We start from the raw sequence: 55394 nt of genomic DNA, 5'->3' as shown, positions 1-55394 counted from the left end.
AGTTCAGGTCATCAAGGTGGTTCAGCAACAAATGCAAATACACCGACACTTGACAGTTTAGCAAGGGACTTAACAGTTGTTGCACGTGAAAATCGCTTAGACCCTGTTATTGGACGTGGTAAAGAAATTCAACGTGTAATTGAGGTGTTAAGCCGTAGAACGAAAAACAACCCAGTATTAATCGGTGAGCCTGGTGTAGGTAAAACGGCAATTGCAGAAGGATTAGCACAGCAAATTGTAAATAATGAAGTTCCTGAAACTTTAAGAGATAAGCGTGTTATGACACTAGACATGGGTACAGTAGTAGCTGGAACGAAATATCGCGGTGAATTTGAAGACCGTTTAAAGAAAGTGATGGATGAAATTCGCCAAGCAGGCAATATTATTCTATTTATTGATGAGCTTCATACATTAATTGGTGCCGGTGGAGCAGAAGGTGCAATCGATGCATCGAATATTTTAAAACCATCTTTAGCACGAGGAGAGTTACAATGTATTGGGGCGACAACTTTAGATGAGTATCGCAAATATATTGAAAAAGACGCGGCTTTAGAAAGACGTTTTCAACCAATTCATGTTGATGAGCCAAGTTTAGAAGAATCGATTCAAATCTTGAAAGGTTTACGTGACCGTTATGAGGCGCATCACCGTGTATCTATTACAGATGACGCTATTGATGCAGCTGTAAAACTTTCAGATCGTTATATTACAGATCGCTTTTTACCGGATAAAGCAATTGATTTAATTGATGAAGCTGCTTCAAAAGTTCGCTTACGTTCTTATACAACACCACCAAACTTAAAAGAGCTTGAAGTGAAGCTTGAGGAGATTCGAAAAGAAAAAGATGCGGCTGTACAAAGTCAAGAATTTGAAAAGGCTGCATCTTTACGTGATATGGAACAACGCTTACGAGAGAAGTTAGAAGATACAAAACGTCAATGGAAAGAGCAACAAGGAAAAGAAAATTCAGAGGTTACGGTAGAAGATATTGCAAATGTCGTTTCTACATGGACGCGTATCCCAGTTTCTAAACTTGCACAAACAGAGACTGATAAATTATTAAACTTAGAATCCATTCTTCATGATCGTTTAATTGGTCAAGATGAAGCGGTAGTAGCTGTAGCAAAAGCTGTTCGTCGTGCCAGAGCAGGATTAAAAGATCCGAAGCGCCCAATTGGTTCATTTATTTTCTTAGGGCCAACAGGTGTAGGTAAAACAGAACTTGCAAGAGCACTAGCAGAATCTATGTTCGGTGATGAAGATGCAATGATTCGCATCGATATGTCAGAGTACATGGAGAAGCATTCTACTTCCCGTTTAGTTGGTTCTCCTCCAGGATATGTTGGATATGAAGAAGGTGGACAATTAACAGAGAAAGTTCGTCGCAAGCCATATTCAGTTGTCTTATTAGATGAGGTAGAGAAAGCTCATCCGGATGTGTTTAATATTTTACTACAAGTATTAGAAGATGGTCGTTTAACCGATTCTAAAGGACGTACAGTAGATTTCCGTAATACAATTGTTATTATGACATCTAACGTTGGGGCAGATGCATTAAAACGTAATAAGTATCTTGGATTTAACGTACAAGATGAGAGCCGCGATTATTCGGATATGAAAGGCAAAGTAATGGATGAACTGAAAAAAGCATTTCGTCCAGAATTCTTAAACCGTATTGATGAAATTATCGTATTCCATATGCTTGAGAAAAAACATATTCAAGAAATAGTAACTCTTATGGTAAATCAGTTAGTGAATCGCTTAAAAGAACAAGAAATCGAATTGCAATTAACAGAAGGGGCAATTTCTGCTATTGCTGATAAAGGATTTGATCGTGAGTACGGTGCTCGTCCGCTTCGTAGGGCAATTCAGAAGCATGTAGAAGATAGACTATCTGAAGAACTTTTAAAAGGTGCTATTGAGAAAGGACAAAAAGTTATCTTTGATGTAGAAGGAGAATCATTTGTCATTCATAGTGCGGAAAAGGTAAAATAAGTATAGACAAACAAAGAGGGCTACGCGATAGCCCTCTTTCTTGTACGAGAAGGATAAACGTTTATAGACGAAAGTGAAGTGAACTATAAAAAGGTATGGCTAAAAAGAAAACGAAATTTATATGTCAAGAATGTGGTTATCAGTCACCGAAATATATGGGTAAATGTCCCGGATGTGGTCAATGGAATACACTTGTTGAAGAGATGGAACCAGTTGTATCATCAAGGCGCCTTAATTACGCGAATGCAATTCAAACGGAAGTAACAAAACCAAGACGTCTTACTGAAGTAGAAACAAAGTCTGAGGCACGTATTGAAACGGAATTTCAAGAGTTTAACCGTGTGCTTGGTGGCGGAATTGTAGATGGGTCCTTAGTACTTATTGGTGGAGACCCTGGGATTGGAAAATCAACATTACTATTACAGATTTCATCGCAATTAGCAGATTCTTCATATGATGTATTATACATATCGGGTGAGGAGTCGGCAAAGCAGATTAAACTTCGTGCAGATCGTTTGCATGTAAAGGGTAGCAATCTATTTGTTGTAGCAGAGACAGACCTGCAGCGTATTGCAGCACATATTGAAGAAATGAATCCAGCTTTTGTTGTTATTGATTCTATTCAAACGATACATTTACCTGAAGTGACGTCAGCACCAGGAAGTGTGGCACAAGTACGTGAATGTACAGCGGAATTAATGAAACTTGCAAAAACAAAAGGAATCCCTATTTTCATCGTCGGGCATGTGACAAAAGAAGGAGCAATTGCAGGACCTCGTATGTTAGAACATATGGTCGATGCAGTTCTCTACTTTGAGGGAGATCGACACCATACGTATCGTATTTTACGAGCTGTGAAGAACCGTTTTGGTTCCACGAATGAAATGGGTATCTTTGAAATGAAAGAGCTTGGTCTTGCGGAAGTTTTAAATCCTTCTGAAATCTTCCTTGAGGAAAGGCCGGTTGGTGTTGCAGGGTCAACAGTAGTTGCTTCAATGGAAGGAACAAGACCGGTTTTAGTAGAAATACAAGCTTTAATCTCCCCTACTAGTTTTGGAAATCCTCGAAGAATGGCGACGGGAATTGATCATAACCGTGTTTCGCTTATTATGGCAGTATTAGAAAAAAGAACAGGCTTACTATTGCAAAATCAAGATGCATATTTAAAAGTAGCTGGTGGTTTGAAATTAGATGAACCGGCAATTGATTTAGCAGTGGCTTTAAGTATAGCCTCAAGTTTTAGGGATAAATCTACGGCACCAACCGATGCAGTAATAGGAGAAGTAGGATTAACTGGAGAAATAAGAAGAGTATCAAGAATCGAACAACGTGTACAAGAAGCGGCTAAATTAGGATTTCAACGTGTTATTATTCCTAGAAAAAACTTAGGAGGATGGACAATTCCAGATGGGATTGAGGTTGTAGGTGTTTCTAATTTAGGAGAAGCGCTTCGTTTGACATTAGGAGGCTAGGCTATGGAAGAAAATAAGCAACGTGTCAAAAGTATGATTAATATTTTACAGCTCGTGGCCCCAGGGACACCACTGCGCGAAGGGATAGATAATGTACTTCGCGCACAAACAGGGGGACTAATTGTTCTTGGATATAATGAGCAGATTAAAAGTATTGTTGATGGCGGTTTTCACATTAATTGTGCATTCTCTCCTGCTAGTTTATATGAATTAGCAAAAATGGACGGGGCACTTATTTTAAATGAAACGGGAAGTAAAATTTTAATAGCAAATGCACAGTTAGTTCCAGAGGCATCTATTGATTCTATTGAAACAGGCATGCGTCACCGAACAGCAGAACGTGTAGCGAAGCAGACTGGTAGCCTTGTTGTAGCTATTTCACAAAGACGTAACGTAATTACGCTATATCAAGGGAACTTACGTTATACACTAAAAGATATAGGGGTTATTTTAACAAAGGCAAATCAAGCTATTCAAACGTTAGAAAAATATAAGGCTGTATGGAATGATGGTATTACGAATTTGGGCATTCTAGAATTTGAAGAGGTCGTTACAATGTCCGAGGTCGTTCACGTTTTACATAGTGTTGAAATGGTACTGCGTATTAAAAATGAAATATTGAGCTATATTCATGAGCTAGGAACAGAAGGTAGGTTAATCCGTTTACAACTTACAGAACTACTAGCTGATTTAGAGGCAGAGGCAGCATTATTAATCAAAGATTATCACCAAGAAAAAACACAAGACCATCATCAAATTTTGAAAAAGTTGCAGGACCTTGCAAATACACAACTTTTAGAGGATAGTGATTTAGTTAAATTACTTGGCTACCCAGGGCAAACGAGTTTAGAAGAAAGTGTGACGCCAAGGGGATATCGAATCACAAGCAAAATCTCTCGTGTTCCGCCACTTATCATTGAAAATTTAATTAATCGATTCAAAACGTTGCAAGGTGTTTGTCGCGCGACTATTCATGAATTGGATGATGTGGAAGGAATTGGAGAAGTAAGGGCGAAGAAAATACGAGAAGGCTTAAAAAGAATTCAAGAGCATCTCTATATGAGTAGACACAATTAAGAATATTACATTGATTCCATAATATAACGACACTAGAACATTTTTGGTATATGATATGATATATTGGTAAATAAAACTATTTATAAAAAAACACGTCCGCTTTTGCATTCGGCGTTTTGATTAGCGAAACAATGGTTAATAATGAGTAGGAGGTGGTTGGATGTTAAAACGGATCGTACAGCTCTTCTTTCTAGTAATTGGGGGAGCGTTAGGGATTTACTTAATCCCAAAAGTTATTAATGTATTAGACATCGGTGCTGTTCCTTTATTGGAAGGATCGTATGTTCGTGCAATTATTGGTGCAATTATTTTATTTTTAACAACATTTTGGCTTGTAGATTATATTGTTCAACTTATTAAGCATATTGAAGAGGCTCTTGTAAAGGCGCCTGTAGCAGATGTTTTATTTGGTACATTAGGGTTAATCTCTGGTCTCATTGTTGCATATTTAATTTTAATACCAATTCGTGAATTTACAATTCCGGTTATTAGCACAGTATTGCAAGTGTTCTTTACTCTTTTACTTGGATATTTAGGATTCCAAGTAGGATTTAAAAAGAGGAATGAATTGCTAGGATTATTTACATTACCCCAACGCGGAGGTAAGAAGAAAAACAATAGTGAGAACGAAGAGATAGAGGTAGAAAAATCTACGGCTCATTGGAAAATTCTCGATACGAGTGTAATTATTGATGGACGTATTGCTGATATTTGCCAAACGAAGTTTTTAGAAGGAACAATTGTAATTCCACAATTCGTATTAGAAGAGCTTCAGCATATTGCCGACTCCTCCGATGCTTTAAAGCGTAATCGTGGTCGCAGAGGACTAGACATTTTAAATCGTATTCAAAAAGAGATGCCGATTCCGGTAGAAATTTATGAAGGCGATTTCGAGGATATCCAAGAGGTGGATAGCAAACTTGTAAAGTTAGCTAAAATCACCGGTGGAACTGTAGTAACAAATGATTTTAACTTAAATAAAGTTTCTGAATTACAAGGAGTAACGGTGTTAAACATTAATGATTTAGCTAATGCAATTAAACCAGTTGTACTCCCTGGCGAAGAATTAAGTGTTTATGTTGTGAAAGATGGTAAAGAGCAAAACCAAGGTGTTGCGTACTTAGATGATGGTACGATGATTGTAGTAGAAGATGGTAGAGAGTATGTAGGTTCGCAACTTAATGTACTAGTTACTAGCGTATTACAAACATCGGCTGGTCGTATGATTTTCGCAAAACGTAAATTATTAGAAAAAGCATTATAGGTAGAGGATTATTAATATGTATACATTAATTATTCCGGCAGCCGGTCAAGGAAAGCGGATGGGTGCTGGCAAAAATAAGTTGTTCTTACTTATAAATGAAGTACCGATTATCGTGCATACATTACGTGCTTTTGAAAGAGATAAGGCGTGCAAAAGTATTGTTATGGCAATTAACGAAGAGGAACGCCCGTATTTTGAAGAATTAATGCAGAAGTATCCGATTGAAAAACAGGTGCAATTTATTCAAGGTGGGGCTGAAAGACAAGATAGTGTATATAACGCGATTCAGCATGCAAGTGATGTGGAATACGTTCTTGTGCATGACGGAGCGCGCCCATTCGTAACGAATAAAGTGATTCAAGATGTATTAACAGCAGCAGAAAAATATGGGGCTTCCATTTGTGCAGTGCCAGTAAAGGATACAGTGAAGAAAGTAGAACAAGGTGTTGTTGTCGAAACGGTAGAACGATCTCAGCTTAAGGCTGTACAAACACCGCAAGGGTTCTCTGTTTCGCTTTTGTTAGAAGCTCATAGAAGTGCAAAACAGAGCTGTTTTCTTGGTACAGATGATGCAAGTCTCGTAGAACGCATTGGTAAGCAAGTAGGTGTAGTAGAGGGGAGTTACTATAATATTAAAGTGACGACTCCAGAGGATTTACTAATTGCTGAAAGTTTCCTTCATGTTCAGAAAAAATAGCCGTGATGGTGTATAACAAAGGAAAGCTCGGCAATAGCCGGGCTTTTCTTTGTAAGGATATCGATATAATATAGAGTCATAAAGCTCAGTGGTTTAGCTCAAGGAGGATGTAAAGAATGTTTCGAATTGGACAAGGTTTTGATGTACATGAATTTGCAGAAGGTAGACCGTTAATTATCGGCGGAATTACAATTCCCCATGAGAAGGGATTAATCGGTCACTCAGATGCGGATGTATTGTTACATACGATTGCTGACGCATGTCTAGGAGCAATTGCAGCAGGAGATATTGGAAAGCATTTTCCTGATACTGATCCTGCCTTTAAAGATGCAGATTCAGCTATATTACTACAAAAGGTTTGGGAATTTGTACGCGAACAAGGTTACGAGCTAGGAAACCTAGATTGTACAATTATTGCTCAAAAGCCAAAAATGGCACCGCATATTGAAAGTATGCGTAAACGTATTAGTGAACTGTTAGAAACGTCTATAGATAACATTAATGTAAAGGCAACAACAACAGAAAAATTAGGATTTACAGGTAGAGAAGAAGGAATTGCTTCTCAAGCAGTGGTATTATTACAGAAAAAATAATGGTTTTTAATTCGTAAGATGGATAATCACATTTTTTTGTTGTACAATTATAGAATGTGTTGACATTAAGAATGGAAGGTGTACCAATTATGGAAAAGCAAGTGAGAGTGCGCTATGCGCCAAGTCCAACAGGACACTTACATATCGGAAATGCGCGTACGGCATTATTTAATTATTTATTTGCTCGTCATCAAGATGGTAAGTTTATTATTCGTATTGAAGATACTGATGTAAAACGTAATGTTGCAGGTGGAGAAGAAAGCCAATTAAAATACTTGAAATGGCTCGGTATGGACTGGGATGAAGGTGTTGATGTTGGTGGTGAATTCGGACCATATCGTCAAACAGAGCGTTTAGATATTTATAAAAAATTATATCTAGATTTATTAGAGCGTGGTTTAGCTTACAAATGTTATATGACAGAAGAAGAGCTGGAAGCAGAGCGTGAAGGACAAATTTCTCGTGGTGAAACACCTCGTTATGCAGGTAACCATCGTGATTTAACTGAAGAACAAATGAAAGAATTTGAAGCTGAGGGACGTATTCCAAGTATTCGTTTCCGTGTACCAGCTGATCGTGATTACACATTCAAAGACATCGTAAAAGATGAAGTTGCATTCCATTCAAATGATTTCGGTGATTTTGTTATCGTGAAAAAAGATGGAATTCCAACTTATAACTTTGCGGTAGCAGTAGATGATCACTTAATGGAGATTACACATGTGCTTCGTGGCGATGATCATATTTCAAATACGCCAAAACAAATGATGATTTATGAAGCTTTCGGTTGGGACATCCCACAATTCGGTCATATGACCCTAATTGTTAACGAAAGCCGTAAAAAGTTAAGTAAACGTGATGAATCTATTATTCAATTTATTGAGCAATATAAAGAGCTAGGATATCTTCCAGAAGCAATCTTTAACTTTATTGCACTACTAGGTTGGTCGCCGGTAGGAGAAGAAGAGATCTTCTCTAAAGATGAGTTCATCAAAATGTTCGATGCAGCTCGTTTATCAAAATCACCTGCATTATTTGATTCTCAAAAATTAAAATGGATGAACAACCAGTATATGAAAAAGCAAGATTTAGATACGGTTGTAGAGTTAAGTTTACCGCATTTAGTGAAAGCTGGACGTGTAGGCGAAACTTTAAGTGAACAAGAACAAGCTTGGATTCGTGATGTAATTGCTTTATATCATGACCAAATGAGTTTCGGAGCTGAAATCGTAGAGCTTTCTGAAATGTTCTTTAAAGATCATGTTGATTATGAAGAAGAAGGACAAGAAGTGTTAAATGGTGAACAGGTACCTGAAGTACTTCGTGCATTTGCTGGTCAAATAGAAGCTCTAGAAGCGATGGAGCCTGCAGCGATTAAGGCAGCTATTAAAGCAGTTCAAAAGGAAACAGGGCATAAAGGTAAAAACTTATTTATGCCAATCCGTGTTGCTACTACTGGTCAAACACATGGTCCAGAGCTTCCTAATGCGATTGCACTTCTTGGGAAAGAAAAAGTTTTAAATCGTCTTCAAAAAGTAATTGGTTAACATTTTCTAGGTTTAGAAATATAATAAGTATACTTAAAATCTAATAAGGAAAAGCGACGAGAAGGAGAAGTAGAAAATCAGGCTTTTTACAGAGAGAACCACCTTTAGGCTGGAAGTGGTTTATAAGCGGATTTTTGAAATGCCCCTTCGAGTCTTCTGCTGAACAACGAATTGTTTCGTGAAATGTCTTAGGGCGTAAAGTAAGCAGAAGCGGTGTACACCGTTATCATGGATGAGTTTGAGGCTTTTTTATTAGCCTAAACAGAGTGGAACCGCGCTTAAAAGGCGTCTCTGTCAATATGACAGAGGCGTCTTTTTTTATACCGTAAAAGTCGGTATAAGTATAGGTTTGATCTCCTTGTATAAAGATTTAGAGGATAAGTGGGGAGTTAAGGGAGTTAGTTCACTCGAAAAAGCAGCCCATAAAGGGGAGGGGACATCGATGTTTAAGAGGCTTCGGGAAGATATTGAAGTCGTTTTTGAACAGGATCCAGCAGCACGAAGTTATTTCGAAGTCATTTTGACTTACTCTGGATTACATGCAGTTTGGGCCCATCGAATTGCACATGCTTTTTATAAAAAGAATTTCTTTTTTATTGCACGTTGGATTTCACAAGTTAGTCGGTTTTTTACTGGCATTGAGATTCATCCAGGAGCAACAATTGGTCGTCATTTTTTCATTGACCATGGAATGGGGGTTGTAATTGGAGAAACGTGTGAGATTGGTGATAATGTAACAATTTATCAAGGTGTTACATTAGGTGGTACGGGAAAAGAAAAGGGAAAGAGGCACCCTACAATTCAGGATAATGTATTAATTGCAACAGGTGCTAAAGTACTAGGCTCAATTACTGTTGGAGAGAATTCTAAAATTGGAGCAGGATCCGTTGTATTAAAAGAAGTCCCTGCGCATTCTACAGTTGTAGGTATACCTGGCCGAGTCGTTATTCAAAATGGAGTGAAGATTGGTCAAGAGTTAAATCATTCCGATCTTCCGGATCCGATTTTTGATAAATTAAAGGTTATGGAAGCAGAACTTGATAAATTGAAAAAGCAACTTGAAGTAAAGGTAGAAAGGAAGGATAAAAATGACTATTCACATTTATAATACGCTAACACGTCAAAAGGAAGAGTTTATTCCATTAGAAGAAAATAAGGTAAAGATGTATGTTTGCGGTCCTACAGTATATAACTACATCCATATTGGGAATGCGAGACCCCCTATGGTGTTCGATACAGTACGCCGTTATTTAGAATACAAAGGGTACGAAGTGCAGTATGTATCTAACTTTACTGACGTAGATGATAAATTAATTAAAGCGGCAAATGAATTAGGTGAAGATGTACCGACAATTGCTGACCGTTTCGTTGAAGCATATTTTGAAGATGTAACCGCACTAGGTTGCAAACATGCAACAGTTCATCCGCGTGTAACAGAAAATATGGATATTATTATTGAATTTATTCAAGAACTTGTGAATAAAGGGTATGCATATGAATCAGAAGGTGATGTGTACTTTAGAACGAAAGAATTCGAAGGTTACGGTAAATTATCGCATCAGCCAATCGCTGATTTACGTCATGGTGCACGTATTGAAGTAGGAGAAAAGAAACAAGACCCTCTTGACTTTGCTTTATGGAAAGCTGCAAAAGAGGGAGAAATCTTCTGGGAAAGCCCTTGGGGGAAAGGACGTCCAGGGTGGCATATTGAATGCTCAGCGATGGCACGTAAGTACTTAGGGGATACAATTGACATTCATGCTGGTGGTCAAGACTTAGCATTTCCTCATCATGAAAATGAAATTGCGCAGTCCGAGGCGTTGACTGGAAAAACATTTGCACGTTACTGGATGCATAATGGATATATTAATATTGATAATGAGAAGATGTCTAAGTCACTTGGAAACTTCATTTTAGTTCACGATATCATTAAGCAATATGATCCACAGTTAATTAGATTCTTTATGCTATCAGTACATTACCGTCATCCAATTAACTTTAGTGAAGAGTTATTACAAAGTACGAATAACGGGCTAGAAAGAATTAAAACAGCTTACGGTAACTTAAAGCATCGTATGGAAAGTAGCGCGAATTTAACAGATCATAATGAGAAATGGTTAGCTGAGATGGAAAAATTCCAGGCTGCATTTGAAGAAGCAATGGATGATGACTTCAATACTGCTAATGCGATTACTGAATTATATAATGTAGCAAATCACGCAAATCAATATTTATTAGAAGAACATACTTCTAAAGTTGTAATTGAAGCATACGTGAAACAACTTGAAACATTATTCGATATTTTAGGATTAGAATTAGCAAAAGAAGAATTGCTTGATGAGGAAATTGAGGCACTTATCCAAAAGCGTATTGAAGCTCGTAAAAATCGTGATTTCGCATTATCTGATCAAATTCGCGATGATTTAAAAGAACGGAATATTATTTTAGAAGATACCGCACAAGGTACAAGATGGAAAAGAGGATAAGAATGATTGATGCAAAGCAATTAAACAGCTTAGCGTTAGCATATATGGGTGATGCGGTATATGAACAATATATCCGCTATCACCTCCTTCAAAAAGGAAAAGTTCGTCCTAATCAATTACATCGCTTAGGGACGAGCTTTGTTTCGGCAAAAGCACAGGCGAAAGTTGTTTATCATTTATTAGAGACGTCATTTTTGACAGAGGAAGAAGAGGCGGTATTAAGAAGAGGGCGTAATGCAAATTCAGGTACCGTTCCGAAAAATACGGATGTACAAACATATCGACATAGTACAGCCTTTGAAGCGCTAATTGGTTATCATCACTTATTAAATAATCGTGAAAGATTAGACGAAATTGTATATAAGGCAATTGCAGTTTTAGAAGAAAAGGAAGGGGGCACATCATCATGAGTAGTGAATATATTATCGGACGTAACCCTGTAATTGAAGCGTTACGATCAGGGAGAGATATTAATAAAATTTGGATCGCAGAAGGTGCTGCCAAAGGGCAAGTGCAGATTGTACTAGCATTAGCGAAAGAAAATAAGATTATTTTACAACATGCACCAAAGAAGAAGTTAGATCAATTAGTTGAGGGTAATCATCAAGGTGTAATTGCTCAAGTAGCTGCATACCAGTATGCTGAATTAGAAGATTTATTCAAAGTAGCAGAAAAACGTAATGAAGATCCATTCTTCTTAATCTTAGATGAAATTGAAGATCCGCATAACCTAGGTTCTATTATGCGTACTGCTGATGCCACAGGAGCTCATGGGGTTATTATTCCGAAAAGAAGGGCTGTAGGACTTACAGCATCAGTTGCGAAAGCATCAACAGGAGCAATTGAATATATTCCAGTTGCGCGCGTAACAAACTTATCTCGCACAATTGATGAATTGAAGGAACGCGGACTTTGGATTGCTGGTACAGATGCCAAAGGAAAAACGGATTACCGTAATTTAGATGGTAAAATGCCGATTGGATTAGTAATTGGTAGTGAAGGAAAAGGTATGAGTCGTATTATTGGTGAAAAGTGTGATTTCTTAATTACTTTACCGATGGTTGGTAAAGTTACATCCTTAAATGCTTCAGTAGCCGCAAGTTTGTTAATGTATGAGGTATATCGTAAACGTCACGAAATTGGTAAATAAAAAATGAACGATATTTTAATCGTTGACGGTTACAACATTATCGGAGCTTGGGGAGACTTGAAAAAACTACGGGATGTAGATTTGCAATCATCAAGAGACGCGCTTATTGATAAGATGGCGGATTATCAAGGATATACAGGAACGAAAGTAATGATAGTCTTTGATGCCTATACAGTCCACGGTATTGAAAAAAAGATGAAACAATCGCGGGTGGAAGTAATATTCACGCGCAAAAATCAAACTGCGGACGAAAAAATAGAGAAACTTGCGATTGAGCTTAGAAATATAAATACACAAATATATGTTGCGACTTCTGATTATACGGAACAATGGGTTATATTTGCGCAAGGTGCCCTTCGGAAATCTGCGCGTGAATTAGAGTTAGAAGTACAAGCGATGGAACAACAAGTAAGAAGACGTACAAAAGACACGAAAGAAAAGCAACCTGCCATGCGAAAGATATTTAGTGAGGATATTACAGAAAAATTAGAAAAATTAAGAAGAGGAGAGCGTTGAAGCATTGACGCTCTTTGTCTTTTTACTGTATAATATTGCTAAATAAATAGCGGTCGGAGGGATCAAGGTGGAAGCAGGCTTCGTAAGTGTAGGCGACGTTACATTTCGTGATTTAGAGGATGAGGCAATCGTTGAGTTAGTTCGAAAAGGTAATACTGACGCTCTAGAATATTTAATTCATAAATATAAGAACTTTGTTCGCGCGAAATCAAGATCTTATTTCTTGGTGGGTGCCGATCGAGAAGATATTGTTCAAGAAGGTATGATTGGATTGTTTAAAGCAATTCGTGATTATAAAGAGGACAAGCTGTCTTCGTTCAAAGCATTTGCTGAACTGTGTATTACTCGACAAATTATTACCGCTATTAAAACAGCAACAAGACAAAAACATATTCCTTTAAATTCGTATGTGTCTTTAGATAAGCCGATTTACGATGAGGAATCTGATCGAACGTTATTGGATGTTATTTCCGAAGCGAAGGTGACTGATCCTGAAGAGATGATCATTAGTCAAGAAGAATATACCGACATAGAGTCTAAAATATCTGAATTATTAAGCGATTTAGAAAGAAAAGTACTTTCTTTATACTTAGATGGTCGCTCTTATCAAGAGATTTCGGAACAGTTAAATAGACATGTGAAATCTATTGATAACGCTTTACAGCGGGTGAAGAGAAAATTGGAACGATATATGGAAATGAGAGAGAGTACAACTTTAAATTCATAGAAAGTAACGCAGGTGTAAATTAATTCACCTGTTTTCTTTTTGTAACGAGAGTGAGAGTCATGACATTGACATTGTCTTTTGTTGTATGATACATTTTTAGGGACATAATGTTACAAGGCTGGTGTAACTAATGAGGAAAAAAGTTGTACTCTCATGTGAAGAGTGTAAAAATCGAAACTACTCTACGATGAAAGATACGAGCTCAGTAGAGCGACTTGAGATAAAGAAGTTTTGTAAAACATGCAATAAGCATACAGTTCACAAGGAAACAAAATAAATAATACACTGGAGGTCCCGCAGATGCGTTTAACGAACTTTTTCGGCGATGTAGGTCGCGAAATGAAAAAAGTAAGTTGGCCTAAAAAAGATGAATTACTCCGCTCAACAGCGACTGTTATCGCTACAGTTGTGTTCTTTGCGATTTTCTTCGCAGTAGTTGATATGGGCATTTCTTCTTTAATTCGGTTAATTCTTGGTTAATTCTTGAATAAGAAGCACTTATCCATGATATAATGTTATTTATAAGAACTGTGTAAAAGCCCGGTGAACGGGTTTTTTCATTTGCGCAAAAAAATGTACGTCAGGGAGGGAAGGACGCTCGTCCTAAATGAATGGAAAAAAGTTGGTATGTTGTCCATACTTATTCTGGATATGAAAATAAAGTAAAGGCAAACCTAGAGAAACGTGTAGAATCAATGGGTATGCAAGATAAAATTTTCCGTGTTGTTGTCCCAGAAGAAGTAGAAGTAGAAATGAAAAATGGTAAAGAAAAAATAATGAAAAGAAAAGTGTTCCCAGGTTACGTGTTAGTGGAACTAATCATGACTGATGACTCTTGGTATGTTGTTCGTAATACACCGGGTGTAACAGGTTTTGTTGGTTCTTCAGGTTCTGGATCTAAACCATCCCCTCTATTAGAAGAGGAAGTTGTTACCATTATGAAGCATATGGGAATGGACAATGAAGTGGTTGATTTCGACTTTGAACTTCATGAGACAGTACGTGTAAATGAGGGACCATTCGCAGATTATACAGGTGCTATTGAAGAAATTGATGTGGAGAAGAAAAAAGTGAGTGTGCTTGTAGATATGTTTGGTCGCGAGACTCCAGTTGAACTTGACTTCCATCAAATTGAAAAATTATAAAATGAAACTTGAAATGAATTGTAAAAAGTGATAATATCTTTTAAGTCAGTACGTCTTCGTTATCGGAGACGTTTTTTGAAAGATTTTATCGTTACAGATAAAATATGACGTGGGAGGGCAAATCACTGTCCAATTGACCACATCACGGACTTAAGGAGGTGTGTCTCGTGGCTAAAAAGGTAATTAAAATGGTAAAGCTTCAAATTCCTGCAGGTAAAGCTAACCCAGCTCCACCAGTTGGTCCAGCATTAGGACAAGCAGGTGTTAACATCATGGGCTTCTGTAAAGAGTTTAACGCTCGTACAGCAGATCAAGCTGGTCTTATCATCCCTGTTGAAATTACGGTATTTGAGGACCGTTCATTCACTTTCATTACTAAAACTCCTCCTGCTGCTGTTCTTCTTAAGAAAGTAGCTGGTATTGAGTCTGGTTCTGGTGAACCAAACCGTAATAAAGTGGCAACTGTTAAGCGTGATAAAGTACGCGAAATCGCTGAAACTAAAATGCCTGACCTAAACGCTGCTAGCGTAGAAGCTGCAATGCGTATGGTTGAAGGTACTGCACGCAGTATGGGCATCGTTATCGAAGACTAATTCGATTTGTTTTTAAAAAAGGTTGCGGGTCTGGAATTCCAATTCGCAACCTTTATTATCGTAAATGATTATCGTTTTTTAAAATAAAAGGATGGCGCGCATCCTCAGGTTATCCCTGGAAAAAAAGCGTAAACGTGGGAGGTTATTCCGCTAAAACCACATTCGAGGAGGAAATAAAAATGGCTAAAAGAGGTAAAAAGTACGTAGAAGCTGCGAAGCTTGTTGATCGTGCAACTGCTTACTCTGCAACAGAAGCAGTAGAATTAGTAAAGAAAACAAACACAGCTAAATTTGATGCAACTGTAGAAGCTGCATTCCGTTTAGGTGTTGACCCTAAGAAAGCTGACCAACAAATTCGTGGCGCAGTTGTTCTTCCACACGGTACTGGTAAAGTACAACGTGTATTAGTATTCGCTAAAGGCGAAAAAGCAAAAGAAGCTGAAGCTGCTGGCGCTGAATTCGTAGGCGATGCTGATTACATCGGTAAAATCCAACAAGGTTGGTTCGATTTCGATGTAGTAGTAGCAACTCCTGACATGATGGGTGAAGTTGGTAAACTTGGTCGCGTATTAGGACCTAAAGGTTTAATGCCAAACCCTAAAACTGGAACAGTTACTTTCGATGTAACTAAAGCTGTTAACGAAATCAAAGCTGGTAAAGTTGAATACCGCGTTGATAAAGCTGGTAACATCCACGTTCCAATCGGTAAAGTATCTTTCGAAGATGCTAAACTAGTAGAAAACTTCAAAACAATTGCTGACACGCTACAAAAAGCTAAGCCAGCTGCTGCAAAAGGTACTTACATGAAGAATGCAACTGTTGCTTCTACAATGGGACCTGGCGTACGCGTAGACGTTTCTACACTTGCGTAAAAATTGGAAGTTGACTTCATAAAGAAGTTTTAATATAATCATTTATGTTGTGAATTTAAATAGTGTACCGTAGACAGTAGGTGTCATTCGACTTAATTTCCTACCTAGGTGTTAATATACGAAGCGGAATCTTTTTTCTGTGACTATATGCCTCCATGTCTACAAGTTGGGCATGGAGGTTTTTAGTGCACTTTCGGTACATCTTCTATATAATCTACAGGAGGTGTAATAACATGAGCAAAGTAATCGAAACTAAACAACAAGTTGTAACTGAAATCGCGGACAAACTTCGCGCTAGTAAATCTACAATCGTTGTTGACTACCGTGGTTTAACAGTTTCTGAAGCAACAGAATTACGTAAGCAATTACGTGAAGCTGGCGTTGAGTTCAAAGTTTACAAAAACTCTTTAACTCGTCGTGCTGCAGAGTCTGCTGAAATGGCTGAGTTAAACGAATTCTTAACAGGACCAAACGCAATCGCGTTCAGTAACGAGGATGTAGTTGCTCCTGCGAAAGTATTAAACGACTTCGCTACAAAACATGAAGCTTTAGAAATTAAAGCGGGCGTAATCGAAGGTAAACTTGTAACACTTGATGAGGTTAAAGCTATCGCTACTCTTCCATCACGTGAAGGCTTACTTTCTATGCTTCTTAGCGTTCTTCAAGCTCCAATCCGTAACCTTGCACTTGCTACTAAAGCAGTTGCAGAACAAAAGGAAGAGCAAGGCGCTTAATTTTTTAAAAGATAATTACTTGTTATCTATAAAACAATACAAACCTATTTAAGGGAGGATATTTACAATGACTAAAGAACAAATCATTGAAGCAGTTAAATCTATGACTGTATTAGAACTTAACGACTTAGTAAAAGCTATCGAGGAAGAATTCGGCGTAACTGCTGCTGCTCCTGTAGCTGTAGCTGGTGGCGCTGGTGAAGCTGCTGCTGAGAAAACTGAATTTGACGTAGTACTTGCAAGTGCTGGCGCTCAAAAAATCAAAGTTATCAAAGCTGTACGTGAAATCACTGGTCTTGGCTTAAAAGAAGCTAAAGAATTAGTTGACAACACTCCAAAAGCAATCAAAGAAGGCGTTTCTAAAGAGGAAGCTGAAGAAATGAAAGCTAAACTTGAAGAAGTTGGCGCTGCTGTAGAAGTTAAGTAATTAACTTTTGATGCTTTAAAAAGCTCGCTCTCATGCGAGCTTTTTTTTTAACTGTAAAGAAAAGAGGTGGCCATATGGCAGACCATTATTTTTCTAACGACCCTTCTAGTAAGAGTGATCGTAAACGATGGGAATTTACGCTTCGTGAATCTCGATTTACTTTTTTATCTGACCATGGGGTGTTCTCGAAAAACGAAGTGGACTTTGGTTCTCGTCTTTTAATTGAAGCGTTTCAAATGCCAGATGTTAAAGGTAATGTGTTAGACGTAGGGTGTGGGTACGGTCCAATCGGTTTGTCATTAGCGAAAGAGTTTCAAGATCGTGAAATTCACATGGTGGATGTGAATGAAAGGGCCTTGGGGCTTGCAAAAGAAAATGCCGCTAATAACAAAATTGAAAATGTACGTATTTTGCAAAGTAGTGTCTATGAAAATGTAGATGGCAAGTATGCTGTTATTCTATCTAATCCTCCAATTCGTGCTGGTAAAGATATCGTGCATGAGATTTTAGAAAAAGCTGTAGAGTATTTAGTTTCAGGTGGAGAATTGTGGATTGTTATTCAAAAGAAACAAGGTGCACCATCTGCGCTAAAAAAACTAGAAGAAGTATTTTCTGAAGTTGAAGTTGTAGAAAAGAAAAAAGGATATTATATCATAAAATCAAAAAAGCGTTGACGGTTATTTTTGGCTATGTTAACATTATACAATGCCAATATATGATTTTCTGCGTTGAGAAAAGATGTATATTTTTGTTTCTCTTGGAAAAGATAGTAAAATCAGCAGATTATGAAACAGAATGATGGTTTTCTTAAAGAAGCCATTTTTCTTTTTGAGCAGGTAGAAAGACTCAACGTATCTATCTTTAAGAGAAAAAAACTACGCTAATAGCAGTAGTTGTATTTATTTGTGATTTTGCACAAATTTTTTTGTGCATTTATAATACTCATGATTTGAGGGGTGAAGCAGTTGACAGGTCAACTAGTTCAATACGGACGCCACCGCCAACGAAGAAGTTATGCCCGTATTAGTGAAGTATTAGAGTTACCAAATCTTATCGAAATTCAAACCTCTTCTTATCAGTGGTTTCTTGATGAGGGTTTGCGAGAAATGTTCCAAGACATTTCTCCGATCGAAGACTTTACGGGAAATCTATCGCTTGAATTTATCGACTACAGCTTAGGTGAACCTAAATACTCTGTAGAAGAATGCAAAGAGCGTGATGTGACGTATGCAGCACCACTTCGTGTAAAAGTGCGTCTAATCAACAAGGAAACTGGTGAAGTAAAAGAACAAGATGTGTTCATGGGAGATTTCCCACTCATGACAGAGACTGGAACATTCGTAATTAACGGTGCAGAACGTGTTATCGTTTCCCAGTTAGTTCGCTCTCCAAGCGTATACTATAGTGGCAAAGTGGATAAAAACGGAAAACGTGGTTTTACTGCTACTGTAATTCCAAACCGCGGGGCTTGGTTAGAGTATGAGACAGATGCTAAGGATGTTGTATATGTACGTATTGACCGTACTCGTAAACTTCCTGTAACTGTTTTGTTACGCGCATTAGGGTTTGGCTCTGATCAAGAAATCACCGAGCTTTTAGGTGATAACGAATACTTAAGCAACACATTAGAAAAAGACAACACAGATAGCACAGAAAAAGCATTGCTTGAAATTTATGAGCGTCTACGCCCTGGTGAACCACCAACAGTAGAAAATGCAAAGAGCTTACTTGTGTCTCGTTTCTTTGATCCGAAGCGCTACGACTTAGCAAATGTAGGTCGCTATAAGATCAACAAAAAGCTACACATTAAAAATAGATTGTTTAACCAACGTTTAGCTGAAACACTGGTGGATCCAGAAACTGGTGAAATTTTAGCGGCAGAAGGAACAGTCTTAGATCGTCGTACGCTTGATCGCATTCTACCTTACTTAGAGAAAAACATTGGATTCAAAACAGCGAAACCAATGGGCGGAGTGGTAGCAGGCGATGTTGAGCTGCAATCCATTAAGATTTATGCTCCTGAGTCAGAAGGCGAACGCGTAATTAACGTAATTGGTAATGCAAATATTACTCGTGATATAAAACATATTACACCAGGTGATATCCTTGCTTCTATCAGCTACTTCTTCAACCTACTATACAAAGTAGGGGACACAGACGATATCGACCACTTAGGAAACCGTCGTTTACGTTCAGTAGGAGAGCTTTTACAAAACCAATTCCGTATCGGTCTTTCTCGTATGGAACGTGTTGTTCGTGAGAGAATGTCGATTCAAGATACAAATGCAATTACACCACAGGCGTTAATTAACATCCGTCCTGTTATTGCATCTATTAAAGAGTTCTTCGGAAGTTCTCAGTTATCTCAGTTCATGGACCAAACAAACCCATTAGCAGAGTTAACTCACAAACGAAGACTATCTGCATTAGGACCCGGTGGTTTAACGCGTGAGCGCGCAGGCTTTGAAGTGCGTGACGTTCACTACTCTCACTACGGTCGTATGTGTCCGATTGAAACACCAGAGGGACCAAACATCGGTTTGATTAACTCATTATCTTCGTTCGCGAAAGTAAATGAGTTTGGTTTCATTGAAACACCATACCGTCGTGTTGACCCAGAAACTGGTCTTGTAACAGGGCAGGTTGATTATTTAACAGCAGATGAAGAAGATAATTATGTTGTAGCCCAAGCGAATATGAAATTATCTGAAGAAGGAGAATTCCTTGATGAAGATATCGTAGCTCGTTTCCGTGGTGAAAACATTGTCACAAATAAAGAACGCATCGACTATATGGATGTATCTCCAAAGCAAGTAGTGTCGGCAGCGACAGCTTGTATTCCGTTCTTAGAAAACGATGACTCTAACCGCGCACTTATGGGAGCGAACATGCAACGTCAGGCGGTTCCGTTAATGAATCCGGAATCACCGATTGTAGGTACAGGTATGGAGTACGTATCAGCAAAAGACTCAGGTGCTGCAGTAATCTGTAAACACCCTGGTGTTGTTGAACGCGTAGAAGCACGTGAAGTTTGGGTACGTCGCTATGTAGATGTTGACGGTCAAACAGTAAAAGGCGACTTAGATCGCTACAAAATGCAAAAATTCATTCGTTCTAACCAAGGAACTTGCTACAACCAACGTCCAATCGTAAGTGTTGGAAATGAAGTTGTAAAAGGTGAAATCCTTGCGGATGGTCCTTCTATGGAATTAGGTGAACTAGCACTTGGACGTAACGTGCTTGTTGGCTTCATGACATGGGACGGTTATAACTATGAGGATGCGATCATTATGAGTGAGCGCCTTGTAAAAGATGATGTGTACACTTCTATTCATATTGAAGAATATGAGTCAGAAGCTCGTGATACGAAGCTTGGACCAGAAGAAATTACACGTGATATTCCAAACGTCGGAGAAGATGCACTTCGTAACCTTGATGAGCGTGGTATTATTCGCGTCGGTGCTGAAGTAAAAGATGGAGATCTACTTGTTGGTAAAGTAACACCTAAAGGTGTAACAGAACTAACAGCAGAAGAACGTCTATTACATGCAATCTTCGGTGAAAAAGCACGTGAAGTACGTGATACATCACTACGTGTACCACATGGTGGTGGCGGTATTATCTTAGACGTAAAAGTATTCAACCGTGAAGATGGCGATGAATTGCCACCGGGCGTGAATCAACTTGTACGTGCGTATATCGTTCAAAAACGTAAAATTTCTGAAGGTGACAAGATGGCAGGACGTCACGGTAACAAAGGTGTTATCTCTCGTATTTTACCAGAAGAAGATATGCCTTACTTACCAGATGGTACGCCAATCGATATCATGTTAAACCCATTAGGGGTACCATCTCGTATGAATATCGGTCAGGTATTAGAGCTTCATCTTGGTATGGCAGCAAGATACCTTGGCATTCACATTGCAACACCAGTATTCGATGGTGCTCGTGAGGAAGATGTATGGGGCACAATTGAAGAAGCTGGTATGGCAAATGACGCGAAAACAATCCTGTATGACGGACGTACTGGTGAACCATTCGATAACCGCGTATCTGTTGGTGTCATGTATATGATCAAACTTGCGCACATGGTTGACGATAAACTTCATGCTCGTTCTACTGGACCATACTCACTTGTAACGCAGCAACCTCTTGGAGGTAAAGCTCAGTTCGGTGGACAGCGTTTCGGTGAGATGGAGGTTTGGGCACTTGAAGCTTATGGTGCTGCTTATACTCTTCAAGAAATCTTAACAGTGAAGTCTGATGATGTTATCGGACGTGTTAAGACGTATGAAGCAATTGTTAAAGGTGAAAATGTTCCAGAACCAGGCGTTCCTGAATCATTCAAAGTATTGATTAAAGAACTGCAAAGTTTAGGTATGGACGTTAAAATGATGTCTAGCGACGATAAAGAAATCGAAATGCGTGATACAGAAGATGACGACGATCATCAATCAGCAGATAAATTGAATGTCGAAGTTGAGACAACTAAGGAATAATTGGGATAACCTGTAGACTAAAAGGGAGGTAGGCCCCTTGATAGATGTAAATAACTTTGAATATATGAAGATTGGACTTGCTTCACCTGACAAGATTCGTTCTTGGTCATACGGTGAAGTTAAGAAACCAGAAACAATTAACTATCGTACGTTAAAGCCTGAAAAAGATGGCTTGTTCTGTGAGCGTATTTTCGGACCACAAAAGGACTGGGAATGTCATTGCGGAAAATACAAACGTGTACGTTATAAAGGTGTAGTTTGTGATCGATGTGGCGTTGAAGTAACGCGTGCAAAAGTTCGTCGTGAACGTATGGGTCATATCGAATTAGCTGCTCCTGTATCTCATATTTGGTATTTCAAAGGTATCCCGAGCCGCATGGGACTTGTCTTAGACATGTCCCCTCGCGCGCTTGAAGAAGTAATTTATTTCGCTTCTTATGTTGTAACAGAAAGTGGAGATACACCACTTGATAAGAAGCAATTACTTTCTGAAAAAGAATACCGTGCATATCGTGATCGATATGGTAGCACATTCCAAGCTGCTATGGGTGCAGAAGCGATTAAAAAGCTACTACAAGATATCGATTTAGATAAAGAAGTAGACTTCTTAAAAGAAGAATTAAAAACAGCACAAGGACAACGCCGTACTCGTGCTATTAAACGTCTAGAAGTATTAGAAGCATTCCGTAACTCTGGAAATCACCCATCTTGGATGATCCTAGATGTTCTTCCAGTTATCCCACCAGAACTACGCCCAATGGTACAGTTGGATGGTGGACGTTTTGCTACTTCTGATTTAAACGACTTATACCGTCGTGTAATTAACCGTAACAACCGTTTAAAACGTCTATTGGACTTAGGTGCACCAAGCATCATCGTTCAAAACGAAAAACGTATGTTACAAGAAGCTGTAGACGCATTAATCGATAATGGTCGCCGTGGCCGTCCAGTTACTGGACCAGGTAACCGTCCATTAAAATCTCTATCTCACATGCTTAAAGGTAAACAAGGACGTTTCCGTCAAAACTTATTAGGTAAACGTGTTGACTACTCTGGTCGTTCAGTAATCGTTGTAGGACCGAACTTAAAGATGTACCAATGTGGATTACCGAAAGAAATGGCGCTTGAACTGTTCAAACCTTTCGTTATGAAAGAGTTAGTTGAAAAAGGTTTAGCACACAACATTAAGAGTGCTAAACGTAAAATCGAGCGTGTACAACCTGAAGTTTGGGACGTTTTAGAATCTGTGATTAAAGAACATCCAGTACTTCTAAACCGCGCACCAACACTTCACCGTCTTGGTATCCAGGCGTTTGAACCTACACTAGTAGAAGGTCGTGCAATCCGTCTTCACCCACTTGTATGTACTGCATACAACGCGGACTTTGACGGTGACCAAATGGCGGTTCACGTTCCGTTATCATCAGAAGCACAAGCAGAAGCTCGTATTCTTATGTTAGCGGCACAAAACATCTTGAATCCAAAAGACGGAAAACCAGTTGTTACTCCATCTCAGGATATGGTATTAGGTAACTACTACTTAACGCTTGAGCGTGAAGGTGCAATCGGTGAAGGTATGGTCTTCAAAGATGCCAACGAAGCAATACTTGCATACCAAAATGGATATGTACATCTGCACACGCGTGTTGCAGTTGCTGCAAGTTCAGTAAATAATGTAACGTTTACTGAAGAGCAAAAAGGTAAGCTTCTATTAACAACAGTTGGTAAATTAATATTTAACGAAATCTTACCAGAGTCGTTCCCTTATATTAACGAACCAACAAACTCAAACCTTGAAAAAGAAACACCAGCGGAATATTTCGTTGAAAAAGGTGCGAACATTAAAGAAATTATTGCTAGTCGCGAAGAAGTGGCACCATTTAGCAAGAAGATTCTTGGTAACATCATTGCGGAAGTATTCAAGCGTTTCAAAATTACAGAGACGTCTCGCATGCTTGACCGTATGAAGAACTTAGGATTTAAATACTCTACAAAAGCTGGTATTACAGTTGGGGTATCTGACATTCTTGTATTAGGTGAAAAAGATGAAATTCTCCACGAAGCACAAGCAAAAGTAGATAATGTAATTAAACAATTCCGTCGCGGTTTAATCACGGAAGAAGAACGTTACGATCGTGTTATCTCTATTTGGAGTAATGCAAAAGACGTTATCCAAGGAAAACTGATGAAGTCCTTGAATAAACGCAATCCAATCTTCATGATGAGTGATTCCGGTGCCCGTGGTAACGCATCTAACTTCACTCAGCTTGCTGGTATGCGTGGTCTGATGGCCAATCCATCTGGTCGTATCATTGAACTTCCGATCAAATCAAGTTTCCGTGAAGGTTTAACAGTACTTGAGTACTTCATCTCTACGCATGGTGCTCGTAAAGGTCTTGCCGATACAGCACTTAAGACTGCCGATTCTGGTTACTTAACACGTCGTCTTGTAGACGTTGCACAAGATGTAATTGTTCGTGAAGATGATTGTGGAACAGATCGCGGTTTACTAATCGGTGCGATTAAAGAGGGTAATGAAGTAATTGAGTCATTATATGATCGTCTTGTTGGACGTTTTGCAAGAAAAACTGTAAAACATCCTGAAACAGGTGAAGTATTAGTTGCTGAAAATCAATTAATTACTGAAGATATCGCTCATATCGTTGAAAATTCGGGTGTTGAAACTGTAAACATTCGTTCAGCGTTTACGTGTAACACTCGCCATGGTGTATGTAAGAAGTGTTACGGTCGTAACTTAGCAACTGGTACAGACGTAGAAGTAGGAGAAGCGGTAGGTATTATCGCGGCTCAATCTATCGGTGAGCCAGGTACACAGTTAACGATGCGTACGTTCCATACAGGTGGGGTTGCCGGTGATGATATCACACAAGGTTTACCTCGTATCCAAGAGATCTTTGAAGCTCGTAATCCGAAAGGTCAGGCAGTTATCAGTGAAATCGACGGTGTTATCGCAGCGATCAACGATGTTAAAGATCGCCAAGAAGTAGTTGTACAGGGTGAGGTTGAAGCTCGTACGTATGCTATTCCTTACGGTGCTCGTCTGAAAGTAACGCCAGGACAGCCAATTAGCCACGGTAAAGAGTTAACAGAAGGTTCTATTGATCCGAAAGAATTACTAAAAGTAACGGACATTACGGCAGTTCAAGAATACTTATTACGTGAAGTTCAAAAAGTATACCGTATGCAAGGGGTAGAAATTGGTGACAAACACGTAGAGGTAATGGTACGTCAAATGCTACGTAAAGTTCGTGTAAGTGATGCCGGTGAAACAGATGTATTACCAGGAACATTACTAGATATCCATCAGTTTACTGATGCGAATGCGAAGGTGTTACTGCAAGGTAAACAACCAGCAACGGCTAGACCTGTTCTACTTGGTATTACAAAAGCTTCACTTGAAACTGATTCATTCTTATCTGCAGCATCATTCCAAGAAACAACTCGTGTCTTAACTGATGCAGCAATTAAAGGTAAACGTGATGAGCTTCTAGGACTGAAAGAGAACGTTATTATCGGTAAACTTGTTCCTGCTGGAACAGGTATGAATCGTTATCGCAAAGTTGATCTTGTAAAAACAACACAAGATGACATGAATGTAGAAAACGATGAGATTTATGTGGAACAGTAAAATTTTCCGTCGTAAATTTTGTATAAAAACATCTAATCCTAGTTGACATTGTATGAGTCAAAATGTTACTATAATCAAGGTTGCTCCTGAACGATGCTTTGGAGGATATTTATATGTCTTATCAAAAAGTGTCAAATGCTGAAAATGTAGTCGTTGGTCATAAACGAACATTGGAAGCAATCAAAAATGGTATAGTTAAAAAAGTTGTTATTGCAGAAGATGCTGATGTGCGGTTAACCCATATTATCATTCGCACTGCTTTGCAACATAACATACCCATAACCAAAGTTGAATCAGTTCGTAAGCTTGGAAAAGTTTCGGGGATTCAAGTGGGAGCTTCAGCAATAGGAATAATAAGTTAAAACTGTTTTTGTGAGGAGAGAGCATTTGCTCTTCCTTGCAAAAACTTTGTTTTCAACTAATAATGAACCACCTGGATATGTGGTCATACAAACATGCGAAGGGAGGATAATCAAATGCCTACTATTAACCAATTAGTGAGAAATGGTCGTACTGATAAAGTATGGAAATCTAAATCACCTGCGTTAAACAAAGGTTTTAACTCTTTAAAGAAAAAATCAACTGATATCTCTGCACCTCAAAAACGTGGTGTATGTACTCGTGTTGGTACAATGACTCCAAAGAAACCTAACTCAGCGTTACGTAAATACGCTCGTGTACGTTTAACAAACGGTATTGAAGTTACAGCTTACATCCCAGGTATCGGTCATAACCTACAAGAGCATAGCGTAGTATTAATTCGCGGTGGTCGAGTAAAGGATTTACCAGGGGTACGTTACCACATCGTTCGTGGAGCGCTTGATACAGCTGGTGTTGACAAACGTATGCAAGGACGTTCTAAATATGGTACTAAGCGACCAAAACCTGCTAAAAAATAATAAACTTATAATGAAAGGAGGAACTCAATATGCCTCGTAAAGGACCTGTTGCGAAACGTGACGTGTTACCTGATCCAATGTACAATTCTAAACTTGTAACACGCCTAATCAACAAAATGATGGTTGACGGTAAAAAAGGTAAATCTCAAACAATTCTTTATAACGCTTTCGATATCGTTCGTGAACGTTCAGATAAAGAACCAATGGAAGTATTCGAGCAAGCTCTTAAGAACATCATGCCTGTTCTTGAAGTACGCGCTCGTCGTGTTGGTGGTGCTAACTACCAAGTTCCAGTTGAGGTTCGTCCAGAACGCCGTACAACTTTAGGTCTTCGCTGGTTAGTAAACTATGCTCGTCTTCGTGGTGAAAAAACTATGGAAGAGCGTCTAGCTTACGAAATCTTAGATGCAGCTAACAACGCTGGTGCATCTGTTAAGAAACGTGAAGACACTCATAAAATGGCAGAAGCTAACAAAGCATTTGCTCATTACCGTTGGTAGGATTCAACGTAAAATAAATGTAAGCATAAACCGCTTTATTTGTCGCTTATGGAAGTGTGGAGAGGGAGAATGCCTCTCCCTTTCGTTGGGCGCTCGTTTTACATAATGAGGGTACTGGACACTGGCATATGTAACAATATAAAGTGGCTTTTTTGCTACTTAAAATAAAAAAATCCAATCCATATATGGAAGGAGCAAGACACCAAATGACAAGAGAGTTCTCTTTAGAAAACACTCGTAATATTGGTATCATGGCTCACATCGATGCTGGTAAAACTACAGCAACTGAGCGTATTCTGTATTACACAGGACGTATTCATAAAATCGGTGAAACTCATGAAGGTGCATCTCAGATGGACTGGATGGAGCAAGAGCAAGAGCGTGGTATCACAATTACTTCTGCTGCAACTACAGCTCAATGGAAAGGTCACCGTGTAAACATCATTGACACTCCAGGACACGTAGACTTCACAGTAGAAGTAGAACGTTCTTTACGCGTACTTGATGGTGCGGTAGCAGTACTTGATGCACAATCTGGTGTTGAACCACAAACAGAAACTGTTTGGCGTCAGGCTACTACTTACGGTGTACCTCGTATCGTATTCGTTAACAAAATGGATAAGATCGGTGCAGATTTCTTATACTCTGTAGGAACAATCCACGATCGTTTACAAGCAAACGCACATCCAATTCAGTTACCAATCGGTGCTGAAGATGAGTTCAATGGTATCATTGACCTTGTTGAAGAGTGTGCTTACATGTACGGTAACGATTTAGGAACAGACATCGAGCGTGTCGAAATTCCTGAAGAGCACAAAGAACTAGCTGAAGAATACCGTGGAAAGCTTATTGAAGCGGTAGCTGAGCTTGATGAAGAAATGATGATGAAGTACCTAGAAGGTGAAGAAATCACTGTAGAAGAGCTTAAAGCTGGTATCCGTAAGGCTACAACTTCTGTAGAATTCTTCCCAGTAATCTGTGGTTCTGCATTCAAAAACAAAGGTGTTCAAATTCTGTTAGACGCAGTTATCGACTACCTACCATCTCCATTAGATGTACCTGCTATTAAAGGTACTCTTCCGGATACAGAGGAAGAAGTAGAACGTAAGTCTAGCGATGAAGAACCATTTGCAGCTTTAGCATTCAAAATCATGACTGACCCTTATGTTGGTAAGTTAACGTTCTTCCGTGTGTACTCTGGTGTGTTAAACTCTGGATCATACGTGAAAAACTCAACTAAAGGTAAGCGTGAGCGTGTAGGTCGTATCCTACAAATGCACGCTAACAGCCGTGAAGAGATTTCAACAGTTTACGCTGGTGACATCGCTGCTGCTGTAGGTTTAAAAGATACTACTACTGGTGATACTCTTTGTGACGAGAAGAGCCTTGTTATCCTTGAGTCTATGGAATTCCCAGAGCCAGTTATCTCTGTAGCTATCGAACCAAAATCTAAAGCTGACCAAGATAAAATGGGTACAGCATTATCTAAGCTTTCTGAAGAAGATCCAACATTCCGTGCTCACACTGACCAAGAAACTGGCCAAACAATCATCGCTGGTATGGGTGAACTTCACCTTGATATCATCGTTGACCGTATGCGCCGTGAATTCAAAGTTGAAGCAAACGTTGGTGCTCCTCAGGTAGCATACCGTGAAACTTTCCGCGCTGCTGCGAAAGTTGAAGGTAAGTTCGCTCGTCAATCTGGTGGACGTGGACAATTCGGTCACGTTTGGATTGAGTTTGCACCTAACGAAGAAGGTAAAGGATTTGAATTCGAAAACAAAATCGTCGGCGGTGTAGTTCCACGTGAATACATCCCAGCTGTTGGAGCGGGTCTTGAAGACTCACTTAAAAATGGTGTACTAGCTGGTTACCCACTAGTTGACATTAAAGCAGCATTAGTTGACGGTTCTTACCATGATGTCGATTCATCTGAGATGGCGTTCAAAATCGCTGCATCTATGGCACTTAAAGCTGCGGTTTCTAAATGTAACCCAGTAATTCTTGAGCCAATGATGAAAGTTGAAGTTGTAATTCCTGAAGAATACATGGGAGACATCATGGGTGACGTAACATCTCGTCGTGGACGTGTAGAAGGTATGGAAGCTCGCGGTAACGCACAAGTTGTTCGCGCTATGGTTCCACTTTCTGAAATGTTCGGTTATGCGACAGCATTACGTTCAAACACTCAAGGACGCGGAACATTCTCAATGACATTTGATCATTATGAAGAAGTACCGAAGTCTGTTTCAGAAGAAATTATTAAAAAAAATAAAGGTGAATAATTGATTTTTATCGATTGTTCAAGTATAACTACTTATGTAAGCTTAGAAAGTGAGACTTCGGTTTCGCTTTCTAGTCTAAATATAAAATAACCTATATAAACTAAGGAGGAATTTAGAATGGCTAAAGCTAAATTCGAACGTTCTAAACCCCATGTTAACATCGGTACAATCGGCCACGTTGACCATGGTAAAACTACATTAACTGCTGCGATCACTACAGTTCTTGCAAAAGCTGGTGGTGCTGAAGCACGCGGATACGATCAAATCGACGCTGCTCCAGAAGAAAGAGAGCGCGGAATCACAATCTCAACTGCACACGTTGAGTACGAAACTGAAACTCGTCACTATGCACACGTTGACTGCCCAGGTCACGCTGACTATGTTAAAAACATGATCACTGGTGCTGCTCAAATGGACGGCGGTATCTTAGTAGTATCTGCTGCTGATGGCCCAATGCCTCAAACACGTGAGCACATCCTTCTTTCTCGTCAAGTAGGTGTACCTTACATCGTTGTATTCTTAAACAAATGCGACATGGTAGACGACGAAGAATTATTAGAATTAGTAGAAATGGAAGTTCGTGACCTATTATCTGAATACGGATTCCCAGGCGACGACATTCCTGTAATCAAAGGTTCTGCTCTTAAAGCTCTTCAAGGAGAAGCTGATTGGGAAGCAAAAATCATTGAATTAATGACTGAAGTTGATGCTTACATCCCAACTCCAGAACGTGAAACTGACAAACCATTCTTAATGCCTATCGAGGATGTATTCTCTATCACAGGTCGTGGTACAGTTGCAACTGGTCGTGTAGAGCGCGGAATCGTTAAAGTTGGTGACGTAGTAGAAATCATCGGTCTTGCTGAAGAGAATGCTTCTACAACTGTAACTGGTGTAGAAATGTTCCGTAAACTTCTTGACCAAGCTCAAGCTGGAGACAACATCGGTGCTCTTCTTCGTGGGGTTGCTCGTGAAGACATCCAACGTGGACAAGTTCTTGCTAAAACTGGCTCTGTAAAAGCACACGCTAAATTCAAAGCTGAAGTTTTCGTATTATCTAAAGAAGAAGGTGGACGTCACACTCCATTCTTCGCTAACTACCGTCCTCAGTTCTACTTCCGTACAACTGACGTAACTGGTATCATCCAATTACCAGAAGGTACTGAAATGGTAATGCCTGGTGACAACATCGAAATGACTATCGAACTTATCGCTCCAATCGCTATCGAAGAGGGAACTAAATTCTCTATTCGTGAAGGTGGACGTACAGTAGGTTACGGCGTAGTTGCAACTATCGTTGAGTAATCTTAACTGATATAAAAACCCAAGGGATTCTCCCTTGGGTTTTTTGTTTGTGTTTATATAATGAGTAAGATTATATTTTTATGTTTTGACGAGTTTCTTCTATAGTAATATAAAACCAACAAAACAAAACCCAGAAACTGTAAAATGAATTCTGTTAGATGAAAACTTGAAATTCTTTAAAGTGCCATGTATAATAGCAAAAGTAGAGAAAAGCAGATGCAAACAAAAAGATGCTTGCATCTAGACGAATAACATTGTATAATAGACAATGTTGGTCTTTGACTGCGATGAAGTGGAAGGTTGCTGACACACCCGGCCGCTTTGCCATGGCATGGTGTGGGGAAATTTCCATGGAGAAGGTCTATTTTAGAAATAGGCGAACGAAGGAGGGAAAATAATGGCAAAAGAAAAAATTCGTATCCGTTTAAAAGCTTATGATCACCGTATTCTTGATCAATCAGCTGAGAAAATTGTAGAAACAGCTAAGCGTTCTGGGGCAACAGTTTCTGGTCCGATCCCATTACCAACTGAGAAGACTATTTACACAATTCTTCGTGCTGTTCATAAGTACAAAGATTCTCGTGAGCAATTCGAAATGCGCACACACAAACGTTTAATCGATATCGTGAGTCCTACTCCACAAACAGTAGATTCATTAATGCGTTTAGACTTACCGTCTGGTGTAGATATCGAAATCAAACTATAAATTATATAACTTAAAAATGTAGGAGGTGTAACTCATGACCAAAGGAATCTTAGGAAGAAAGATCGGTATGACTCAAGTATTTGCTGAGAACGGTGAGTTAATCCCAGTAACAGTTATCGCTGCTAATCCAAACGTTGTTCTTCAAAAGAAAACAACTGAAACTGATGGCTACAATGCAATCCAGTTAGGATTTGAAGATAAACGTGAAAAGTTAACTAACAAACCTGAACAAGGCCACACTGCTAAAGCATCTACAACTCCTAAGCGCTTCATTCGCGAAATCCGCGATGCAGACGTGGACGGATTAGAGGTTGGTCAAGAGGTAAAAGTTGAAGTTTTCGCTGCAGGTGAAATCGTTGACGTAACAGGAATTTCTAAAGGTAAAGGTTTCCAAGGTGTTATCAAACGCCACGGACAATCTCGCGGACCTATGTCTCATGGTTCTCGCTATCACCGTCGTCCAGGTTCAATGGGCCCAGTTGCTCCGAACCGTGTATTCAAAGGCAAAAAACTTGCTGGACGTATGGGTGGAGACCAAGTTACTATCCAAAACTTAGAAATCGTTCAAGTTGACACTGAGCGCAACTTATTACTAGTAAAAGGTAACGTTCCAGGTGCTAAGAAATCTCTTGTAGTTGTTCAAGGCGCTGTGAAGGTTAGCAAATAATTCACAATAGGAAGGAGGAATTCCAATGCCAAAAGTTACTGTATATAACCAAACTGGTTCACAGGTTGGTGAAATCGAATTAGCTGAAGCTATTTTCGGTATCGAACCAAATGAAGCTGTACTTTTCGAAGCTGTAATGATGCAACGTGCATCTTTACGTCAAGGTACACACAAAGTAAAAACTCGTTCTGAAGTTCGCGGTGGTGGTCGTAAACCATGGCGTCAAAAAGGAACTGGACGTGCTCGTCAAGGGTCTATCCGCTCTCCTCAATGGCGTGGTGGTGGTACGGTATTCGGACCTACACCAAGAAGCTATGCGTACAAACTTCCTAAGAAAGTTCGTCGTTTAGCAATCAAATCTGCATTAGCTACTAAAGTAGTTGAGAACAACATTGTAGTTCTTGAAGACCTAGTGTTAAATGCACCAAAAACAAAAGATATGCTAGCAGTACTTAAAGGATTAACTGTTGAGAAGAAAGCTCTTATCGTAACTGCTGATGCAAACGAATCTGTAGAGTTATCTGCTCGCAATATCCCTGGAGTAACAGTAATCACTGCTGATGGCGTAAACGTTTTAGACGTGCTTCATCATGATAAGCTAATCATGACAAAAGCGGCAGTGGAAAAAGTAGAGGAGGTGCTTGCATAATGAGAGATCCTCGTGATATCATTAAGCGCCCAGTTATCACTGAACGTTCTATGGAAATGATGGCTGAAAAAAAATACACGTTCGATGTGGACGTTAAATCTAATAAAACAGAAGTTAAAGATGCTCTTGAAGCGATCTTTGGTGTTAAAGTAGAAAAAGTGAACATCATGAACTACAAGCCGAAAGCAAAACGCGTTGGTCGTCACGCTGGTTTTACTAGCCGTCGTCGTAAAGCAATCGTTAAGCTAACTGCTGACAGCAAAGAAATCGAAATCTTCCAAGGCGTTTAATTCTTACTAAAGAAGGAGGGAAATTGAGATGGGAATTAAAAAGTATAATCCAACTACTAACGGTCGTCGTAATATGACTACGAATGATTTCGCTGAAATCACGACTGACAGACCCGAAAAGTCATTACTTGCTCCTTTAAGCAAGAAGGCGGGTCGTAATAACCAAGGTAAAATTACTGTACGTCATCAAGGTGGCGGACATAAGCGTCAATACCGTATCATCGACTTTAAGCGTAACAAAGATGGAATTCCAGGACGCGTTGCTACGATCGAATACGATCCAAACCGCTCTGCGAATATCGCATTAATTAACTACGTTGACGGTGAAAAACGTTACATTCTTGCTCCTAAATCTTTAGAAGTAGGTATGGAAGTTATGTCTGGCCCAGAAGCTGACATTAAAATCGGTAACGCATTACCATTAATCAACATTCCAGTAGGTACTGTTGTTCATAACATCGAGCTTAAGCCTGGTCGTGGCGGACAATTAGTTCGTTCTGCTGGTACATCTGCTCAAGTACTTGGTAAAGAAGGTAAATACGTACTTGTACGTTTAACTTCTGGTGAAGTACGTCTTGTATTATCTGCTTGTCGCGCTTCAATCGGTCAAGTTGGTAACGAACAACACGAACTTATCAAAATCGGTAAAGCAGGTCGCTCTCGCTGGTTAGGTAAACGCCCAACAGTTCGTGGTTCTGTAATGAACCCGGTTGATCACCCACACGGTGGTGGTGAAGGACGTTCTCCAATCGGACGTAAGTCTCCAATGTCTCCATGGGGTAAACCAACTCTTGGATTCAAGACTCGTAAGAAAAATAAAGCGTCTGATAAATTTATCGTTCGTCGTCGTAAAAAATAATGGGATTGTAGTACGGTTCATTTCTAGAACCGTACGCCAATCACGAAGGGAGGCACCAAAATGGCTCGTAGCTTAAAAAAAGGACCATTTGTCGATGATCACTTAATGAGCAAAATGGAAAAATTAGTTGCATCTGAGCAAAAACAAGTTGTTAAAACTTGGTCTCGCCGTTCAACAATCTTCCCTCAGTTCATCGGACACACAATCGCTGTATATGATGGTCGTAAACACGTACCTGTGTACATCACTGAGGATATGGTTGGCCATAAGTTAGGTGAATTCGCACCAACTCGTACGTATAAAGGTCACCTTGCTGACGATAAGAAAACTAGAAGATAATGAGAGGAGGCACTTCAATGCAAGCTAAAGCAGTAGCGAGAACAGTTCGTATTGCTCCTCGTAAAGTTCGTTTAGTAGTAGACTTAATCCGAGGTAAGCAAGTGGGTGAAGCGATTGCTATCCTTAACCACACACCAAAAACTGCTTCTCCAGTTGTAGAAAAAGTTTTAAAATCTGCAATCGCAAATGCAGAGCACAATTATGAGATGGATATTAACAACCTAGTTGTTGAAAAAGTTTTCGTTGACGAAGGTCCAACGTTGAAACGTTTCCGTCCACGTGCAATGGGTCGTGCAAGCCAAATTAACAAACGCACAAGCCACATCACAGTTGTGGTATCAGAAAAGAAGGAGGGATAATCGATGGGTCAAAAGGTTAATCCAATTGGTCTTCGTGTCGGTGTTATCCGTGACTGGGAATCTCGTTGGTTCGCTGAGAAAGATTACGCTACATTATTACATGAAGACATCAAAATCCGTGAGTACATTACTGTACGCTTAAAAGATTCTGCTGTTGCTAAAGTAGAAATCGAACGTGCAGCAAATCGTGTAAATGTTACAATTCACACTGCAAAACCTGGTATGGTAATTGGTAAAGGTGGTACTGAAGTTGAAGCACTTCGCAAAGCTCTTAACCAATTAACAGGCAAGCGTGTACACATCAACATTTTAGAAGTTAAGAGAGCTGATCTTAACGCTAAATTAGTAGGCGAAAACATCGCTCGTCAATTAGAAAACCGTGTATCATTCCGTCGTGCACAAAAGCAAGTTATTCAACGTGCTATGCGTGCAGGTGCTAAAGGTATTAAAACACAGGTTTCTGGTCGTCTTGGCGGAGCTGATATCGCTCGTGCAGAATCTTACAGTGAAGGAACTGTTCCACTTCATACACTTCGCGCTGATATTGACTATGCAGCAGTTGAAGCTGATACAACATACGGTAAATTAGGCGTAAAAGTATGGATCTACCGTGGAGAAGTCCTTCCTACAAAAAAGAAAGCTTCTGAGGAAGGAGGAAAATAATATGTTAATGCCAAAACGCGTAAAATATCGTAGAGAGCATCGTGGTAAAATGCGTGGTCGTGCAAAAGGTGGAACTGAAATTGCTTTCGGTGAATTCGGTTTACAAGCACAAGCTGCTTCATGGATTACAAACCGTCAAATCGAAGCTGCTCGTCGTGCAATGACTCGTTACATGAAACGTGGCGGTAAAGTATGGATTAAAATTTTCCCTTCTAAGCCTTACACTGCAAAACCTCTAGAAGTACGTATGGGTTCCGGTAAAGGGGCACCAGAAGGCTGGGTAGCAGTAGTAAAACCTGGGAAAATTATGTTCGAAATCGCGGGTGTATCTGAAGAGGTAGCACGCGAAGCATTACGTCTTGCAGCTCACAAGTTACCTGTGAAATGTAAATTCGTAAAACGTGAAGAAAATGGTGGTGAATCTAATGAAAACTAATGATATTCGTGAATTAACCACTGCCGAAATCGAAACAAAAGTTAAAGCTTTAAAGGAAGAGTTGTTTAATCTTCGCTTCCAACTTGCTACAGGACAATTAGAGAATCCAACTCGCATTCGTGAAGTGCGTAAAGCAATTGCTCGTATGAAAACTGTAGTTCGTGAAAGAGAGATCGGAATTAATCGATAAATTGAGGGGAGGTTTGCATAGTGAGCGAACGTAACCAACGCAAAGTTTATACTGGTCGTGTAGTGTCTGACAAAATGGACAAAACGATTACAGTTTTAGTTGAAACTTACAAAACTCATTCCTTGTACGGAAAACGTGTTAAGTATTCTAAGAAGTACAAAGCCCATGATGAGCAAAACCAAGCGAAACTTGGCGATATCGTTAAAATCATGGAAACTCGCCCGCTTTCTGCTACTAAGCGTTTCCGTTTAGTTGAAATCGTTGAAGAAGCGGTTATTATCTAAATAGACGAATCGGAATTTTTAGTCCGAAGGGAGGTTTCATAACATGATCCAACAAGAATCTCGTTTGAAAGTTGCTGACAACTCTGGTGCACGTGAACTTTTAACAATTAAAGTATTAGGCGGCTCTGGTCGTAAATATGCTAACATTGGTGATATTATCGTTGCTACGGTAAAACAAGCAACACCAGGTGGCGTTGTTAAAAAAGGTGACGTTGTTAAAGCAGTAGTAGTACGTACGAAGAGCGGAGCTCGTCGTCCGGACGGTTCTTACATCAAATTTGATGAAAACGCAGCGGTTATCATTAAAGACGATAAGAGCCCACGTGGTACTCGTATCTTCGGACCAGTAGCTCGTGAATTACGTGATAGCAACTTCATGAAGATCGTTTCTTTAGCTCCAGAAGTTCTATAATTTAAGGTATTGCCTTGCTAAGGAGGTGCAGAATTAAGATGCATGTAAAAAAAGGTGATAAAGTACAGGTAATCACTGGTAAAGACAAAGGAAAACAAGGCGTTATCCTTGTGGCTTTCCCAAAGCAAAACCGTGTTATCGTTGAGGGTGTCAATATCGTTAAGAAGCACTCTAAGCCATCTCAATTAAATCCACAAGGTGGAATTATTACTAAAGAAGCACCTATTCACGTTTCTAACGTTATGATTTTAGATCCGAAAACAGGTGAACCTACTCGTGTAGGCTTCAAAGTAGAAGATGGTAAAAAAGTTCGTATTGCAAAAAAATCTGGTGAATTATTAGATAAATAATTTTCTTAAGAAAGGAGGTCACTTCATTGAATCGCCTTAAAGAGAAGTTCCAAAAGGAAATTACTCCTGCTCTAGTGAGCAAGTTTAACTATAAATCTGTGATGGAAGTACCGAAAATCGAAAAGATCGTAATCAACACTGGTGTTGGTGACGCGGTATCTAACTCAAAAGCTTTAGACAATGCAGTAGAAGAATTAACACAAATCGCAGGTCAAAAACCTGTTGTAACTCGTGCTAAAAAATCAATCGCTGGTTTCCGTCTTCGTGAAGGTATGCCAATCGGTGCGAAAGTAACTTTACGCGGCGAGCAAATGTATGAGTTCTTCGACAAATTAGTGTCAGTTTCTTTACCACGTGTACGTGATTTCCGTGGTGTTTCTAAGAAATCATTCGATGGTCGTGGGAACTACACATTAGGTGTTAAAGAGCAACTTATCTTCCCTGAGATCGATTATGATAAAGTAAGCAAAGTCCGCGGTATGGACATCGTAATCGTTACTACAGCGAAAACTGATGAAGAAGCTCGTGAACTTTTAACACAATTCGGTATGCCATTCCAAAAATAATGGAAGCCAACGCTAAGTAGAGGAGGCGAAAACGTGGCTAAAAAATCTATGATAGCGAAACAAAAGCGTACTCCTAAGTTTAAAGTACAAGAGTATACACGTTGCGAACGCTGCGGTCGTCCGCATTCTGTATACCGCAAATTTAAACTTTGCCGTATTTGTTTCCGTGAACTTGCATATAAAGGTCAAATTCCTGGTGTTAAAAAAGCTAGTTGGTAAAACCCACAAATGGGAAGGAGGTAAAACACATGGTGATGACAGATCCAATTGCAGACATGCTTACTCGCATCCGTAATGCGAACATGGTACGTCATGAGAAATTAGAGGTTCCTGCTTCTAAAATCAAAAAAGAGATCGCTGAACTTTTAAAACGTGAAGGTTTCATTCGTGATGTAGAATACATCGAGGATAACAAACAAGGTATCCTTCGTATTTTCCTGAAATATGGTGCAAACAATGAACGTGTAATCACTGGATTAAAACGTATCAGTAAACCTGGCTTACGCGTTTACGCTAAAGCTGATGAAGTACCACGTGTACTTAACGGATTAGGTATCGCTCTTGTTTCTACATCTAAGGGAGTAATGACAGACAAAGATGCTCGTCAATTACAAACTGGTGGAGAAGTAGTAGCATACGTTTGGTAATATATATTTAAAACGAACGGAGGTGTGACCACATGTCTCGTATTGGTAAAAAGATTCTTGAAATCCCTGCAGGTGTTACTATTACAATTGCAGAAGACAATACTGTAACAGTAAAAGGCCCTAAAGGTGAATTAACTCGTAAATTCAATGCTGATATGTCTATCAAAATTGAAGAAAATACACTAACAGTTGAGCGTCCATCTGAACAGAAGGAACACCGTGCATTACACGGTACAACTCGTGCTTTAATCGGAAACATGGTTGAAGGTGTAACTACAGGTTTCGCACGCGGACTTGAATTAGTCGGTGTTGGTTACCGTGCTCAAAAACAAGGAGATAAACTTGTATTAAGCGTAGGTTATTCTCATCCAGTAGAAATGACTCCGGAAGCAGGTATCGAAGTTGAAGTACCTGCACCAACTAAAATCGTAATTAAAGGTATCGACAAGCAACGTGTTGGCGAATTTGCTGCTAACATCCGTGCTGTACGTGCTCCTGAGCCATATAAAGGTAAAGGTATTCGTTACGAAGGCGAAGTTGTTCGTCGTAAAGAAGGTAAAACTGCTAAGTAAACCCGTTAGGTGAGAGAAAGGAGTGACAAGAATGATCACTAAAGCTGATAAAAATGCGACTCGTAAGAAAAGACATGCACGTGTACGTGCTAAACTTACTGGTACTGCAGAACGTCCACGTTTAAACGTGTTCCGTTCTAACCAACATATTTACGCTCAAGTTATTGATGATGTGAATGGTGTAACGTTAGTAAGTGCATCTACTCTTGATAAAGACCTTGCTCTTAACGGTACTAGCAATACTGAAGCTGCTACGAAAGTTGGAGAATCAGTTGCTAAGCGTGCTGTAGAGAAAGGCGTTAAAGAAGTAGTATTCGATCGCGGTGGTTACTTATACCATGGCCGTGTTAAAGCTCTAGCTGAAGCTGCTCGTGAGGCTGGATTACAATTTTAATGGTCAAAGGAGGGAAAATTGATGCATCGCATTGACCCAAGTAAATTAGAACTTGAAGAACGTGTAGTTACGATAAATCGTGTCGCGAAAGTTGTTAAGGGTGGTCGTCGTTTCCGCTTTGCTGCACTAGTTGTAGTTGGCGATAAAAACGGTCATGTTGGATTCGGTACTGGTAAAGCACAAGAGGTACCAGACGCAATTCGCAAAGCTATCGAAGACGCTAAGAAAAACTTAATCGCTGTACCATTAGTTGGTACAACAATTCCACACACAATCAACGGTCATTTTGGAGCTGGTGAAGTATTCTTAAAACCTGCTGCTGAAGGTACTGGTGTTATTGCTGGTGGACCTGTTCGTGCGGTACTTGAATTAGCTGGTGTACAAGATATTCTTTCGAAATCTCTTGGTTCTAACACACCAATCAACATGATTCGCGCTACTGTGAACGGATTAAGCGAACTTAAGCGCGCTGAAGATGTTGCAAAATTACGCGGTAAATCTGTAGAAGAGCTACTAGGTTAAGGAGGGAAAACAAATGGCGAAAAAGTTAGAAATTACCCTCACTCGTAGTGTAATTGGTCGTCCACAAGATCAACGTGCGACGGTAGAAGCTTTAGGTCTTAAAAAGTTGAATTCAACTGTAGTTAAGGAAGAAACTCCTGCTATTCTTGGTATGATCAACAAAGTTTCTCACCTTATAACTGTAAAAGAAGCTTAAGGATAACTCATTAATATAAGGAGGTGCCTGGGAATGAAACTTCATGAATTAAAACCTGCAGAAGGTTCTCGTAAAGTACGTAACCGTGTCGGTCGTGGTATCGGTTCTGGTAACGGTAAAACTGCTGGTAAAGGTCATAAAGGACAAAACGCACGTTCTGGTGGCGGTGTTCGTCTTGGCTTCGAAGGTGGTCAAACTCCATTATTCCGTCGTTTACCAAAACGCGGCTTCACAAACATTAACCGTAAAGAGTTTACTATTGTAAACTTATCAACGTTAAATCGTTTTGAAGATGGTACAGAAGTAACACCTGAATTATTGCTGGAAACTGGCGTTATCAGCAAGTTAAACGACGGTGTTAAAATTCTTGCAAGCGGAGCAGTAGAGAAAAAATTAACTGTTAAAGCGCACAAGTTCTCTTCAAGTGCTAAAGAAGCAATTGAAGCAGCTGGCGGATCAGTTGAGGTGATCTAATGTTTCGTACAATCTCCAACTTTATGCGCGTTGCTGAGATAAGACGTAAAATATTATTCACTTTAGCGATGTTAATCGTATTCAGGATTGGCACGTTTATCCCAGTGCCATTTACAAATGGAGACGTACTGAAAGCACAAGATCAATTAAATGCCTTAGGTATCCTAAATACATTTGGCGGTGGCGCCTTGAAAAACTTCTCCATCTTCGCGATGGGAATCATGCCGTATATTACAGCATCCATCATCGTGCAATTATTGCAGATGGATGTTGTTCCTAAATTTTCGGAATGGTCGAAGCAAGGTGAAATGGGCCGTCGTAAACTAACGCAATTCACGCGTTACTTTACAATTGTTCTTGCGTTTATTCAGGGGTTTGGTATGTCAATCGGTTTTAACGGTATGGTAGGTGGGCAATTAATTTTGAATCCTGGTTGGAGCACTTATTTATACATTGCTACGGTACTGACTGCTGGTACTGCATTTTTAATGTGGTTAGGTGAACAGATTACAGCTAAAGGTGTAGGTAATGGTATTTCCATTCTTATCTTTGGTGGTATTGCCGCAGCGATCCCAAGTGTTATATCTCAAGTGTATCAACAACAGTTTCAAAATATCGGAGATCAATTGTTCATGAGTATCGTTAAAGTTGTATTGATCTTACTAGCTGTGCTAGCGGTTATTGTTGGTGTTATTTTCATTCAACAGGCTGTTAGAAAGATCCCAATTCAATATGCGAAGCGTGTAACAGGAGCGAATGGGAATCATGCTGGAGCACAAAACACTCATTTACCACTTAAGGTAAATAGTGCGGGTGTTATTCCAGTCATTTTTGCTGTTTCATTCTTAATTACACCTCCAACTATTGCACAGTTCTTCCCGAAACATGATGTATCGCAGTGGATTATTGCAAACTTTAACTATTCTCACCCAGTGGGAATGATCATATATGTTGCGCTCATTGTAGCCTTCACATATTTCTATGCATTTGTTCAGGTTAATCCAGAGCAAATGTCAGAGAATCTAAATAAGCAAGGTGGATATGTTCCAGGTATTCGTCCGGGTAAGAATACGGAACAATATTTAACAAAAATCTTGTATCGTTTGACCTTTGTAGGATCAATTTTCCTAGCAGCGATTGCAATCTTACCAGTTATCTTTACGAAATTGGGAAATCTTCCTCCATCTGCACAGATCGGTGGAACGAGTATGTTAATCGTTGTCGGCGTTGCTTTAGAAACAATGAAGCAGCTAGAAAGCCAACTGGTAAAACGCCATTACAAAGGGTTTATCAAGCAATGAGTAAGTGGGAAGGCTTGTCTTCCCTACATGCTCATGTACTGAGGGGGAACAAGGATGAACTTAATTTTAATGGGGCTTCCTGGTGCTGGTAAAGGTACACAAGCCGAACAGATTGTTGCCAAGTATAACATCCCTCACATCTCAACAGGAGATATGTTCCGTGCAGCTATGAAGGCTGAAACTGAAATGGGTTTACAAGCAAAATCTTTTATTGATAAAGGTGCTCTTGTTCCAGATGAAGTTACAATCGGAATCGTTCGTGAACGTTTAAGTCAAGAAGACTGTGTAAAAGGATTCTTATTAGATGGTTTCCCACGAACTGTTGCACAAGCATCAGCTCTTGAAGAGATTATGAAAGATCTTGGCAAAAAAATCGACTATGTTTTAAACATTAATGTGGATTCAGGGTTGTTATTAAAACGCCTTACAGGCCGTCGCATTTGTAAAGAGTGCGGTGCGACTTACCACTTAGAATTCAATCCACCAGCAAACGCTGATGTGTGCGATAAATGTGGTGGCGATTTATATCAACGCTCTGATGACAATGAAGAAACTGTAGCAAATCGTTTAGATGTAAATATTAAGCAAACAAAACCTTTGCTTGATTTCTATGAGGAGCTTGGTTACTTGCAAAGCATTAATGGTGAGCAAGACATCAATAAAGTATTTGCTGATATCGATGTTCTCATCGGAGGCTTAGCGTAATGATCATCTGCAAAACTCCTCGCGAGATAGAAATCATGCGAGAAGCTGGCAGGATCGTTGCTTTAACTCATCAAGAGTTGAAACAGCATATTACTCCAGGAATTACAACGAAAGAGCTCGATCAAATAGCGGAAAAGACGATTCAAAAATATGGTGCTACGCCATCTTTTAAAGGATACAACGGATTTCCGGGGAGCATATGTGCTTCTGTAAATGAAGAGCTTGTACACGGAATTCCAGGGAAGCGAAAGCTCGAAGAGGGCGATATCATCAGTATCGATATTGGTGCGAAATACAATGGGTACCATGGAGATTCTGCATGGACGTATCCAGTTGGAAACATTTCTGAATCTGTTCAAAAGCTACTTGATGTCACAGAAAAATCGTTGTATCTTGGTTTAGAACAAGTAAAACCAGGCGAAAGATTATCAAATATCTCACATGCGGTTCAAACCCATGCTGAAGAGAACGGATTCTCGATCGTTAGGGAGTATGTTGGTCACGGAATCGGGCAAGACTTACATGAGGACCCTCAAATCCCGCACTATGGTCCTCCAAATAGAGGCCCTAGATTAAAGCCGGGAATGGTCATCTGTGTTGAGCCGATGGTGAATCAAGGAAGACGATATGTAAAAACACTATCTGATGACTGGACAGTGGTAACGGTAGATGGTAAATGGTGTGCCCATTTTGAGCACACGATTGCTCTTACAGAAGCAGGATACGAAATCCTTACCACTTTATAAGTAGCTGGCTCTCCGGAATTTCAGAGCAGTGTAAAATGTTACTGATTTGAAGAAGGGAGAACTATTGAATGGCTAAAGATGATGTAATTGAAGTCGAAGGTACCGTTCTTGAAACGTTGCCAAATGCTATGTTCAAAGTAGAATTAGAGAATGGGCATGTCGTATTGGCTCACGTTTCTGGTAAAATCCGTATGAACTTCATTCGTATTTTACCAGGAGACAAAGTTACGGTAGAATTATCTCCGTACGATTTAAATCGTGGTCGTATTACGTACCGTTTTAAATAATATAGCACTCCGTAATCTTTAAGGAGGTTCGAGACATGAAAGTAAGACCGTCAGTTAAACCAATCTGCGAAAAATGTAAAGTTATTCGTAGACGTGGAAAAGTAATGGTTATTTGTGAAAACCCTAAACATAAACAAAAACAAGGTTAATCAGAAGGAGGTGCATTCAGAATGGCACGTATCGCAGGTGTAGATATTCCTCGAGACAAACGCGTTGTTATTTCTTTAACTTACGTATTCGGCATTGGTCGCACAACTGCTGAAAAAATTCTTACTGAAGCTGGTATTTCTTCAGAAACACGAGTTCGTGATTTAACGGAAGACGAACTAGGACGTATCCGTGATGTTATCGATAGCATTAAAGTTGAGGGAGACCTTCGTCGTGAAGTATCTCTTAACATTAAACGTCTAATGGAGATCGGTTCTTACCGTGGTCTTCGTCACCGTCGTGGTTTACCAGTTCGTGGTCAAAACTCTAAAAACAATGCTCGTACACGTAAAGGTCCACGTCGTACAGTAGCAAATAAAAAGAAATAATAAGTAAAGGAGGTTGAACTAACAATGGCACGTAAAACAAACACTCGTAAAAAACGTGTGAAAAAGAATATTGAAGCTGGTATAGCTCATATTCGTTCTACTTTCAACAACACAATCGTAACACTTACAGATACTCATGGTAACGCACTTTCTTGGTCTAGTGCTGGTGCACTTGGTTTCCGTGGATCTCGTAAGTCTACTCCATTCGCTGCGCAAATGGCTGCTGAAGCTGCTGCTAAAGTTGCAATGGAGCACGGTTTAAAAACTTTAGAGGTTACTGTTAAAGGTCCTGGTGCTGGTCGTGAAGCTGCAATTCGTGCTCTTCAAGCTGCAGGTCTAGAAGTAACAGCAATTAGAGATGTTACTCCAGTTCCTCATAATGGATGTCGTCCACCAAAACGTCGTCGTGTGTAATTTTTCTGTATAGAATTTTCCCTTTTGTCTATAATGGATATGATGCATTATCGAGAAATTTCGTACAGAAACATCGCTTGTTGTGCACAATCGGGAACTGCCTAAGGGGGACTTTCGGTTAATCAAAGGGGTATACCTTTGTTTAACCGGGGTTTCGACGTTTTGAAGGAGGGTTTAGTTAATGATTGAAATCGAAAAGCCGAAAATCGAAACGGTTGAACTTAACGAAGATGCTAAATATGGTAAATTCGTAATTGAACCGCTTGAGCGTGGATATGGTACTACTTTGGGTAACTCCTTACGTCGTATTCTTTTATCCTCACTCCCTGGTGCCGCTGTTACTGCTATCCAAATCGATGGCGTATTACATGAATTTTCAACAGTTGAGGGCGTAGTAGAAGACGTTACGACGATCATCTTAAACTTGAAAAAGTTAGCTCTTAAAATCTACTCTGAAGAAGAGAAGACGTTGGAAATTGATGTGCAGGGCGAAGGTATTGTCACAGCTGCTGATATTACTCACGATAGTGATGTAGAAATCTTAAATCCAGATTTACACATTGCAACGTTAGCAAAGGATGCGCATTTCCGCGTGCGTTTAACTGCAAAGCGTGGCCGTGGGTATACGCCAGCTGATGCAAATAAAAGCGAAGATCAACCAATAGGAGTAATTCCTATTGATTCTATTTATACTCCAGTATCACGTGTAACTTACCAAGTGGAAAAGACACGTGTCGGACAAGTGGCTAATTATGATAAGCTTACGCTTGATGTATGGACGGATGGAAGCATCGGGCCAAAAGAAGCTATCTCTTTAGGGGCCAAAATCTTAACTGAGCATTTAAATATCTTTGTTGGTTTAACTGATGAAGCACAAAATGCTGAGATTATGGTCGAGAAGGAAGAAGATCAAAAAGAGAAAGTTCTTGAGATGACTATCGAAGAACTAGATCTTTCTGTTCGTTCTTATAATTGCCTAAAACGTGCAGGAATTAATACTGTACAAGAGCTTGCGAACAAAACAGAAGAAGATATGATGAAAGTTCGTAACTTAGGACGTAAATCCTTAGAAGAAGTTAAACATAAACTTGAGGAATTAGGTTTAGGTTTACGTAAAGACGACTGAGGATTTAAACCCATCAACAAAGGAGGGAACTACGAATGGCATACAGAAAATTAGGCCGTACAAGTGCGCAACGTAAAGCTATGTTACGTGATTTAGCTACTGATTTAATTATCAACGAGCGCATCCAAACGACAGAAACTCGTGCAAAAGAACTTCGTTCTGTAGTGGAAAAAATGATCACTTTAGGTAAACGCGGAGATCTTCACGCTCGTCGTCAAGCAGCAGCTTTCATTCGCAATGAAGTTGCTAACGCTGAGACTGGTCAAGATGCACTTCAAAAATTATTCGCTGATGTAGCTCCACGCTATGCTGAGCGCCAAGGCGGATACACTCGTATTGCAAAAATTGGTCCACGTCGCGGAGACGCAGCACCAATGGTAATTATCGAGTTAGTATAATGATAATTAAAAGGGCAGGACAGTTCTTTTCAAGTAACTGGTCATGGCCCTTTTTTTTTAAATATAAAAAAGGCTAACTTGGCGAAGGAAAGGGTGCCTTGTATTGAAAAAAGAGAAACTTCGGACAGAAAATGTATCATTTCAATATCCTGGGGCAGCCTCGTATGCATTAAAAGATGTTTCGTTTTCCTTATATGAAGGAGAATGGGTATCTGTTATCGGACAAAATGGTTCAGGTAAATCTACACTTGCAAAATTATTGAATGGTTTGTTTTTGCCGGAATCAGGGACAATTACTGTAAATGATACAATGGTTTTATCAGAAGAAACGGTATGGGATGTTCGAAAACAAATTGGAATGGTATTTCAAAATCCAGATAATCAATTTGTTGGAACGACAGTACAAGATGACGTTGTATTTGGCTTAGAAAATATCGGAATGCCAAGGGAACAGATGGTAGAAAGATTAGAACAAGCCCTGCGACTTGTCCGTATGGAAGATTTTCTTAATGATGAGCCCCATTCGTTATCTGGTGGGCAAAAGCAGCGAGTTGCAATAGCAGGTGTTTTAGCACTTCAGCCATCTATTTTAATACTAGATGAAGCAACGTCAATGTTAGACCCTCAAGGGAGACGTGAAGTAGTAGAAACGGTTAGACAGCTTGTTAATCAAAAAGGTATTACCGTATTATCAATTACGCACGATTTAGAAGAAGCGGCACAGTCAGACCGTGTCATTATTTTAAACAAGGGAGAAATATTAGAGGAAGGGACCCCAAAGCAAATTTTCAAGTCCTCTCATATGCTCCAAGAAATTGGGTTAGATGTACCTTTTTCAGTAAAAATAGCAGAATTATTAAAAAGAAGTGAAATTCTTTTGCAAAATACGCATCTTACAATGGAAAGTTTGGTGAACGAACTTTGGAGATTACATTCCAAAAAGTAGAACATCGTTATCAATATAAAACTCCATTTGAAAGACGCGCGCTTTATGATGTAGACGTGTCGTTTCCAAGTGGAGGCTATTATGCCATTATCGGTCATACTGGTTCAGGTAAGTCGACGATGATTCAACATTTAAATGGTTTATTGCAGCCGACAAATGGTACGGTTCAAATTGGTGAACATTTAATTTCAGCAGGGAAGAAAGAGAAGAAGCTTAAGCCACTACGAAAAAAAGTAGGGGTTGTCTTTCAGTTCCCAGAACATCAGTTATTTGAAGAGACAGTGGAGAAAGATATTTGTTTTGGGCCTACTAATTTCGGTTTATCTGAAGAAGTGGCAAAGCAAAAGGCAAAAGATGCCATTCAGCTTGTTGGATTGGATATAGAGTTATTAGCACGTTCTCCGTTTGAATTAAGCGGTGGGCAAATGAGGCGTGTTGCAATAGCGGGCGTACTTGCGATGGAACCCGAAGTACTTGTATTAGATGAACCTACAGCGGGGCTTGATCCGAAAGGACAGCACGAGCTTATGGAGATGTTTTATAGTTTGCATAAGGAGCAGGGGCTTACAGTCATTCTTGTTACCCATAATATGGAGGATGCCGCTAAGTATGCAGATCAAATTGTGGTCATGCATAAAGGAACGGTCTTTTTGCAAGGAAGTGCAGAGGAAGTATTTTCACATGCTGATGAACTAGAACAAATTGGTGTGGACCTTCCGATGTCTTTAAAGTATAAACGTGCAATTGAAGAGAAGTTTGGTATTTCAATTCCAAAGGCTACCTTATCTTTAGAGGATCTTACTCATGAAGTTGTACAGGTGTTACGAAAAGGTGGTCATGAATCATGCAGCAGTTGATTATTGGGAGATACATTCCAGGTAAGTCACTCATTCATCAACTTGATCCTCGTACGAAGCTGTTGATTGTCTTTTTATATGTATTTGTTGTTTTCTTAGCAAATAATGCGATTTCATATGGATTTTTATTTTTATATGCACTCATTGCTTTATTTTTTGCAAAAGTGCCGATTCGTTATGTACTTTCGGGCTTAAAACCAATTTTATGGATTTTTCTTTTTACATTTTTCCTGCATATCTTCACAACTAAAGAAGGGGATGTACTATTCCAGCTTGGTTGGTTTTCAATACATGAAAAGGGATTAGAGCAAGGGATATACATTTCTATACGATTCTTTGTTATTATTTTAATGACGACATTATTAACGTTAACAACGACACCTATTGAGATTACAGATGGTTTGGAGACGTTATTAAAGCCGTTGAAGCGTATAAAGGTTCCTGTTCATGAAATCGCATTAATGATGTCTATTTCTCTTCGTTTTATTCCGACATTAATGGATGAAACGAGTAAAATTATGAAAGCACAAGCGTCACGTGGTATTGATTTTGCTGGAGGTCCGATAAAAGATAGGATGAAGGCAATTATTTCACTACTCGTTCCACTTTTTATTAGTGCTTTTAAGCGTGCTGAGGATTTAGCAATTGCGATGGAAGCACGTGGATATCGAAATGGTGAAGGACGAACTAAATTTAGGCAACTACGCTGGAAAATGAGCGATACAGTAACAATTATAAGTTTACTTTGTCTAGCTTGTATTTTAGTATGGTTGCGATTGTAATGGAGAACGGAAAGATGGAAAGAATAAAATGTACAGTTGCATATGATGGCATGCATTTTTGTGGTTACCAAATTCAACCACAGCATCGTACTGTTCAACAAGAAATAGAGAAGGCATTACAGAAATTGCATAAGGGTGAACTTGTTCGTGTTCAGGCATCAGGCAGAACGGATTCTACCGTTCATGCGAAAGGACAAGTCATACACTTTGATACACCTTTGTCTCTTGAAGAGTGGCAATGGAGTAATGCTTTAAACACAATGTTGCCAGATGATATTGTTATCAGGCAAGTAGAGAAGAAAACAGAAGAATTTCATGCACGTTACGGTGTTGAGAGAAAAGAATATCGTTATCGTGTATTATTATCAAAGACTGCGGATGTATTCCGTAGAAATTACGTATATCAATATCCATATCCGCTTGAAATAAACTCTATAAGAAAAGCGATTCCTTATTTTATTGGAACGCATGATTTCACTTCTTTTTGTTCGGCAAAAACTGACAAAAAAGATAAAGTGCGAACAATTTTTGAAATCGAGTTAATTGAGCAAGATGATGAATTAATTTTTCGTTTTGTAGGTAATGGATTTTTATATAATATGGTCAGAATTATTGTTGGTACGTTACTTAACGTAGGGCAAGGAAAGCTTGATCCTGATAGCATTCCAGAGATTTTAGCAAAACAAAATCGCCAGTTTGCTGGAAAGATGGCTCCAGGTCATGGACTTTACTTATGGCAAGTAAACTATAACAACTAATCCTGGTGTAACATTTGCTTGACATTAGAAACTCAAAAGTATATCATAACATATGGTATTGTTTCTAAAACCACGATTAGCCCCGGAAGGAAATCGTGTTTAAGATAAACAATAGATTTTTTCTATGGAAAAGATAACGAGGAGGGAAACACATGCGTACGACTTTTATGGCAAAAGCTAACGAAGTTGAGCGTAAATGGTATGTGGTTGATGCTGAAGGTCAAACTTTAGGTCGCCTATCTACTGAAGTAGCATCCATTTTACGTGGTAAAAACAAACCTACATTTACACCACACGTTGACACGGGTGATCATGTAATTATTATTAACGCTGAGAAAATTCATTTAACAGGTAATAAATTAAACGATAAAATTTACTACCGTCACACTAACCACCCAGGTGGACTTAAGCAAAGAACAGCTCTAGAAATGCGTACGAACTACCCTGTACAAATGTTAGAGCTTGCAATTAAAGGGATGCTTCCAAAAGGACGTTTAGGACGTCAAGTATCTAAGAAATTAAACGTGTATGCTGGAGCAGAGCATCCACACCAAGCACAAAAACCAGAAGTTTACGAACTTCGCGGATAATTAATTAAAGGAGGGCTTACTTTGGCACAGGTTCAATACTATGGCACTGGACGTCGTAAGAGTTCAGTAGCGCGCGTACGCCTAGTTCCAGGCGAAGGACGCGTTATCATTAACGGTCGTGATTTTGAAAACTATATCCCATTTGCTGCATTACGTGAAGTAGTTAAACAACCTCTAGTTGCAACAGAAACTTTAGGTAACTACGATGTACTTGTAAACGTAAATGGTGGTGGATACACTGGTCAAGCTGGTGCTATTCGTCACGGTATTTCTCGCGCTTTATTAAAAGCTGATCCAGAATACCGTCTAACACTAAAACGTGCAGGTCTATTAACTCGTGACGCACGTATGAAAGAGCGTAAAAAATACGGTCTTAAAGGCGCACGTCGTGCACCTCAGTTCTCAAAACGTTAATTTTTGCGAACTACAAACCTCAACCATTTTGGTTGGGGTTTTTTTATGTTTAATTCCTCTTATTTATTTTTGAAGTTTGGAATATTTTAGTGCTACCGTCCCGCGTATGCTTCTTCTTTAGAAGTTTAGACTAATACGTATTAGGGAGGTTTTATAAGTACTATGAATGTCATTGTCAGCTTAAAAGAAAAACAAAAAGAAAAGCAATTAAAATACGAGCGGAAGATGCTACGAGAATTATCATTAAAAACGTTGCGTTCAAATATTCGTGATGCCTTTCACATGCAAGAGCTTCATCGTCAGTATGAAGATTACTGTATTGAACTAGGAATAGAATCTTATTTATTAGGAGCGAGATACAGTAAGTTTGGTTATTATGGCGAATCGTTCTTTGATGTGAAATATAGGGCTTTAGAAGAAGAGCAACAATTAACGGAAACACTATTTCAATTTTTAACGAGTATGACTATACGAGAAATTAAGTTAAAAGATGAGGAATTACTTTTTGAATCTTGTCAGCAGTTTATCGGATTGTGGTGGCAGGAAGGATATGAAAAAGGTGAAAGAAGATATCGTTTAAAGCTACATTAAGACAAGCATAAACTTTCCTCTTGTCCCATATAAGTAATTAGAGGGACTAGCTGGAGGAGGAAAGGTATGAAGAGAATTCGAATTATCTCTTTTGCGCTCGCTGCGGTTGTTTTGTTTTTTTTAGTCAAACAAGAATTTCAAATTACAAAATCGTGGCGAGCGTGGAATTTACCCTTATCAGGGAAAGTAATTGTATTAGACGCAGGGCATGGTGGACCAGACGGAGGAGCTGTTGGTGGAAAGGATATTATAGAAAAAGACATAACTCTTGAAATTACAAAAAAAGTGCAAGATTATTTGCAAGAGCAAGGTGCATTAGTTATTTTGACACGTGAAGGAGATTATGATTTAGCTAACAAAGATACAAAGTCGTACAGTAGACGTAAAGCAGAGGATTTAAGAAGACGTGTGGAGATTATTAATAAGCCAGATGTCGATTTCTTTGCAAGTATTCATTTAAATGCATTAACTAGTAGTGGTTCTAAAGGAGCACAAACGTTCTACTATCGTTCTTTAACTGAAAATGAACGTGCTGCGAAGTTTATACAAGCTGAATTGAGAACGAGTTTAGAAAATACGAACCGTTCTGCTAAAACGATTTCTCATGTGTATTTATTAAAGTATGCGAAAACACCAGGCGCTTTAATTGAAGCTGGATTTTTATCGAATGTGAACGAAAGGTATATGTTAAATTCGGAAAAATATCAGCAAAAGGTAGCGGCTGCCGTATATCGAGGTATATTGCGTTATTTCACGGAAAAAGGAAATCCTCCAGAATAAGGGGGATTTTTTGAGTTTCTCTCGTTAACGAAGTTTTCGGAAAATATGTTATACTGAAAATGTAAACGCATTTATTTCAAGGATAAAGAGAGATAAATTCAATTAACATTACGTTATTTTTCATACAGGGGGCTGGGCTAATTATGGTAACGAAAGAGCAAGTAGTGGAAGCGTTAGAAGGGATTGTAGATCCGTTTTTACATAAAACGTTAAAAGAAACAAATGCAATTAAAGAGGTAACAGTCAAGCCGGAGAAGGAACATGTGAGTGTTAAAATTGCAATTGTAAAAACAGGTACTGCGGAACAAATGCAGTTGCAGTCGGGCATCGTAAAGTTAGTGAAGGAACTTGGGGCAGCAACAGTTGGACTTCGTTTTGCAGAATTTACAGAAGAGGAATTAGCTCAGTTTGTACCACCGCAAGAAGAAGAGCAAATTGAATCTTTATTGTCACCGAATTCAAAAACGACATTTTTAGCAGTTGCGAGTGGAAAAGGTGGAGTGGGAAAATCAACAGTCTCCGTTAACCTTGCCATTGCTTTAGCTCGTCTAGGGAAAAAAGTTGGTATCATTGATGCGGATATTTACGGTTTTAGTGTACCTGATATGATGGGGATAGAAAAACGTCCTATTGTAAGAGGAGATAAAATAATCCCAGTGGAGCGTCTAGGTGTAAAAGTAATCTCAATGGGATTCTTTGTGGAAGATAATGCACCGGTTATTTGGAGAGGACCTATGCTTGGGAAAATGTTAAATCATTTCTTCACAGAAGTAGAATGGGGTGATTTAGATTACTTAGTATTAGATTTACCGCCAGGTACAGGTGATGTTGCGCTAGACTTGCATTCCATGTTGCCGGCTTGTAAAGAGATTATAGTAACGACGCCTCATCCAACAGCGGCATTTGTAGCAGCGCGTGCTGGAGCGATGGCTTTGCGCACTGAACACAGTATTCTTGGTGTCGTTGAAAATATGGCGTATTTTGAAAGTAAAGTAACTGGTGAGAAGGAGTATGTATTTGGAAGAGGTGGAGGAGATAAATTAGCTGCCGAATTACAAACAGATGTAATAGGCCGCATTCCACTTCAACAACCTGATTGGAATAAAGAAGACTTCGCTCCTTCAGTATATGAAGATACGCATACAACGGGGATTATTTATCGCACGATAGCTGAAACAGTAATTGATAAAACAGCTGTCGCGCAAAAATAAAATAATAATGAGTGGACGATATATATTGTCCACTCATTATTATAGTTATTATTTTTTACTGTTGTTCCTTACTCCCGCTTTGGGAGCCACCTTCGCCACCTGCATCTTTTTTATCAGAGCCACCTTTTTCAGCCTTTTGCACACCTTTACTAATAATATCAATCATCTTAGCTTGGAAGAGTGGGCTTTCAGTAGTTTCTGTTAGTACTTGTTGTAAATATTGACGGTATTCTTTACTCTTCATTGTTTGCAACATCATTTTTTCTACTTCAGGGTTTTTCATGATCTCTATAACGCCTGCTTGGTATTCAGGGTCTTTTAGTAAGGTTTTCATTAAGTTTGTTTGTTCTTTCCCCATACTCTTAGCGAATTTCGATGAGAACTCAGGGTCTTTAAAGAGCTTTTCCCAGAATTGCTGCCCTTTGTCGGATACCATTGCATCTTCAATCGTTTTCTTTACTACTGTTTCATCTAGTATGAGTGCTTGTTTCATTTTTTCATCAGTTAATACATCTTGAATGGCCTTCTTACCTTGATCAGTTTTTAAAATATCAACAATCATTTTCTTTGTTTGATCGTAATCTAATTCGGATTTCGTTTCTTTTCCTTGTGCACATGCTACAAGTGCAATAAGTAGAAAAGAAGAAACGAAAACGAGTAGTATCCGTTTCATAAGTTGGAACTCCTTTCAGCACAGTTCTCTCTTTTTAATATAAATATCTTTAAGGAATTTATACATGAACATGGCTAGCTTTTTGAAATTGTCATTGATACAATTTAATTAGAAATATAAGGATAATGGGGGATGTGTTGTGAATAGCCGCAAGTGGGTACGACTATTTTTAACGACGTTGTTTCTTGGTGGAGTCAGCACGGTTATTATTGGGTTTGTTTTGGAGTGGGACAAGTACGATAAATTTTTTCAAAATTTCGACGTAAAGGAGATTCTAGCAGTTTCTTTCTGGTTGATGGGTGTAGGGTTTATTTTTAGTGTTATAAGTCAAATGGGGTTCTTTGCCTACTTAACGATTCATCGTTTTGGACTAGGTATGTTCCGATCGTCATCTTTATGGAATGTAGTCCAGCTCTTCTTTATTGCATTCGTTTTATTTGATTTTGTGTATTTAAGATCTGTACTCATTGCAAATGGAGAAGTTTCATTAGGGAATAACATACTTGTTGCTGGAATATTATTTGTGTTTGGAGCGATTGTTGCTTATATAAAAAGTAAAGAAACAAATAAAAAAGCATTTGTGCCTGCCCTGTTCTTTATGGTTGTTGTAACAATTCTTGAATGGGTGCCAGCATTAAGGATTAATGATACAGATTGGTTATATTTAATGGTTATACCACTTTTATTATGTAATGCATATCAGTTACTTATATTACATCGTTTAATCGGAAAAACGAGTAAAGCTGCTTAATTGAAAAGTACTTTTGAATTTTTACGCAGCGATAGTTATACTACGAGAAATAGTGAGATGGAAATAGCTCTATTACCTTTCGATAAGGTAATAGAGCTATTTATGTGTAAAGGGTAGCAGAAAAGAAACTACTTCACATCTTCACTTTTCGTACTTGTGTTGGAAATGAGTTGTGATACGGATATTTGTTGATATCCGTCACTCTTTAACTTTTGTAGAAGTAGCGGTAAAGCTTTATTTGTTTGAAGAGCAGAATCAGATGCGTGTAATAAGACAATATCTCCACCCTTCAAATTATTAGAGACAGTGGAAACGATAGTATTTACACCTGGATTTTTCCAATCATTTGAATTATTACTCCAATGAACGACAGTGTATCCGAGCGATTCTGCGATTTTAAGAGTTGCTTTGTTGAATTCACCACTAGGTGGACGCAATAGCTTGACTTGTTTTACGCCAAGTTTCGTAAAAACATCTTGGGCTCGTAAAAGATCTCTTCTTATTTCATTTGGCTCTAGAGAAGTGTAAGACGTGTAATTATAACCCATACTACCGATTTCATGTCCATCTTTCATGATACGTTCGACGATATCGGGGTGTCTTTCGGCCCATGCAGCAGAAAGGAAGAAGGTTGCATTCTTAATTTCTCTTTCTTTGAGTGTCTCAAGGATTGGAATCGCTTTTTTGTCTCCCCAACTAATATCAAACGTGAACGCAACTTGTTTTTTAGCAGTATCTCCTTTGTAAATTACCTTAGGACCTGTAGCAGTTGAAAAAGCAGATTCATGTGAATATGTTTTTAAAAAGAGTAGCCATGCTGTAAATAAGGAAAGTATCACTATTAAGCTAATGTGTTTAAAAGTTCTTTTGCTCGTAATAAAAAAGAAAAACATAATATTACGCCCCTTTGTCCAATCCTTTTCAGTTACATATATGCTTTAAATATAAAAAAGAGAACAAGGGATTAATATCGTAAGTGGTGGATATAATGAATGATAGGATTTTGATGATTTGTTTTTGATAAGTAAAAATGAGCGGAACTTGTATTGCTCTGTAAGGAATGATTGAGGTGATGATTTGCTTGGGCTTATGTTGACGAAAGAAGAGAAAAAAGAAATGGAATACATATTGAAGAGAGAGTTAGAGGAACTTTTATTTGATTTTGAAGATGAGCGTATTCATGAGGTTGTAAAAAAAGCGATGGAAGAAAGATATAAAATCATTTTTTGTTTATTTCGAAGAGTTGCTAACGCAGAAGAATGTATTCGTTATGTAAGAAAAAGAATTTTTTATTAAAAAGTGTTGACGTTAATGATTAGTATATGGTAAATTAATAAACGTCGCTGATGCGGAAACGCAGAAAACGACAAGAAAGAAATTGAAAAACTTAGTTGACATCGAAAAACGAAGATGTTAACATAAGGAAGTCGCAAATGAGCGACTAAGTAGTTCTTTGAAAACTGAACGAAACAAACAACGTGAAACGTCAATTTTTATTTTTAGATGCTAGACAAACTAACT

Annotated in this window: 71 protein-coding genes and 2 other annotated features (1 of these 73 running past the window's edge); of the genes, 69 read left to right on the top strand and 2 right to left on the bottom strand. The window is 39.0% G+C overall.

Annotation, left to right across the window (positions count from 1 at the left end):
- The 67 genes from clpC to JDS98_RS27725 all read left to right on the top strand — a co-directional run.
- Positions 1–1995, top strand: partial view of an ATP-dependent protease ATP-binding subunit ClpC gene (gene clpC / locus JDS98_RS28055; RefSeq protein ID WP_000971171.1) — the 3' portion only. 441 nt of this gene lie to the left of the window's left edge; 1995 of the gene's 2436 nt are visible here — the last part of the coding sequence; the start codon falls outside the window, past its left edge; it ends in the stop codon at positions 1993–1995.
- A 95-nt stretch (positions 1996–2090) separates the two neighbouring features.
- Positions 2091–3467 (top strand): DNA repair protein RadA, encoded by a 1377-nt coding sequence (gene radA / locus JDS98_RS28050; RefSeq protein ID WP_001085199.1) that lies wholly within the window; start codon positions 2091–2093, stop codon positions 3465–3467.
- 3 nt (positions 3468–3470) lie between these two features.
- A complete protein-coding gene (gene disA, locus JDS98_RS28045) occupies positions 3471–4544 on the top strand; it encodes a DNA integrity scanning diadenylate cyclase DisA (RefSeq protein WP_000392164.1) in 1074 nt (357 codons plus the stop codon).
- Between the two features lie 160 nt (positions 4545–4704).
- Positions 4705–5808, top strand: coding sequence for a PIN/TRAM domain-containing protein (locus JDS98_RS28040; protein ID WP_000919680.1), 1104 nt, complete (start codon positions 4705–4707; stop codon positions 5806–5808).
- 16 nt (positions 5809–5824) lie between these two features.
- Positions 5825–6505 carry a 2-C-methyl-D-erythritol 4-phosphate cytidylyltransferase gene (gene ispD / locus JDS98_RS28035; protein WP_000288308.1) on the top strand — a complete coding sequence of 227 codons (681 nt, stop codon included), beginning with the start codon at positions 5825–5827 and terminating at the stop codon, positions 6503–6505.
- 116 nt (positions 6506–6621) lie between these two features.
- The gene (gene ispF / locus JDS98_RS28030; RefSeq protein ID WP_000488380.1) at positions 6622–7098 is read left to right on the top strand and encodes a 2-C-methyl-D-erythritol 2,4-cyclodiphosphate synthase; all 477 of its coding nucleotides are present in this window, start codon (positions 6622–6624) and stop codon (positions 7096–7098) included.
- 89 nt (positions 7099–7187) lie between these two features.
- Positions 7188–8645: a glutamate--tRNA ligase gene (gene gltX, locus JDS98_RS28025; protein ID WP_000415160.1), complete on the top strand. Its 1458-nt coding sequence runs from the start codon at positions 7188–7190 to the stop codon at positions 8643–8645.
- Positions 8646–8692: 47 nt separating this feature from the next.
- Positions 8693–8941: a binding site (T-box leader), on the top strand.
- 146 nt (positions 8942–9087) lie between these two features.
- Positions 9088–9753, top strand: coding sequence for a serine O-acetyltransferase (cysE, locus tag JDS98_RS28020; protein WP_000476498.1), 666 nt, complete (start codon positions 9088–9090; stop codon positions 9751–9753).
- Positions 9734–11131: a cysteine--tRNA ligase gene (gene cysS, locus JDS98_RS28015; RefSeq protein ID WP_000152262.1), complete on the top strand. Its 1398-nt coding sequence runs from the start codon at positions 9734–9736 to the stop codon at positions 11129–11131. The genes cysE and cysS overlap by 20 nt, the downstream gene beginning before the upstream one ends.
- A 2-nt stretch (positions 11132–11133) precedes the next feature.
- Positions 11134–11541 carry a Mini-ribonuclease 3 gene (locus JDS98_RS28010; protein ID WP_000564265.1) on the top strand — a complete coding sequence of 136 codons (408 nt, stop codon included), beginning with the start codon at positions 11134–11136 and terminating at the stop codon, positions 11539–11541.
- On the top strand, positions 11538–12281 hold the full coding sequence (gene rlmB / locus JDS98_RS28005) for a 23S rRNA (guanosine(2251)-2'-O)-methyltransferase RlmB (protein WP_000093761.1): 744 nt from the start codon (positions 11538–11540) through the stop codon (positions 12279–12281). The genes JDS98_RS28010 and rlmB overlap by 4 nt, the downstream gene beginning before the upstream one ends.
- 3 nt (positions 12282–12284) lie before the next feature.
- Complete coding sequence (locus JDS98_RS28000) at positions 12285–12797, top strand: NYN domain-containing protein (protein WP_000997879.1); 513 nt, start codon at positions 12285–12287, stop codon at positions 12795–12797.
- 67 nt (positions 12798–12864) lie between these two features.
- Positions 12865–13524: an RNA polymerase factor sigma-70 gene (locus JDS98_RS27995; protein ID WP_000387198.1), complete on the top strand. Its 660-nt coding sequence runs from the start codon at positions 12865–12867 to the stop codon at positions 13522–13524.
- Positions 13525–13654: 130 nt separating this feature from the next.
- The gene (rpmG, locus tag JDS98_RS27990; RefSeq protein ID WP_012260172.1) at positions 13655–13801 is read left to right on the top strand and encodes a 50S ribosomal protein L33; all 147 of its coding nucleotides are present in this window, start codon (positions 13655–13657) and stop codon (positions 13799–13801) included.
- Between the two features lie 23 nt (positions 13802–13824).
- On the top strand, positions 13825–14004 hold the full coding sequence (gene secE, locus JDS98_RS27985; RefSeq protein ID WP_001241321.1) for a preprotein translocase subunit SecE: 180 nt from the start codon (positions 13825–13827) through the stop codon (positions 14002–14004).
- Between the two features lie 131 nt (positions 14005–14135).
- The gene (nusG, locus tag JDS98_RS27980) at positions 14136–14669 is read left to right on the top strand and encodes a transcription termination/antitermination protein NusG (RefSeq protein WP_000415793.1); all 534 of its coding nucleotides are present in this window, start codon (positions 14136–14138) and stop codon (positions 14667–14669) included.
- A 167-nt stretch (positions 14670–14836) separates the two neighbouring features.
- On the top strand, positions 14837–15262 hold the full coding sequence (rplK, locus tag JDS98_RS27975) for a 50S ribosomal protein L11 (protein WP_001085872.1): 426 nt from the start codon (positions 14837–14839) through the stop codon (positions 15260–15262).
- A 179-nt stretch (positions 15263–15441) separates the two neighbouring features.
- A complete protein-coding gene (gene rplA / locus JDS98_RS27970; RefSeq protein WP_002093855.1) occupies positions 15442–16134 on the top strand; it encodes a 50S ribosomal protein L1 in 693 nt (230 codons plus the stop codon).
- A gap of 49 nt (positions 16135–16183) precedes the next feature.
- Positions 16184–16328, top strand: a sequence feature (ribosomal protein L10 leader region).
- A 39-nt stretch (positions 16329–16367) separates the two neighbouring features.
- Positions 16368–16868: a 50S ribosomal protein L10 gene (gene rplJ, locus JDS98_RS27965; protein ID WP_000048718.1), complete on the top strand. Its 501-nt coding sequence runs from the start codon at positions 16368–16370 to the stop codon at positions 16866–16868.
- A gap of 67 nt (positions 16869–16935) precedes the next feature.
- A complete protein-coding gene (gene rplL, locus JDS98_RS27960; RefSeq protein WP_000159737.1) occupies positions 16936–17295 on the top strand; it encodes a 50S ribosomal protein L7/L12 in 360 nt (119 codons plus the stop codon).
- Positions 17296–17369: 74 nt separating this feature from the next.
- A complete protein-coding gene (locus JDS98_RS27955; RefSeq protein WP_000763276.1) occupies positions 17370–17969 on the top strand; it encodes a class I SAM-dependent methyltransferase in 600 nt (199 codons plus the stop codon).
- Between the two features lie 291 nt (positions 17970–18260).
- Positions 18261–21794: a DNA-directed RNA polymerase subunit beta gene (gene rpoB / locus JDS98_RS27950; protein WP_097959563.1), complete on the top strand. Its 3534-nt coding sequence runs from the start codon at positions 18261–18263 to the stop codon at positions 21792–21794.
- 37 nt (positions 21795–21831) lie between these two features.
- Positions 21832–25443 carry a DNA-directed RNA polymerase subunit beta' gene (gene rpoC, locus JDS98_RS27945; RefSeq protein ID WP_000567945.1) on the top strand — a complete coding sequence of 1204 codons (3612 nt, stop codon included), beginning with the start codon at positions 21832–21834 and terminating at the stop codon, positions 25441–25443.
- Positions 25444–25556: 113 nt separating this feature from the next.
- A complete protein-coding gene (locus tag JDS98_RS27940) occupies positions 25557–25805 on the top strand; it encodes a ribosomal L7Ae/L30e/S12e/Gadd45 family protein (protein ID WP_199634538.1) in 249 nt (82 codons plus the stop codon).
- 114 nt (positions 25806–25919) lie between these two features.
- Positions 25920–26342 carry a 30S ribosomal protein S12 gene (gene rpsL / locus JDS98_RS27935; RefSeq protein WP_001142341.1) on the top strand — a complete coding sequence of 141 codons (423 nt, stop codon included), beginning with the start codon at positions 25920–25922 and terminating at the stop codon, positions 26340–26342.
- A gap of 29 nt (positions 26343–26371) precedes the next feature.
- Positions 26372–26842 (top strand): 30S ribosomal protein S7, encoded by a 471-nt coding sequence (gene rpsG, locus JDS98_RS27930; RefSeq protein ID WP_001137492.1) that lies wholly within the window; start codon positions 26372–26374, stop codon positions 26840–26842.
- A gap of 206 nt (positions 26843–27048) precedes the next feature.
- Complete coding sequence (gene fusA, locus JDS98_RS27925) at positions 27049–29127, top strand: elongation factor G (protein ID WP_000196385.1); 2079 nt, start codon at positions 27049–27051, stop codon at positions 29125–29127.
- A gap of 117 nt (positions 29128–29244) precedes the next feature.
- Entirely contained in the window at positions 29245–30432 is a 1188-nt protein-coding gene (gene tuf, locus JDS98_RS27920; protein ID WP_001029617.1) for an elongation factor Tu, read from the top strand.
- Between the two features lie 397 nt (positions 30433–30829).
- A complete protein-coding gene (gene rpsJ / locus JDS98_RS27915; RefSeq protein WP_001040595.1) occupies positions 30830–31138 on the top strand; it encodes a 30S ribosomal protein S10 in 309 nt (102 codons plus the stop codon).
- Positions 31139–31172: 34 nt separating this feature from the next.
- Positions 31173–31805, top strand: a complete 633-nt coding sequence (gene rplC / locus JDS98_RS27910) for a 50S ribosomal protein L3 (RefSeq protein ID WP_000160209.1) — start codon at positions 31173–31175, stop codon at positions 31803–31805.
- 25 nt (positions 31806–31830) lie between these two features.
- Complete coding sequence (rplD, locus tag JDS98_RS27905; RefSeq protein ID WP_001127258.1) at positions 31831–32454, top strand: 50S ribosomal protein L4; 624 nt, start codon at positions 31831–31833, stop codon at positions 32452–32454.
- Entirely contained in the window at positions 32454–32744 is a 291-nt protein-coding gene (gene rplW / locus JDS98_RS27900) for a 50S ribosomal protein L23 (protein WP_001205558.1), read from the top strand. Before rplD ends, rplW begins: the two co-directional genes overlap by 1 nt.
- A gap of 28 nt (positions 32745–32772) precedes the next feature.
- The gene (rplB, locus tag JDS98_RS27895; protein ID WP_000511583.1) at positions 32773–33603 is read left to right on the top strand and encodes a 50S ribosomal protein L2; all 831 of its coding nucleotides are present in this window, start codon (positions 32773–32775) and stop codon (positions 33601–33603) included.
- A gap of 60 nt (positions 33604–33663) precedes the next feature.
- A complete protein-coding gene (rpsS, locus tag JDS98_RS27890) occupies positions 33664–33942 on the top strand; it encodes a 30S ribosomal protein S19 (RefSeq protein ID WP_000124454.1) in 279 nt (92 codons plus the stop codon).
- Positions 33943–33959: 17 nt separating this feature from the next.
- Positions 33960–34301 (top strand): 50S ribosomal protein L22, encoded by a 342-nt coding sequence (rplV, locus tag JDS98_RS27885; protein WP_001148024.1) that lies wholly within the window; start codon positions 33960–33962, stop codon positions 34299–34301.
- A 3-nt stretch (positions 34302–34304) separates the two neighbouring features.
- Positions 34305–34964, top strand: a complete 660-nt coding sequence (gene rpsC, locus JDS98_RS27880) for a 30S ribosomal protein S3 (protein ID WP_000529958.1) — start codon at positions 34305–34307, stop codon at positions 34962–34964.
- 1 nt (position 34965) lies between these two features.
- Complete coding sequence (rplP, locus tag JDS98_RS27875; protein WP_000928969.1) at positions 34966–35400, top strand: 50S ribosomal protein L16; 435 nt, start codon at positions 34966–34968, stop codon at positions 35398–35400.
- Positions 35390–35590, top strand: coding sequence for a 50S ribosomal protein L29 (gene rpmC / locus JDS98_RS27870; RefSeq protein WP_000855718.1), 201 nt, complete (start codon positions 35390–35392; stop codon positions 35588–35590). The genes rplP and rpmC overlap by 11 nt, the downstream gene beginning before the upstream one ends.
- Positions 35591–35610: 20 nt before the next feature.
- Positions 35611–35874, top strand: coding sequence for a 30S ribosomal protein S17 (rpsQ, locus tag JDS98_RS27865; protein WP_000004106.1), 264 nt, complete (start codon positions 35611–35613; stop codon positions 35872–35874).
- A 43-nt stretch (positions 35875–35917) separates the two neighbouring features.
- Complete coding sequence (gene rplN, locus JDS98_RS27860) at positions 35918–36286, top strand: 50S ribosomal protein L14 (RefSeq protein ID WP_000615912.1); 369 nt, start codon at positions 35918–35920, stop codon at positions 36284–36286.
- 38 nt (positions 36287–36324) lie between these two features.
- Positions 36325–36636: a 50S ribosomal protein L24 gene (gene rplX / locus JDS98_RS27855; RefSeq protein ID WP_000558200.1), complete on the top strand. Its 312-nt coding sequence runs from the start codon at positions 36325–36327 to the stop codon at positions 36634–36636.
- A 26-nt stretch (positions 36637–36662) separates the two neighbouring features.
- Entirely contained in the window at positions 36663–37202 is a 540-nt protein-coding gene (rplE, locus tag JDS98_RS27850; RefSeq protein WP_001080829.1) for a 50S ribosomal protein L5, read from the top strand.
- Positions 37203–37235: 33 nt separating this feature from the next.
- Complete coding sequence (gene rpsN, locus JDS98_RS27845; protein ID WP_001085700.1) at positions 37236–37421, top strand: 30S ribosomal protein S14; 186 nt, start codon at positions 37236–37238, stop codon at positions 37419–37421.
- A gap of 29 nt (positions 37422–37450) precedes the next feature.
- Complete coding sequence (gene rpsH, locus JDS98_RS27840) at positions 37451–37849, top strand: 30S ribosomal protein S8 (RefSeq protein ID WP_000245511.1); 399 nt, start codon at positions 37451–37453, stop codon at positions 37847–37849.
- A 32-nt stretch (positions 37850–37881) separates the two neighbouring features.
- Positions 37882–38421 (top strand): 50S ribosomal protein L6, encoded by a 540-nt coding sequence (gene rplF, locus JDS98_RS27835; RefSeq protein WP_000086552.1) that lies wholly within the window; start codon positions 37882–37884, stop codon positions 38419–38421.
- Positions 38422–38452: 31 nt separating this feature from the next.
- Positions 38453–38815 (top strand): 50S ribosomal protein L18, encoded by a 363-nt coding sequence (gene rplR, locus JDS98_RS27830; protein WP_000628818.1) that lies wholly within the window; start codon positions 38453–38455, stop codon positions 38813–38815.
- Between the two features lie 21 nt (positions 38816–38836).
- On the top strand, positions 38837–39337 hold the full coding sequence (gene rpsE, locus JDS98_RS27825) for a 30S ribosomal protein S5 (RefSeq protein ID WP_000554646.1): 501 nt from the start codon (positions 38837–38839) through the stop codon (positions 39335–39337).
- Positions 39338–39350: 13 nt separating this feature from the next.
- The gene (rpmD, locus tag JDS98_RS27820) at positions 39351–39533 is read left to right on the top strand and encodes a 50S ribosomal protein L30 (RefSeq protein WP_001085231.1); all 183 of its coding nucleotides are present in this window, start codon (positions 39351–39353) and stop codon (positions 39531–39533) included.
- A 33-nt stretch (positions 39534–39566) separates the two neighbouring features.
- On the top strand, positions 39567–40007 hold the full coding sequence (gene rplO / locus JDS98_RS27815) for a 50S ribosomal protein L15 (protein ID WP_000766083.1): 441 nt from the start codon (positions 39567–39569) through the stop codon (positions 40005–40007).
- Positions 40007–41308, top strand: coding sequence for a preprotein translocase subunit SecY (secY, locus tag JDS98_RS27810; protein WP_000490120.1), 1302 nt, complete (start codon positions 40007–40009; stop codon positions 41306–41308). The genes rplO and secY overlap by 1 nt, the downstream gene beginning before the upstream one ends.
- A gap of 54 nt (positions 41309–41362) precedes the next feature.
- Positions 41363–42013, top strand: coding sequence for an adenylate kinase (locus tag JDS98_RS27805; protein WP_001048990.1), 651 nt, complete (start codon positions 41363–41365; stop codon positions 42011–42013).
- The gene (gene map, locus JDS98_RS27800; RefSeq protein ID WP_000582534.1) at positions 42013–42759 is read left to right on the top strand and encodes a type I methionyl aminopeptidase; all 747 of its coding nucleotides are present in this window, start codon (positions 42013–42015) and stop codon (positions 42757–42759) included. The genes JDS98_RS27805 and map overlap by 1 nt, the downstream gene beginning before the upstream one ends.
- A gap of 68 nt (positions 42760–42827) precedes the next feature.
- Positions 42828–43046: a translation initiation factor IF-1 gene (gene infA / locus JDS98_RS27795; protein WP_001029884.1), complete on the top strand. Its 219-nt coding sequence runs from the start codon at positions 42828–42830 to the stop codon at positions 43044–43046.
- A 35-nt stretch (positions 43047–43081) separates the two neighbouring features.
- Entirely contained in the window at positions 43082–43195 is a 114-nt protein-coding gene (gene rpmJ / locus JDS98_RS27790; RefSeq protein WP_000868344.1) for a 50S ribosomal protein L36, read from the top strand.
- Positions 43196–43216: 21 nt separating this feature from the next.
- Complete coding sequence (gene rpsM / locus JDS98_RS27785) at positions 43217–43582, top strand: 30S ribosomal protein S13 (protein ID WP_000090793.1); 366 nt, start codon at positions 43217–43219, stop codon at positions 43580–43582.
- A gap of 24 nt (positions 43583–43606) precedes the next feature.
- Positions 43607–43996 (top strand): 30S ribosomal protein S11, encoded by a 390-nt coding sequence (rpsK, locus tag JDS98_RS27780; RefSeq protein ID WP_000101797.1) that lies wholly within the window; start codon positions 43607–43609, stop codon positions 43994–43996.
- Positions 43997–44177: 181 nt separating this feature from the next.
- Positions 44178–45122, top strand: coding sequence for a DNA-directed RNA polymerase subunit alpha (locus JDS98_RS27775; protein WP_000569643.1), 945 nt, complete (start codon positions 44178–44180; stop codon positions 45120–45122).
- 35 nt (positions 45123–45157) lie between these two features.
- Complete coding sequence (rplQ, locus tag JDS98_RS27770; protein ID WP_000331490.1) at positions 45158–45520, top strand: 50S ribosomal protein L17; 363 nt, start codon at positions 45158–45160, stop codon at positions 45518–45520.
- 103 nt (positions 45521–45623) lie between these two features.
- On the top strand, positions 45624–46466 hold the full coding sequence (locus JDS98_RS27765) for an energy-coupling factor ABC transporter ATP-binding protein (RefSeq protein WP_000711788.1): 843 nt from the start codon (positions 45624–45626) through the stop codon (positions 46464–46466).
- Positions 46442–47323, top strand: a complete 882-nt coding sequence (locus JDS98_RS27760) for an energy-coupling factor ABC transporter ATP-binding protein (RefSeq protein ID WP_000406524.1) — start codon at positions 46442–46444, stop codon at positions 47321–47323. Before JDS98_RS27765 ends, JDS98_RS27760 begins: the two co-directional genes overlap by 25 nt.
- On the top strand, positions 47311–48105 hold the full coding sequence (locus tag JDS98_RS27755) for an energy-coupling factor transporter transmembrane component T family protein (RefSeq protein WP_001186520.1): 795 nt from the start codon (positions 47311–47313) through the stop codon (positions 48103–48105). Before JDS98_RS27760 ends, JDS98_RS27755 begins: the two co-directional genes overlap by 13 nt.
- A 14-nt stretch (positions 48106–48119) precedes the next feature.
- A complete protein-coding gene (gene truA, locus JDS98_RS27750) occupies positions 48120–48863 on the top strand; it encodes a tRNA pseudouridine(38-40) synthase TruA (RefSeq protein WP_000439681.1) in 744 nt (247 codons plus the stop codon).
- A 152-nt stretch (positions 48864–49015) separates the two neighbouring features.
- Entirely contained in the window at positions 49016–49453 is a 438-nt protein-coding gene (gene rplM, locus JDS98_RS27745) for a 50S ribosomal protein L13 (RefSeq protein WP_001260795.1), read from the top strand.
- Positions 49454–49474: 21 nt separating this feature from the next.
- Positions 49475–49867, top strand: a complete 393-nt coding sequence (gene rpsI, locus JDS98_RS27740; protein WP_000079986.1) for a 30S ribosomal protein S9 — start codon at positions 49475–49477, stop codon at positions 49865–49867.
- 162 nt (positions 49868–50029) lie between these two features.
- Entirely contained in the window at positions 50030–50458 is a 429-nt protein-coding gene (locus JDS98_RS27735) for a DUF2521 family protein (protein WP_001101000.1), read from the top strand.
- Between the two features lie 66 nt (positions 50459–50524).
- Entirely contained in the window at positions 50525–51238 is a 714-nt protein-coding gene (gene cwlD, locus JDS98_RS27730) for an N-acetylmuramoyl-L-alanine amidase CwlD (RefSeq protein ID WP_000822443.1), read from the top strand.
- A gap of 143 nt (positions 51239–51381) precedes the next feature.
- Positions 51382–52449, top strand: coding sequence for an Mrp/NBP35 family ATP-binding protein (locus JDS98_RS27725; RefSeq protein ID WP_000256618.1), 1068 nt, complete (start codon positions 51382–51384; stop codon positions 52447–52449).
- Positions 52450–52504: 55 nt separating this feature from the next.
- Here the strand turns inward: JDS98_RS27725 and gerD are convergent, their stop codons facing one another.
- Positions 52505–53122, bottom strand: coding sequence for a spore germination lipoprotein GerD (gene gerD, locus JDS98_RS27720; RefSeq protein WP_000821768.1), 618 nt, complete (start codon positions 53120–53122; stop codon positions 52505–52507).
- 139 nt (positions 53123–53261) lie between these two features.
- Between gerD and kbaA the strand changes: the two genes are divergently transcribed.
- Positions 53262–53873, top strand: coding sequence for a KinB signaling pathway activation protein KbaA (gene kbaA / locus JDS98_RS27715; protein WP_001088537.1), 612 nt, complete (start codon positions 53262–53264; stop codon positions 53871–53873).
- 128 nt (positions 53874–54001) lie between these two features.
- Here the strand turns inward: kbaA and pdaB are convergent, their stop codons facing one another.
- A complete protein-coding gene (gene pdaB, locus JDS98_RS27710) occupies positions 54002–54766 on the bottom strand; it encodes a polysaccharide deacetylase family sporulation protein PdaB (protein ID WP_000464721.1) in 765 nt (254 codons plus the stop codon).
- Positions 54767–54950: 184 nt separating this feature from the next.
- Here pdaB and JDS98_RS27705 point away from each other — a divergent pair, with 184 nt between their 5' ends.
- Positions 54951–55169, top strand: a complete 219-nt coding sequence (locus JDS98_RS27705) for a hypothetical protein (protein ID WP_000901142.1) — start codon at positions 54951–54953, stop codon at positions 55167–55169.
- Positions 55170–55394: the final 225 nt, after the last annotated feature.

It is taken from the genome of Bacillus cereus group sp. N11, assembly GCF_016483605.1.
Taxonomy (GTDB): domain Bacteria; phylum Bacillota; class Bacilli; order Bacillales; family Bacillaceae_G; genus Bacillus_A; species Bacillus_A toyonensis.
This window is presented reverse-complemented; position numbering and strand designations above follow the sequence as displayed.

Excerpts from the sequence above, each read along its gene's own strand:
- radA (WP_001085199.1), top strand. The coding sequence starts at position 2,091 with ATGGCTAAAAAGAAAACGAAATTTATATGTCAAGAATGTGGTTATCAG.
- disA (WP_000392164.1), top strand. The coding sequence starts at position 3,471 with ATGGAAGAAAATAAGCAACGTGTCAAAAGTATGATTAATATTTTACAG.
- JDS98_RS28040 (WP_000919680.1), top strand. The coding sequence starts at position 4,705 with ATGTTAAAACGGATCGTACAGCTCTTCTTTCTAGTAATTGGGGGAGCG.
- ispD (WP_000288308.1), top strand. The coding sequence starts at position 5,825 with ATGTATACATTAATTATTCCGGCAGCCGGTCAAGGAAAGCGGATGGGT.
- ispF (WP_000488380.1), top strand. The coding sequence starts at position 6,622 with ATGTTTCGAATTGGACAAGGTTTTGATGTACATGAATTTGCAGAAGGT.
- gltX (WP_000415160.1), top strand. The coding sequence starts at position 7,188 with ATGGAAAAGCAAGTGAGAGTGCGCTATGCGCCAAGTCCAACAGGACAC.
- cysE (WP_000476498.1), top strand. The coding sequence starts at position 9,088 with ATGTTTAAGAGGCTTCGGGAAGATATTGAAGTCGTTTTTGAACAGGAT.
- cysS (WP_000152262.1), top strand. The coding sequence starts at position 9,734 with ATGACTATTCACATTTATAATACGCTAACACGTCAAAAGGAAGAGTTT.
- JDS98_RS28010 (WP_000564265.1), top strand. The coding sequence starts at position 11,134 with ATGATTGATGCAAAGCAATTAAACAGCTTAGCGTTAGCATATATGGGT.
- rlmB (WP_000093761.1), top strand. The coding sequence starts at position 11,538 with ATGAGTAGTGAATATATTATCGGACGTAACCCTGTAATTGAAGCGTTA.
- JDS98_RS28000 (WP_000997879.1), top strand. The coding sequence starts at position 12,285 with ATGAACGATATTTTAATCGTTGACGGTTACAACATTATCGGAGCTTGG.
- rpmG (WP_012260172.1), top strand. The coding sequence starts at position 13,655 with ATGAGGAAAAAAGTTGTACTCTCATGTGAAGAGTGTAAAAATCGAAAC.
- secE (WP_001241321.1), top strand. The coding sequence starts at position 13,825 with ATGCGTTTAACGAACTTTTTCGGCGATGTAGGTCGCGAAATGAAAAAA.
- nusG (WP_000415793.1), top strand. The coding sequence starts at position 14,136 with ATGGAAAAAAGTTGGTATGTTGTCCATACTTATTCTGGATATGAAAAT.
- rplA (WP_002093855.1), top strand. The coding sequence starts at position 15,442 with ATGGCTAAAAGAGGTAAAAAGTACGTAGAAGCTGCGAAGCTTGTTGAT.
- rplJ (WP_000048718.1), top strand. The coding sequence starts at position 16,368 with ATGAGCAAAGTAATCGAAACTAAACAACAAGTTGTAACTGAAATCGCG.
- rplL (WP_000159737.1), top strand. The coding sequence starts at position 16,936 with ATGACTAAAGAACAAATCATTGAAGCAGTTAAATCTATGACTGTATTA.
- JDS98_RS27955 (WP_000763276.1), top strand. The coding sequence starts at position 17,370 with ATGGCAGACCATTATTTTTCTAACGACCCTTCTAGTAAGAGTGATCGT.
- JDS98_RS27940 (WP_199634538.1), top strand. The coding sequence starts at position 25,557 with ATGTCTTATCAAAAAGTGTCAAATGCTGAAAATGTAGTCGTTGGTCAT.
- rpsL (WP_001142341.1), top strand. The coding sequence starts at position 25,920 with ATGCCTACTATTAACCAATTAGTGAGAAATGGTCGTACTGATAAAGTA.
- rpsG (WP_001137492.1), top strand. The coding sequence starts at position 26,372 with ATGCCTCGTAAAGGACCTGTTGCGAAACGTGACGTGTTACCTGATCCA.
- fusA (WP_000196385.1), top strand. The coding sequence starts at position 27,049 with ATGACAAGAGAGTTCTCTTTAGAAAACACTCGTAATATTGGTATCATG.
- tuf (WP_001029617.1), top strand. The coding sequence starts at position 29,245 with ATGGCTAAAGCTAAATTCGAACGTTCTAAACCCCATGTTAACATCGGT.
- rpsJ (WP_001040595.1), top strand. The coding sequence starts at position 30,830 with ATGGCAAAAGAAAAAATTCGTATCCGTTTAAAAGCTTATGATCACCGT.
- rplC (WP_000160209.1), top strand. The coding sequence starts at position 31,173 with ATGACCAAAGGAATCTTAGGAAGAAAGATCGGTATGACTCAAGTATTT.
- rplD (WP_001127258.1), top strand. The coding sequence starts at position 31,831 with ATGCCAAAAGTTACTGTATATAACCAAACTGGTTCACAGGTTGGTGAA.
- rplW (WP_001205558.1), top strand. The coding sequence starts at position 32,454 with ATGAGAGATCCTCGTGATATCATTAAGCGCCCAGTTATCACTGAACGT.
- rplB (WP_000511583.1), top strand. The coding sequence starts at position 32,773 with ATGGGAATTAAAAAGTATAATCCAACTACTAACGGTCGTCGTAATATG.
- rpsS (WP_000124454.1), top strand. The coding sequence starts at position 33,664 with ATGGCTCGTAGCTTAAAAAAAGGACCATTTGTCGATGATCACTTAATG.
- rplV (WP_001148024.1), top strand. The coding sequence starts at position 33,960 with ATGCAAGCTAAAGCAGTAGCGAGAACAGTTCGTATTGCTCCTCGTAAA.
- rpsC (WP_000529958.1), top strand. The coding sequence starts at position 34,305 with ATGGGTCAAAAGGTTAATCCAATTGGTCTTCGTGTCGGTGTTATCCGT.
- rplP (WP_000928969.1), top strand. The coding sequence starts at position 34,966 with ATGTTAATGCCAAAACGCGTAAAATATCGTAGAGAGCATCGTGGTAAA.
- rpmC (WP_000855718.1), top strand. The coding sequence starts at position 35,390 with ATGAAAACTAATGATATTCGTGAATTAACCACTGCCGAAATCGAAACA.
- rplN (WP_000615912.1), top strand. The coding sequence starts at position 35,918 with ATGATCCAACAAGAATCTCGTTTGAAAGTTGCTGACAACTCTGGTGCA.
- rplX (WP_000558200.1), top strand. The coding sequence starts at position 36,325 with ATGCATGTAAAAAAAGGTGATAAAGTACAGGTAATCACTGGTAAAGAC.
- rpsH (WP_000245511.1), top strand. The coding sequence starts at position 37,451 with ATGGTGATGACAGATCCAATTGCAGACATGCTTACTCGCATCCGTAAT.
- rplF (WP_000086552.1), top strand. The coding sequence starts at position 37,882 with ATGTCTCGTATTGGTAAAAAGATTCTTGAAATCCCTGCAGGTGTTACT.
- rplR (WP_000628818.1), top strand. The coding sequence starts at position 38,453 with ATGATCACTAAAGCTGATAAAAATGCGACTCGTAAGAAAAGACATGCA.
- rpsE (WP_000554646.1), top strand. The coding sequence starts at position 38,837 with ATGCATCGCATTGACCCAAGTAAATTAGAACTTGAAGAACGTGTAGTT.
- rpmD (WP_001085231.1), top strand. The coding sequence starts at position 39,351 with ATGGCGAAAAAGTTAGAAATTACCCTCACTCGTAGTGTAATTGGTCGT.
- rplO (WP_000766083.1), top strand. The coding sequence starts at position 39,567 with ATGAAACTTCATGAATTAAAACCTGCAGAAGGTTCTCGTAAAGTACGT.
- secY (WP_000490120.1), top strand. The coding sequence starts at position 40,007 with ATGTTTCGTACAATCTCCAACTTTATGCGCGTTGCTGAGATAAGACGT.
- JDS98_RS27805 (WP_001048990.1), top strand. The coding sequence starts at position 41,363 with ATGAACTTAATTTTAATGGGGCTTCCTGGTGCTGGTAAAGGTACACAA.
- map (WP_000582534.1), top strand. The coding sequence starts at position 42,013 with ATGATCATCTGCAAAACTCCTCGCGAGATAGAAATCATGCGAGAAGCT.
- infA (WP_001029884.1), top strand. The coding sequence starts at position 42,828 with ATGGCTAAAGATGATGTAATTGAAGTCGAAGGTACCGTTCTTGAAACG.
- rpmJ (WP_000868344.1), top strand. The coding sequence starts at position 43,082 with ATGAAAGTAAGACCGTCAGTTAAACCAATCTGCGAAAAATGTAAAGTT.
- rpsM (WP_000090793.1), top strand. The coding sequence starts at position 43,217 with ATGGCACGTATCGCAGGTGTAGATATTCCTCGAGACAAACGCGTTGTT.
- rpsK (WP_000101797.1), top strand. The coding sequence starts at position 43,607 with ATGGCACGTAAAACAAACACTCGTAAAAAACGTGTGAAAAAGAATATT.
- JDS98_RS27775 (WP_000569643.1), top strand. The coding sequence starts at position 44,178 with ATGATTGAAATCGAAAAGCCGAAAATCGAAACGGTTGAACTTAACGAA.
- rplQ (WP_000331490.1), top strand. The coding sequence starts at position 45,158 with ATGGCATACAGAAAATTAGGCCGTACAAGTGCGCAACGTAAAGCTATG.
- JDS98_RS27755 (WP_001186520.1), top strand. The coding sequence starts at position 47,311 with ATGCAGCAGTTGATTATTGGGAGATACATTCCAGGTAAGTCACTCATT.
- truA (WP_000439681.1), top strand. The coding sequence starts at position 48,120 with ATGGAAAGAATAAAATGTACAGTTGCATATGATGGCATGCATTTTTGT.
- rplM (WP_001260795.1), top strand. The coding sequence starts at position 49,016 with ATGCGTACGACTTTTATGGCAAAAGCTAACGAAGTTGAGCGTAAATGG.
- JDS98_RS27735 (WP_001101000.1), top strand. The coding sequence starts at position 50,030 with ATGAATGTCATTGTCAGCTTAAAAGAAAAACAAAAAGAAAAGCAATTA.
- cwlD (WP_000822443.1), top strand. The coding sequence starts at position 50,525 with ATGAAGAGAATTCGAATTATCTCTTTTGCGCTCGCTGCGGTTGTTTTG.
- JDS98_RS27725 (WP_000256618.1), top strand. The coding sequence starts at position 51,382 with ATGGTAACGAAAGAGCAAGTAGTGGAAGCGTTAGAAGGGATTGTAGAT.
- gerD (WP_000821768.1), bottom strand. The coding sequence starts at position 53,122 with ATGAAACGGATACTACTCGTTTTCGTTTCTTCTTTTCTACTTATTGCA.
- pdaB (WP_000464721.1), bottom strand. The coding sequence starts at position 54,766 with ATGTTTTTCTTTTTTATTACGAGCAAAAGAACTTTTAAACACATTAGC.